Source organism: Methylomonas sp. MK1, from assembly GCF_000365425.1.
Taxonomy (GTDB): Bacteria; Pseudomonadota; Gammaproteobacteria; order Methylococcales; family Methylomonadaceae; genus Methylomonas.
Genome location: NZ_AQOV01000001.1, coordinates 3283869 through 3341539, shown reverse-complemented (window position 1 = coordinate 3341539; position 57671 = coordinate 3283869). Strand labels below are relative to the sequence as shown.

Genomic DNA, 57671 nt, shown 5'->3' with positions numbered 1-57671 from the left:
CTTTACAGCTATCCGATCAAGACGCTGGTCAATGATTTTGGCGAGCAATTTAAAAGTAGTTTTTCCGAAGAGCTGCGCGGTTTGAGCCTGGAAAATTTGCAGGCCCGACTGCGCGGCACCATCCTGATGGCGTACTCCAACCACTCCGGTGCGATGGTCCTGACCACCGGCAACAAAAGCGAAATATCGGTAGGCTATTGCACACTGTACGGCGATACCAACGGCGGTTTGGGCCTAATCGGCGACCTCTACAAAACCGAAGTGTATCGCTTGTCCACTTACATCAACCAACGCGCCGGCCGGGTGATTATTCCTGAGGCGATTTTAACGAAACCGCCTTCCGCCGAATTGGCGCCCGATCAGAAAGACACCGATAGCTTGCCGCCTTACGAGGTGTTGGATGAAATATTGAAACTGCTGATCGAAGGCAAGCAGTTGGCTGAGCGGGAATATCAACAAGCCCAGGAGTTTGTGACTGGCTATCGAGCCACCGCCGCCGGCGAAGCGGTTTACCAACGCATCGTCGGCATGATAGCGCGCAACGAATACAAACGCCGGCAAGCACCGCCGATTATTCGGGTGCGGCCCAGAGCATTCGGCGCCGGCCGGCAAATGCCGATCGCGGCCAAGCACTAAGGGTGGGAATGATGCCGAAGTACCAAAAAGCCATTGTGATTGGCCGTTACCAAATCTATCACAAGGGTCACGAGCAGCTCACCAATCGGGCCCTGGAAATCGCCGATGAGGTGCTGGTGATCGTCGGCTCGTCGTTTCAGTCCAGAAACATCCGCAATCCGTTCAAATGGACCGAGCGGGCGGCTATGATCACCGCGACTCTGCCGGAGAGCGATCAAGCCCGACTGCGGTTTTTGCCGGTGCGGGATTATTACGACGACACGCTTTGGAATGCCGATGTCAGACGGCAGGTTGATGCTTGTGTTTCCTACGCCGACCGAGTCGCTTTGGTAGGCTTTAAAAAGGACGATACCACTTATTATCTGGATAACTTTCCAGATTGGTCGATGGTGGCGATAGAATCAGAGCTTGATATCGATGCTACGGCGTTGCGCAACCAGCTGTTTGCAGCGGAAAGTGCCGGGACAGCCTTGGCAAATATCTCCAGTCGCATTTCTATGCCAGTGCGGGAATTTCTAAATGATTGGTCCAATAGTCCTGAATACACGATATTAAAAGCCGAATACGCCAAAATCGACCAAGAGAATCAAGTCTACGCCGGCATTCCCTGGGATGTTATTTCGACGACAGTGGATGCCGTGGTTACCTGCAACGATCATGTGTTATTAGGCAAACGCAAGCATTATCCCGGTAAAGGCCTGTGGGCCATACCGGGCGGATTTCTGGAAAAACGTGAATCCTTGTTACAAGGCGCGATCCGCGAGTTGAAGGAAGAAACCAACCTGAATGTGCCGGATGCCAGTTTGCGCGATTGCCTGCAACAGGTTAAGGTTTTTTCCCACCCAAGAAGATCGTGCCGTGGCCGGGTAATTACTCATGGGCATCACTTTGCTTTGGCAACACCTTGGCCGGATAAGACTAGGCCTGAAATCAAAGCTGCGGACGATCTTGAAAGTGTAGCTTGGGTGCCAATCACGCAGCTGCCGGCGCTGGAAGAAGCGCTGTTTGAAGACCATTTCGCTATCTTGTGCAACTTCCTGTCATTTCAAGCCAATTAGAACGATGTACTTTATTTAAGCTTAACAGGTCAGACGGAATAGCCAGGGAAACTCATCAATGAAACCCGAAGATTTACAAAAGCTGGTCAGTGTTACTATGCCTTACGGCAAATACAAGGGCCGCGTTATCGCCGATTTGCCCGGCCACTACCTCAACTGGTTTGCGCGAGAGGGGTTTCCGGGTGGTGAACTAGGCAGACTATTGGCATTGATGCAGGAAATGGATCACAACGGCCTTAAGCCTCTGCTCGATCCGCTAAGACAAATAAGGTTTTGATTAGTCGGTCGGATATCTGTACCACCTGCATTAAGCGGTATTTGCCCGGCAGCAGACAGCAGGTTTTTAGGCAAAAAAATTCCGACACAAGGCCGGATTGAGGGAGGAAGTTATTGCGCTGAACGTCTCTGCAATGGTGACTATAGTATCAGTGTTTTCTAATGCCGAGAATGCGACATAATGTCACGCTCCACTTGGCCGATACTCAGCTTAATGAGGCCCGTGGTGACCGAAATGCCCGTGACCGTGATGCCCGCCATAGCCCCTATGACCACCATATCCCCAGCCGCCGCGAAACATTGGTACGGGTACCGGCACAACCGGCGCTGAATAACCGTAACTATATCCATAGCTACCATAACCATATGGCGTGTACGTTGCTGGATAGGAATCGGCATACGGTGCGTAAGCCACACAGCCGCTCAACATCGTCAGACTCAAAAAAATTAGTGCCAAGCGTATTCTAATGTTCACGGCTACCAACCTCGCCGTATATTCCGGTCACAACGCGGTGCGCGGATGGGTTGTTGGTAAACAAACCCTCTCACTGGCGGCAACCGGTAATAATCTGCCGGTGCTTGGTAATAGCCGACTGCAGGCGGCGGGGCGTATGCCCGGTAATACGGGTTGTTATAGTTATACCCGTAGTTATCCCGGCGATAGCTATGATGACGTCTATTGCCCCAGTCTCCATCATCCGCAAATGTTGCGCTCGAAAAGAGCAAGATGATTGCTAATAGTGTGGTAAGCCTGAACATAAACCCTCCTTATCCGGGATCTTCAGTTGCGGCTCATTGTTCTCTCGCAGGCTTAAACATCTCTTAACTGACGATTATTCTTGAACTGACTTTTTGGGTGCTCGGTATAAATCGAGCATTCCTCCTGATTTCATCTTTCCATAAAATACCTGGCTGGATAGCGTGTTGTAAGGTAAAACAGCTAACAATTGCATTTAATATGGAGACTATATGAGCAACCTGTTTGAGCCCATCAAAGTTGGAGACATCAATTTACCGAACCGCATCGTGCTGGCGCCTTTAACGCGCTGCCGGGCCAGTGTCGGCCGCGTGCCTAACGAGTTGATGGCCGAATACTACGCGCAGAGAGCGGATGCCGGGCTGATCTTAAGCGAAGCCACCAGTGTCTCCGCGCAAGGCGTGGGTTACCCCGATACGCCCGGTATTTGGTCGGATGAGCAAGTGGCAGGCTGGACCAAGGTGACCCAAGCGGTGCATGCGGCCGGAGGACGAATGTTCCTGCAACTCTGGCACGTCGGCCGCGTGTCTCACCCGGATTACCTAAACGGCGAGTTGCCCGTCGCACCCAGCGCGATTGCGCCCTTGGGGCATGTCAGTCTGCTACGGCCAATGCGGGACTACGTGACACCCAGAGCCCTAGACAGCAGCGAAATCCCCGGCATTGTCGAGACTTACCGCAAAGGCGCGGAAAACGCCAAACTTGCCGGTTTTGACGGCGTGGAGATTCACGGCGCCAATGGCTATCTGTTAGACCAGTTTTTGCAGGACAGCACCAATAAAAGAACCGATGCCTACGGCGGTTCGGTGGAAAACCGCGCCCGCCTGATGCTGGAAGTGACGGATGCGGCCATTTCGGTATGGGGGCCGGGTCGAGTCGGCGTGCATCTTGCACCCAGAGGAGACTCGCACACGATGGGTGATTCAGATCCATTAAATACATTTGGCTATGTAGCCGAGCAATTAGGCAAACGCGGCATTGCTTTCATTTTTACCCGAGAATCGCTCGGAGAAAATCGTATCAGTCCGGAATTGAAAAAGCGTTTCGGCGGTGTGCTGATTGCCAACGAAGGCTTTAATCGGGAAACCGCGCAACAAGTCATTGCGGCTGGCGAAGCGGATGCCGTCTCATTTGGCAAGGACTATATTGCCAATCCCGATTTAGTCCGGCGCCTGCAACTGAATGTGGCTCTTAACCCCTACCATGCTGAAACTTTTTATGGCGCTGCGGGACAAGATCCGAAAGTTGGCTATACCGATTACCCGAGTTTGGTAGCAGAAGTGGGTTAAATAATCTTGTGGTTCCCGCACAAGCGGGAGCCACAAATTCTACGCGCCAGTTGGTTGCGATGCTCGCAAGGCGATATTAATCGCCACCCGGAAGCCCGGACAACGCCTTTTCCTGCAATGACTCCAACCAAATTTGGTGATATTTGGACATCCGCTTCGGTAAAAACAGTTGGCCGAGACGCGCCAGCCAACCATGTTGGGTTTCTTCGGTAAGTACATCGCAACCTTTCGCGCTTGGTCGTAACAGCCAGGCGTGGTAAGCGTCGACGCCTATGCCCTTCGCGTCCCAAGCCAGTCGCTCATTCGGCACATACTCCAATACGGTGGAAGTAATGGTGACGCCAAAGGTTTTCCAACGAAACCGCGTGCCCGGCTTAAGTTCTGTACCGGCATTTTCCAGGATGCGCAGATTGGCCGAATTGACATACCAACTCGGCCACAATGGCGCCCGCACCAGCCAAGCCCAAACCCGCTCCGGTTGCGCCGCCATATCCAGTGCGTTGCGCACATGCACCGGGCAATTTTGCGGATGGTAATGCTCTGGCCATTGGATGCCTGATTGATCTATCATAAGTTAACTCTCCTGATGTAGAATTTTGACCGATCGGTATCGTCCAAAAAATATTTCTACAGCCGATTTAATCCCCAGCTTAACAGCCTTTTCCGACCTATCCGCGATTATTCCGGATAGCTTGCAAAAACTGGAACACAGAGGCCTGATGAATATGCACGCCAAGCATCACGCCTGGGGAGAGCACCATTTGTATCCACGCCTTTAGCCTTCCTTCTCGTAGATAAACCTATCATCGATAAAGAAAGTGCCCCCGGTAGTAATAACTCACTCCCCACCAGGGATGGCGGATGCTGAAGTCCAGATAGAACTCGTCCTCAGAAATTGCACGTTCGCTGATGCTGGCCGAACCCAGCAATAAGTAATCTGGGATATTCAGGCGGAGTGGACCGCATTGCCAGAAATGGCCGTTACTGCGATAGTGTAAATCGCCGTTTTCTACGCGGACGTTTAAGCGCAAACCAAAGCCGAACCCGATGGTTTCGATCAATTCGTGGTCGGCTGCATAGTTCATCCTGGAACTGAAGCAGTCGGTTTTGCCGTCCTCGTATGTCATGGTCCGGTGCCATTGCAATGTTTCGCCGTCGGCGGTCTTGTCCACTTCGGCCTGTGCAGCCTGCCCGCGCCACAGCAACAAGCCGCCAAATAAATGAATCAGCCAAATCAACGGAAACAGGTAAATTGGATAACCTATTTCCATCGTTCCCGTTAGCCGGCTTTGTTGGCCGTCGCAAATCCGGTAATGTCTTTGAATCACTTCCGGCAATTGTTGCCAGTCGTCGCCCAATACTTTTTGCATTAATGACACACACATGGCTTAGCTCCAGAGTGAGTTGTGAAATACCATCAAGGTGGTGATGCCTATCATGCCGAAGAATGCCGGAACGCCCAGCCACAGCCAAATCCTGGCGTAATAGTGGTACAGATACGGCAAGGCTCGGCCTTGGGCCAGTGACTGGACGGCGATGTCGCGCATGCGGATCTGCAAAATCACCACCGGCAACCAGCATAAGCCGGTAATCAAATACAACACCAATGTCCACCACAGCCAGCCGTCGCCGAACGAGGCCGACAATTGCTCGGCCAGTAAAACGCCGGTTAGCGGCTGGATAATCACGGTCGGTGTGGTGAACCACCAATCGGCCAACACTACATGTTTGCTGGTCGTGGCGATTGCCGCGTGATCGCCGCTTTTGTCGGCCATTACCTTATAAAACACCGTGCCGGAACCCAAGCCGAACAGGACGATGGCGCTGAGGATGTGGATCAATTTTAACGATAAATACATCATGACTGTTCTCCTTCCATTGCTCTAAACATCAACAAACACATTAAAAACGGCAGGTTTTTCAATAGTGGGCCGAACGGGTGGAATACAAACGCCGGCAAGCACAACGCCACTACCAGGCTATAGCCCAATACGATCCAGAACTGCCAGAGCAGCAGTTTGTTGATCCGAAACCGCACTAAAGTTGCCAGACCCAAGGCAATATCCATTGCCGCCAAACCGTATAAAGCTATTGGCGCGCCCAAGCCTGTGATGCCGAGCGGCGCCAACAATTGGTAACTGAGCTGATGCGGATAGAAAAACAGCGAGGTGATGCCGCTCCATAGCCAGACGAAGACAATCACGTATCGCAACAAAGGCTTGAGAAAATACAAACCCGCATGCCAACGCTCGGCTTGTCTGGCCGCTTGTTCGAACCATTGCTCGTTCAAGTTGACGGGCGCTCGACCCAAAAACTGAGTGAGAGGGCCCGGATCTGCGCAATTGCCTCGATTCAGCATCGCTACGTTGTCTTTGCTCAAAATCGGCTCGCCCAGCCATTTGCCAAAACCCGCCATGGTCAACGCATAGTGGTAAGGAATGGCGCACGTTTTTGCCTTGGGTTTGCCCAGTCGCCGCCTAAGCCCTTGCAGCCAGTCCGCATAAGTTATCTGACTGGGGCCGACCAAGGCCAAGGTCTTACGGCCGGAAACAGCGGACTCAAGACAACGACAGACGGTAGCGGCTACATCATCGATATGAATGGGTTGTAAAAGTTGGTGCCCGCCATCCGGCAGAAAGTGCACTGGTAAGGCTGCCAAAGCATGAAACAAGCCGCTACTTTGCCCGCCGGCGCCGTAAACCAGTGACGGTTGCAGTACAAACCAGTCCACCGGCAATTCACGTAAGACATCGTCGGCCGCTTTTTTGCTGAGATGGTAAGCGGATTCAGCATCCTGGTCTGCGCCAAGAGCTGAAAGTTGCACGATCTTTTTTACCCCGGCTTGCGCGCCGGCCTGAAACAAGGCTATCGGCGCTTGGGTATGCAATTGGGTAAAGCTTTGGTTTTTGTTCTCCGCAATAATGCCGACGCAATTGACGATTGCATCGACAGCTTGCAGATGCGGTAGCCAGGAGTCGATTGCACCGGCCTTGGCGAAGTCCAATTTTAATGGGGTCAGGTTTGGATGATCGATCAGCAGCTGTTCGGGGTGACGACAACAGGCCGTGATCCGGTAACCCTGTCGCAGCAATTTGCGTAATACGGCGTTGCCGATAAAACCGGTCGCGCCGGTTAATAGAATATTCATGGTTTTGCTCCAAATTTGAGAGGCAGGAGCAGGTTAACGAGAACAAAAACGACGAACTTCCAGATTGATAGGACAGGAATATAAATAATTTACGCGGGATATAAACCCATAAATATCAACGTCATATATATTTACAAAATGATAAAAATGGAGTTTTTTTCTTTAGCCGGCGTGCGTTTTGCGAAATTGTCCTGGCGCCACACCGACAATGTCGCGAAACGCCGCGTAAAAATTGGACTGGGTGCTAAAGCCCACTGTCAAGCCTATCGACAATACCGATGCATTGGGCTCTGCCAATAGCAGTTGTTTCGCTGCGGCTATGCGCTGCTCGCGGATATAGCGGGAAAAGCCTTGTTGAAATTCGGTATTGATCAGCTCCGACAACTGATGCTGACTCACCTCCAATTGCTCGGCCAGCAGGGCTAGATTCAGGGTTTCCAGCGCATATAGTTTGTCCTGTGTCATCAACACGTCGAGCTTGGCCAACACTGCGGACTTATCTACATTTTTTAATGTCGATTCCGCATAAGCCGCTTGCACCGCTTCCGACACGTCGGCGGCGATGCCGGGGAAACGCAGCAAGGTCAATGCCACCGCAAAAAACGCCATACCGATCAAGATGCTGTAAGCGCCGATAAAGTCGGTTTCATTGAGCAAGGGCCAAATAAAACCCAATACCAACACCGCCAGGGCAATCGCAAACAAAGTCCCCAAAGCCAAAAGTTCCAGATGAAAACGCCGGCGTTGTTCACGCAACGCATAGACCGTTTTTGCCAGCCAGAGCAAATAGCCGCTGCCGATTAAAAATGCACCGGGCAAAGCCAGGGGGTAAGGCAAGCTAAAGCACAACGCCAACGGTAAAACATGCAGGCCGTCGTGCCAGCGGTAGTCAATTTGGGTAAGCAATAGTTGGCGACTGTAGAAATAAAAGCTGGGGGCGATGCTGTATAGCAGTAGCAAATACGGCACAGAGTGTAGGTAATCGAATCGGCTTAATATCCAACCCAGGTGCAGGGTTTGAATGCCTGCCAAGCCGGCAATCAACAAAAATCCGGACCATGGCGCCGCGCCGCGTTGCAATTCCTGGCGCTGCAAGAGCTTGCCGATGATTAACAACATGGCCGCGCCCAAAGAAAACCCGATGAATAATAAAGAAACGATTTGCATGGCAGACCAAGCGGAAAAATGAGTTTTCAGTTTAGACTTGGTTTTCCAGGCTGCAAAAAAGACCGCCAGCTTGGGATCTGTGTTTGTCGGTGCTATCGCTTAGCGCCACTGTTGGTTAAAATCCCCTGATAGGCGAACATGTCGATTCTCATAATTTATGAATTAATCTCACAATTGTGATGTGAAGTCTCGTAATTAGTAAAATAAGCTAGGCGCAAAATATATGACTACTCGTTACCGATTAGAGTTGTGTGACACATCTGGGCAACACAAACCTATAGCTGCATTCGAATCCGACACGCCTTTCCATACCGTTGTGGTTGGCGAGCGTTTCGATGACGCTGGGTGGGACCGACTTGACGGCGTAGGCATTATAGCTTCACCAGATCGCCCAATGCGATATACAGTTCACTCCATCAAACATCTGGTTTATTCGGAAGCCGAAGGCCTAATAGTCAAATATTGTCTCAATCTTACTCCCTTCGAAGGCCCCAGTTCGCCTGTTTGGGTAAACGAATGAAATCACGTTCATAAGGAATTTTAAAAATTGTGAGATTTTGTTGGGTTTTTACAGTTAAAAACGAGACTTTTAATCGAAAAAAAACGTCATCCTATATGTAACTTATTGAATACTTTGGTAATGCAATTTGCAAGAATTATGAGAACTGACAGAACAAGAGGAAGTACACATGGCTTTAGCGGAAAAATTATCGATCAGCGTGGCGGATTATCTGCAAGGCGAATTGGTCAGTGACATCAAGCATGAGTATATCAATGGCGAGGTTTATGCCATGGTTGGTGTCAAACGCGCGCACGATACAGTGACAACCAATTTAATTGCCTTCCTGCATACTCATCTGCGCGGCAGCCCTTGCCGGGTTCACTCCGGGGAGATGAAAGTCCGTGTGCAAACCGTCCAAGACGATTGCTTCTTCTACCCGGATTTACATGTCACCTGCTCTGCCACCGACACTGCCGAACATTACAACAGCCAGCCGAAACTCATCATCGAAGTGCTATCGGATGCTACCGAACGTTATGACCGGGCCGAAAAATTCCACCGTTACCGCAAACTATCCAGTCTGGAAGAATACGTGCTGATTGCTCAAGATACACAACGAGTCGAATGCTATAGCCGCGACAATCAATGGGATTTGCGCCTTTATCAAGCCGGCGAGCGGGCGGTGTTGCAATCCATCAGCCTGGAATTGGCCGTTGCCGAAATTTATGAGGGGATAGCGTTCGACGATGTGGCTTAGAGACGCAATCCCTGCGTCTCTAATTTTCCGATCTACTTATAACTTACGCTAACACCACCGGAATTTTGCCGATTTTTGATTGCCATTCCTTCGGTGCGGTATTGTGAATCGACTCTCCATGACTATCGACCGCCACCGTTACCGGCATATCTTCCACCACAAATTCGTGAATCGCTTCCATACCCAGCTCCGGAAACGCCACCACCCGCGCCTGCTTGATGGCCTTGGAGACTAAATAAGCCGCGCCGCCGACCGCGATCAAATAGACGGCTTTGTGTTTGGCAATGGCCGTTATCGCTACTGGGCCGCGCTCGGATTTGCCTATCATGCCCAGCAGACCGGTTTTTTCCAACACGGTCTCGGTAAAGCTGTCCATCCTGGTGGCTGTAGTCGGACCTGCCGGGCCAACTACTTCGTCGCGCACTGCATCGACCGGACCGACGTAATAAATGAATTTATCTATTAAATCGACGCCGTTCGGTAAGGGTTCGCCTTTATTTAGCAGATCGACGATACGCTTGTGCGCCGCATCGCGGCCGGTCAATAGCGTACCACTGAGCAACAAGGTTTCGCCGGGTTTCCAGTCGGCAACGTCTTGCTTGGTCAGGCCGTCGATATTGACCCGTCGCGCCGTGCTGGCAGATTGCGTGATTTCCGGCCAATCGGATAATTTAGGCGGCGTCAATATAGCAGGGCCGGAACCGTCCAACACAAAATGCGCGTGACGGGTGGCGGCGCAGTTGGGGATCATCGCCACCGGTTTGTTGGCGGCGTGAGTCGGGTAATCGAGGATTTTCACATCCAGCACCGTGGTCAGGCCGCCCAAGCCTTGCGCACCGATGCCGAGTGCGTTGACCTTGTCGTACAACTCCAGCCGCAATTCTTCCAGCGCATTGCTGGGGCCGCGCGCGATTAAATCCTGAATATCGATAGAGCCCATGCAAGCCTGTTTCGCCAAAATCATGGCTTTCTCGGCGGTACCGCCGATGCCGATACCCAAAATACCGGGCGGACACCAGCCGGCGCCCATGGTCGGTACGGTTTTCATCACCCAATCGACGATGCTGTCGGCCGGGTTGAGCATCACAAATTTAGACTTAGCTTCCGAACCGCCGCCCTTTGCGGCGACTTCCACGTCCACTTTGTCGCCTGGCACCAATTCCATATGAATTACCGCCGGTGTATTGTCCTTGGTGTTGATACGCTTGCCGGCCGGATCGGACAGGATCGACGCGCGCAACACGTTATCCGGATGCAGATAAGCCCGGCGCACGCCTTCGTTGACCATTTCGCTGACACCCAGCTTGGCGTCCCAGCGCACCTCCATACCTATCTTCAAAAACACCGTGACGATACCGGTGTCCTGACAAATCGGCCGCCGGCCTTCCGCGCACATTCGGGAATTGATCAGAATCTGCGCCATCGCATCTTTCGCCGCCGGGCTTTCCTCCTTTTGGTAAGCCGCATACAGCGCGTCTATAAAATCTTTGGGATGGTAATAGGAGATAAACTGCAAAGCATCGGCGATGCTTTGAATAAATTCGGTTTGGCGGATGGTAGTCATGGTGGTCATCGGGCTATGAAGGAGAATGTTTGGAAATTTATCACGAACCGCTACCGCCCTGAATCAAAATCTGGTAGCCGCAACCGGCATAAGCCATAGGCATAAAAATTAAAACGGCAAGTTGGATGTCAGACGGCGTCATTGCCTCCCAGCTATAGGCGCTAAGCTGCGGGAGTCGCTGATTTTCCGGTTAAATCCTGGGCATTACTGGCCAAGCGTGCGGGATTAATAATCGGCACAGCCCCCGACCATTCTCAAAAGAGACGAACACGGAAAAATGCGCGGACGGCGATATTACTCATACTTTTACATAAGGACTTAGCCCCGATTAGCGGAGCGTAATCGGGGGAATGTGAGTCTTTCGTACGATTACGCTTCGCTAACCGTACCTTGTATTATCCAACCATGTTTTTCAGGAGATAATGAAATCTCGAAAAACATGCCTGAGGGGCTCCTACGGGTTATCGTGAAATCGAGATGGTTTTGTTCCCGTATGCTGCGCCGAGCACCGGAGCTTTTGAACGGAACAGCCCGCTAGGGGTGGGGCATGGATGCCGCACGTTGCCGAAGGGGCAGGAAGCCCCTTTCGGCAACCCCGTTCAAAAGCGAGGAGCGCAGGAAACAAGCGGCATCCGGGTGGCCTTTTCTTTGGATACTTTCTTTTGGCCAAGCAAAAGAAAGTATCTCGGCTGTCGGGCCGAGACCCGACATTAAAACCAGCCGTCGAGTTAGCGACACCAAACACGAAATCCTATTGACCGCGTGGGCACAAAAACCGTGCCCACCCTACATGGGCTAAGTAAGAGGAGAGTTAGAACGAATTACGACTCTGAACTTAGTTGGTTTTTCGTCATGTGAAAGATACAGGACACAGTATAGTCTCCCTTTTGTAGCCATCTCTTCCACTTGTTGATCTTGAATTACAATCCCGCTCCATACACTCCCTTCTTTTAACTCGAAAGGCAAAGTATTGACGGAACTTGGGTGAGGAAATATGAATGCCCTGTCTGGCTTTTGCCGGATTTGAGACCAAAGCGATTCAAAATAGAGGAAACCAAGATTGGTGATAGTGGTTGACCTATCACCATAATTTGTAACGTTTGACACGATGAGTTTTTTTCCATCGTATTCAGGCATGTTGACACTTTCCATCCCAGTTTGAATAGAAAAACGAATCTTAGGTCCAGCCGTCTTCCACTTGTATATGTCCCAAAGAAATACCACAGAAGAGAGAATTGCCCCCCACCATGCGAGGATTGCTGTTGCATCCATAGATTGAAGAGCTAATTATCAACCAGATAGATAAACATCAAAAATCAACCCGCCCTCTCAATCATCCCCTCAGCCTGCTTAGCAAACGCCTTCAAATCGCCTTTTTTAACAGTGGCGCGCGGGATCACAATCGCCGCGTCGATATCCACATAGATGTAAACATAGTCTTTATGCTTCTCCACCCGCAACATGTCTTTCCAGGGGGTTTTGCTTTTGCCGCCGGGGGCGCGTTCTTGCAGGAATTCCGGCTCGATGCTCAGCCAATGAATGCCGAATAAAGCCTTTTTTTCCGCTTCGGTGTACTTATCAAAAAACTGCCGGCGTAAATCCATCTTCATGATAAACGGCGAGGCAAATGACCAAGCCAGCGCCAGGATGGTGATGTAGGCGGTGGTGGTCATGTCCACGTAGTAAACGTAATAAAACAAGCCGATCGCCATCATCACGCCGGGCGCGAAGATGCGGTTTTGGCGGATTTTTTTCTGCATTTCCGGATCTCTTTTCAGCCTTTCCTCATTAAAGTGGACCAGGTCTTCTTCGCGGAATTCGTATTCGATTTCTAACATGTGTATCGCTCGGTGGAGTTGTGGGTTAGTGCATTTTCATTTTGGCGTGGGTACTGCGCCGGAACAGATTGGATAAGGTCAACATCGCGGTGCGGAAGTAGCCGTGGATGGCGACCTGGTGCATTTTGTACAGGGACAAATACACGGCATAAGCAATAAAGCCGCCGACGCTGACGGTGCCCATCAAGCTACCCATCAAGCTGCCGACGGTGCTGAATTTACCCAGCGAGACCAATGAACCGTAATCGCGATACACGAACGGCACCGCCGGTTTGCCTTTCAGGCGGTTGACGATGGTTTTGGCTACGGTAGAGGCCATTTGGTGGGCGGACTGGGCGCGTGGTGGCACGTTGCCGCCGTGGCCGACCCATTCGCAAGCGGCGCAGTCACCGATGGCAAAAATGTCGGGGTCGCTGGTTTGCAAAGTCTGATCGACCACCAATTGATTGATGTGGTTGGATTCCAAACCGTCCAGGTTTTTCATCCAGTCCGGCGCTTTAATGCCGGCGGCCCAGACTTTTAAATCCGCATCGAACACTTCGCCGTCGTAGGTGTGCACTTCGGTTTCGGTGACTTCGGTGACTTTACGGCCCAGTTTTAACTGGATGCCCAGCTTGATCAATTGCTCCTGGGTAGCTTGCGACAGGCGCGGCGGCAGGGCTGGCAACAATTTAGTCGCGGCTTCAATGATGGTGATGTTGACGTCTATCGAACCTTCCAGGCCGTAGGTGGCCAGTAATTTGGTGACTTCGTGCAACTCGGCGGACAATTCCACACCCGTCGCCCCGGCGCCGATGATGACAATCGACAGCGGCTTGTCGCGTTGCCGGCTTTGGTTGGCGTAGGACTGAATGTAATAGGTTTCCACCAGCTGTTTTTGGAAGCGGAAGGCTTCCTTGGTGGTATCGATAAACCGGCAATATTTATCCACGCCCTTGATGCCGAAAGTGTTGCTGACGCTGCCGACCGCCATGACCAGGGTGTCGTACTTGAAGCGGCGTTGCGGAATGATCTCTTCGCCTTTCTTGCTGGTAATCGCGCTGACGATGACTTCCTTATTGGCTCTATCCAAACCTTCCATTTTGCCGAACAGGAAACGGAAGTGGTTGCTGTGCGCCTGCGCCAGATATTCGATTTCCTCAGCCTCGGCCAGCGTGCCGGACGCCACTTCGTGCAGCAAGGGTTTCCAGATGTGGGTGGAGGCGGCATCCAGCAAGGTGATTTCCGCTTTTCCGGCTTTGCCGAGTTTATGCCCCAATTCCGTGGCCAATTCCAGCCCCGCCGCTCCGCCGCCGACGATCAAGATTTTAGGTAATGCATTCGCCATGTATCTTTCCCCTCAAGTGCTGTTTGCCGCGTCGGCAAACAAAAAAATCGCTATCCCGGCCTTAGTTGTCTATTTCCTGATGCCGGCATTATAACCAAACCTGTCCGGGCCGGCCGATTTTGACGGGATGGACTCGTGTCGACTGTGGTCTGCTAGTGTGAAGCCTGGAAAGGTGCGGGCAAAGCGAACGGATTTTAACGAGAGCTTCAAATTATGCTTAGATATTGTCTGCGCTTAGGCGCCAAATAAAGTTTGCCCTGTGGAGTTATCGAATGCCGCGAAACCAACTAGTCCAGATGCTTGCCAATCCAGGCCTTTTGCTGGTGTTACTTGGGCTGCTGGCGGGCTGCGCATCAGAGCCGACGCGACCTCCGGGGCCTGCCCAACTGCCGGCCTATCAAAGCAACGCTGCCTACAACAAGCCTTATACCGTCAAAGGCGTCACTTATTATCCGCTGGCATCGGCGAATGGTTATCGGGAGACCGGCCTGGCTTCCTGGTATGGCGCGGAATCGGGCAATCGCACCGCCGACGGCAGTCGCTTTGATCCGCAAGGCTTTTCGGCGGCGCATAGAACCTTGCCTATACCGACGAAAGTTCGGGTTACCAACTTGCGCAATGGCCGCTATGTCGATGTGCTGATTAATGACAGAGGGCCGTTCAGCCCGAATCGATTGATCGATCTATCGCAAGGCGCAGCCAAGCAAATCGGCATCAGCGGTTTGACGGAGGTAGAGGTAAGTTATCTGGCAATGCCGTCCGGTGGCGAATGAAGTCGCAAACCCGCTCTTGCCTTACAAAAATGACGCGAGCGGGTTCTCAATCCTTAATCGGTTGCTATCGAATTAAACCAGGGCTACGGATTTAATCGTCATGTTACGGGGCTGCCTATTGCTGCCGGCTAATTTGACCATGGCAAACACCGAACCGAACAACCAAAATGCGCCGGGAAGCGGCACGACTTGCACGGAGGCATTGCTGGCGTCTGGAGCGAAGTCGGAAATCTGTCCGAAACCGCCTGCTAGTGCGCCATCGCGCGGCCAGAGATTCCAGGTGTAGTTGGTTTTGGCAAAACCGGTAGACGGCAACAGACTGCCGGCTATGTCCGCAATCAAGGTGTCATCGTGTATTTTGGCGGTACCCACGCCAAAAGCCGTGCTACCGCCACCGCCTAAACGATTCACCACACCGCTACCGTCTAAATTGAAGCGCACCACCGAATCGAACAGTACTTGCTGCAAGCTTGCAAATCCAGCGGTACCGGCACCACGGTTAATCCCCAAAACATAAAATCCGGTTGGGGTTAAGCCGATATTGGCGGCAAACTTACTTTCGAAATGGAAAGTATCGTTCGCAGGGTTGTAGGTAAGCAACGCTTCGAGCACATCCAGATCGCCGATCTTACTGCCGGCATAGCCCGCGACATAATCGTTTTTAGCGTCGGTAAGCACACTAGCATTCGCTTGCAGCGCACCGATTAGCATAATCGCGGCAAATACTGCTTTAGTCATGTTTAATCTCATACTTCCATCCTCTGTCGATAAGATAAATAAGGTGCAACTAACCAGCGGCAAGCCTCGGGTTGGCTGCGGTTTTTGTTCCATAGGAACGTTTGCTGTTGCGTCGGCATTGACCAAATGCCTAGCGAATGCGGCCCTTCCTTGAGGGAACGCTGGGGGTCGTTCAAAGTAAGCTACATTCCGAAGTCAATTCCGCCAAGTAGTCGTCAGGTTCAATGTGTTTGAAATTTATTTTTCGGACGATTGGTCGGCGGATAAATTTAGCGATGCGCCGACTACAACCATCAAGCAGTTCAAAATGACAATATATCCAGGGCGTTGCAGCCCTTGGATAGTATTCGGAACGGGTTATCAGTCAAATCGCTGCTTAGCGGTGCAGCACGATCAGATAATCGCCAAACCGCGTGGAACGCAGTTGCAGTGAGGTTTCCAAGGCCGCCAGCACCGATAGGGCTTGGTCGGTACGAAACACACCATTGACGCGGCGTTGGGCCAGTTCAGCATCGTTGATAAGCAAAAATCCGCGATGATAGCGATTCAGCTCGGCAAGCACTTCGCCCAAAGGCCGGTTCTCGAACACCAGTTTGCCGCGCTGCCAGGCGGTAACGGCCTGGCTATCGATGTTTTGCAAATTGCCCAATCCGGATTCGGCGCTGTAGCTTATTTGCTGGCCCTCGGCGACAACGGTGTGCAGTGCTTTGCCGTCGGCTTGTTCCAAATCTACCGCCACACTGTGTTGGGTGACGCTGACTTCCGTTTTGCCGTCACGCAGCCGCACATTAAACGCCGTACCCAACGCGGTGACACTGCCATGCTGGGTATTTACCCGAAACGGCCTGGCTTTGTCTGGGCTGACTTCAAACCAGGCTTCGCCTTGTAGCAGCGTCAATTGCCGCTGTACGCCGTCAATATTTACATCCAACGCACTATTGCTGTTCAAATGTAGCGTCGAACCATCGCTAAGATGTACGTCACGTCTCTCGCCGAAACCGGTATGAAAATCGGCGCGCAATATCGTCCACAAAGGATTAAACATCCACAAGGCCAGGCAGCCGCCCGCCAATGCAGGCAGCGCCCACTGCCATCGCCAAAAAGCCGGCTTGGGTTTGCTTGTGGCCGGAATCGTCATTCTCGGTGCGATAGCATCCAGCGTTCCCCACAATTCGCGTAACTGATCGTAAGCCTGACGATGCAAGGGATCGGCGGCCAACCAGCGGGTAAATTCGGCGTGATCATTAGGGCTAAGCTTGCTGCTATCCAGCCTGACCCACCAGGCGCGGGCAGCTGCTTTAATCTCGGCAGAGATTTTCATTGCCTATGTCCGTTTAGAGCCGGCATGCGGCAATGCGTCCTGCTGCTTAGCGGTGAGCGATAAAGGCTGAAAATTTTCATCGGGCGCGATTCAGGGTTTGGTGGCTTGCCATTATAGGACGCATAACCCTGTGAAAACAGGAGCGAATCGGCTAAAGATCGTCTAGCTCTTGCAAGGCGGCTAAAGCATTGCGCAGATGTTTTTCCACCATATTGCGGGATATGCCCAAGCGTTGGGCGATTTCCGCATGACTGAGTTCTTCGAACTTGCGCAGCACGAAAACCGTCCGGCATTTTGCGGGGAGTCTATCTATCGCCGCGACCAAGCGGTCCAAGCGCTCGCGCGCCAGACTGATTTGCTCCGGATCGATGCCGTCGCTAACCTGCAAGGCCGCGTCGCCAGTATCACCATGGTCTACATGCTGATTGCGAGTATTGCGGCGGCGTTCGTAATCGGTGGCCAGATTCGCGGCGATGCGATGCAGTAAAGCGCGCGGGTTATCGGCTTGCTGCCATAAATTGCCGGCAAACATGCGTTGGTAAGTTTCCTGCACGATGTCGGCGGCGGTATCGAGGCAGCCACAGCGTCTAAACATCACCCGGCGTAATTCCTCGTCGTAAGCCTCAATCAGGCGGGAGATGTGGAGAGCGTTGCTCATGGTTAGGATCTGCGGATTTTGGTGTCGTTAATTGGGCGAACTACCAAGATTCATGCCAGAGCACTAAATTAGCGGTATTTAGGGCGTTTCGCAGCAAATTGACCAGCATTACCGGAGCAGCGCACTTCAAACAATGCGGGATATGGCCTATTCAGAAAAGTTATTTAACATAGTTAATTTGAATCGGGCGCAGTTGAAGCCGATAGATGATTAACCCGGCCCTATTCATCACTGGTATTCCGTTCGGGATAAGCTCGTCGAAGCCCTGACGGGTGTGCCCATCGACAGGCTCAGTACCCGGCGGCGGTATTTAAGGGCGGAGTTAATAACGCTAGAATCAGCAACAACAACGCGACGATTCCCGCATTAAAATGCTGTAATCCCAAGACCTCCACCACTGTAGCGATACCCTTACATCCCTTTACCGGATCCAAGTCAAGCCAGGTTGCGACCGTGTCGGAAATAAGACAAAAACCTGCACGGGAATATAGCTTTTAGAGCTAACTGTCTGACAGGCAACTAAGTTATGGTGTTATCCACAAAAGCTGTGGATAACCTTGGGGATAAAAAGTTTTTTCACGCTCTAAATGCCTAATTTTTGGGGCCTTTGCTTAGATTGACTCAATTTTAGACAACAGTTTATACAATTTAAAATCAATAACTTACATGCAATATGCGGACATTGGAGCCTACGACCAGGCATTCTTTGGCTGCCGGCAGTGTCAAGTAGTTTTTTGTGCATAATTAAAATTAATCCCTTGCATTTTTGCCTAAATAATCTAGCCGTTTTCCACCTGAAACCATTCTAAATTTGCCTGGGAACATTCATGCTATTGTCATTAAATACCCACTAATTGCCATATCGCACACAGGCTCTTTATTCGATGGCTTTGGTCAACGTTAATATCGCCAACAAATCGTGGATGGCTGGTTGATTTGGCGAACCTTTATCGGCCGCAAAGGAAATTACTAGGATAACTCCTCAACTTAAGGTTTCTTCGCAACGTGCAACACTTGCAGCCCAGCTACGAAAAATTCAATACTCAAGAAAGGAGCTGTCGGCATCGACATGGCCGGGCCAAACCCATACCCGCTAAGACCGAAGTGCGCAAATGGCTGATTGTTATGAGAATTGACGGACATTTGCCTGTAAAAACTAACGTTGGCAAGCCGCGCTTTTATTAACTACAGTTCGGCATAGCGACCAAGATTGCTCATACATTGCAAAAAAAAACCGGTAGTCAAAACAATTGACTACCGGCTTGGGAGAAACAATGAATAAGCTATTGCACGGAGCAAATTTTCACACTCCGCGATTGCAATGACCGGAAGACATTTTCAAAGTTCCATTTTAATTTGAAGCGGCTACTCCCACTCTATTGTCGCCGGTGGCTTGCCGGAAATATCGTAGGTGACGCGGGAAATGCCGGGTACCTCGTTAATAATCCGCCTAGAGATTAAATCCAGAAAATCGTAGGGTAGATGCGCCCAGCGTGCGGTCATAAAATCTATGGTTTCCACCGCGCGGATGGCGACCACATAGTCGTATTTGCGACCATCGCCCATCACGCCGACGGATTTTACCGGCAGGAACACCGCAAAGGCTTGGCTGACTTTGTGGTAAAGATCGTGACGATACAGTTCTTCAATGAATATCGCATCGGCCTGACGCAGTAAATCGGCGTATGGTTTTTTCACCTCGCCGAGTATGCGTACGCCCAGGCCCGGACCGGGGAAGGGGTGGCGGTGAATCATGTCGGCGGGCAGGCCCAACTCCAGACCCAGTTTGCGTACTTCGTCCTTGAACAGTTCGCGCAGGGGCTCGACCAGTTTTAGCTTCATGTTTTCCGGCAGGCCGCCGACATTGTGATGCGATTTGATCAGATGCGCCTTGCCGCTTTTGGCGCCGGCCGATTCAATGACATCCGGATAAATGGTGCCTTGTGCCAACCATTTGGCGTCGGTCAGTTTGCCGGCTTCTTCGTCGAAGATCTCCACGAACAGACCGCCGATGATTTTGCGTTTTTGTTCGGGGTCGTTAACGCCGGCTAGTGCCGCCATGTAACGGGCTTCGGCATCCACGCGTATCACCTTGATGCCCATATGTTGGGCGAACATCGCCATCACCTGATCGCCTTCGTGTAAACGCAGCAAGCCGGTGTCGACAAATACGCAGGTGAGTTGTTCACCGATAGCGCGATGCAGCAGAGCCGCGACCACCGATGAATCAACACCGCCGGACAGGCCCAGAATAACTTGGTCGCTGCCGACTTTTTCGCGCACCGCAGTGATGCTGTCTTCAATGATATTGCTGGCGTTCCAAAGCGCTTGGCAGCCGCAAATTTCCAACACAAACCGGCTCAGAATCCGTCCGCCCTGTTTAGTGTGGGTCACTTCGGGATGAAATTGCAGCGCGTAAAAATGTTTGTCTTCGTCGGCAATCCCGGCAATCGGTGCGCCGTCGGAGCTGGCGATCAATTTAAAGCCGGTCGGCAATTCGACGACGCGGTCGCCGTGACTCATCCAGACATCCAGTAAGCCGAAACCTTCCGGCGAGGCATGATCTTCGATGTTTAGTAACAATTTGGAATGGCCGCGAGCGCGTATCTGCGCGTAACCGAATTCGCGGTGATCGGACGATTCCACTCTGCCGCCCAGCTGCTCGGCCATGGTTTGCATACCATAGCAAATACCTAGTACCGGCACACCCAGTTCAAAAACAATTTGCGGCGCGCGCGGGGTGTCGCTGCTGGTCACCGTTTCCGGGCCACCGGAGAGGATGATGCCTTTGGGTGCAAAGTTTTTGACCTCCTCAGCGTTGCAATCACAGGAATAGATTTCGCAGTACACGCCAATTTCGCGGATGCGGCGGGCGATCAATTGCGTGTATTGCGAACCGAAGTCGAGAATCAGAATTTTGTCGGAATGGATGTTGGTCGCGTGGGATGACATGACGGGAAACCTTTCAAAAATGTAGGGCGGGCAAGCATCGAGCACCCACCGGAAAATCTAAATTACGAGCGTACTACAAGCCTCGATACAACTGATCGAGCAGGCTTTTATTATCATCGAAACCTCTTACGTGCCGATTTTCGAGCAGAGAACGAGTCATACGTTTGATGAACCGCACATAGGGCGCCGCACGCATGTAATGCCTTAAATTGGTATGGCGGCGTACAATCGCGGTGATGTGTTCGGCATTACCGGGAAGCCCCCAATTGTCAGGCCGATCAGCGACCGACTCGACTTTTTTGAAAAATAGCGTGACATTGCCGCCGTCTTCGGAAAACACATGCCTATCCTCAACTAGACCCGCTTTTTCGCCCATCCGCCGCAGTGTCGCCAGATTGAAATTGTACAGATGCGCCTCGTGAAACGTGCTGCTCGGCGATTGGCAGGTGGCTTCTATGTTTGGCACTTCCACTACCAACACACCATCAGCTTTCAACAAACTGCGCAACTTGCCGAGGACAAAAAACGGATCTTCCGTGTGTTCCAGTACGTGCCAAATGGTAATCACGTCAAAACTGCTTTCTGCGAACTGCGCATCTTGAATAAAGCCGAACTGCAAATTCAAATCGTACTGTGCAGCCGAATATTGACCATAGCCCTTATTTGGCTCTATGCCGTGCAGATCATGTCCCAGCGATTTGATTAAATAGGCAAACTCGCCGCCGCCGGTGCCCACATCCAGCATGGTTTGCGGTTTGTGTAGCAAATGCTTGATTTTCTCATGCCTGGTAACAGCGACTCGGCCGGCGCGCAAGATATGCTTGGCCTTGGGGGCATACGTGTTTTTGTATGCCAGCCGATAATCTTCTTCGTAAAACTGGCGAGGATCGTGCGGAAACGGATCGCTCCAGACCAGTCCGCAGTCTTTGCAAATTACGCTACGCAACTCGGCGCCACTGCGGCTGCGCATGGATAACACGGCAACGTGGTTGCCGCCGCAAAGATTGCATGGAGTTGAGGAGGTTTCGGTCATTGCGATGGATTTTGGTTGCTTTCTGTAAACAAGTCCAAGTCCGCGCAAAATACGCGGACTTGATGAGTAAACGCCGCTGGGCCGGCCTTAGTTCATATGATAATTCGGCGCTTCCTTGGTAATTGTCACGTCGTGCACATGGCTTTCGCGCATACCGGCACTGGTGACGCGTACGAATTGGGCGTTCTCATGCATCGCCGCAATAGTGCTATTGCCGGTGTAGCCCATGCTGGAGCGGATACCGCCCAGTAGCTGATGCACAATCGCCAACACGCTGCCTTTGTACGGCACTCGCCCTTCAATACCCTCCGGTACCAATTTTTCGACCTGATCGGTGTCTTCCTGAAAGTATCGATCACTGGAGCCCTGCAACTGCGACATCGCGCCCAATGAGCCCATGCCGCGGTAGGATTTGTAAGATCGACCTTGAAACAGCTCCACTTCGCCAGGTGCTTCTTCAGTACCCGCGAACAAGCCACCCAGCATCACGGCATGCGCCCCCGCCGCCAAGGCTTTGGCAACATCACCCGAATAGCGAATGCCACCATCGGCAATCAGAGGCACGCCTGTTCCTCTTAACGCATCCGCCACATTGCTAACGGCAGTAATTTGCGGCACGCCGACACCGGCAACGATCCGGGTGGTGCAGATAGAGCCGGGACCAATACCAACCTTGACGCCGTCGGCCCCCGCTTCCACCAATGCCAAGGCGGCTGCAGCAGTAGCTATATTGCCGCCGATAACCTGAACTTGCGGAAAGTTTTGTTTTACCCAGCGTACTTTATCCAGCACGCCTTGAGAATGGCCGTGAGCAGTATCGACGATGATGACATCAACACCGGCTTCCACCAACGCGCCAACCCGTTCTCCGGTATCCGCGCCGGTACCGACCGCCGCGCCGACAATCAGTCTTTCCTGTTCGTCCTTGCAGGCTTGCGGGTTGTCTTTGGCTTTTTGAATGTCTTTTACAGTGATCATGCCCCGCAAATGAAACGCATCGTTGACGACCAGCACTTTCTCGATGCGGTGCTTATGCAGTAAATCGATGACTTCTTTATGTTTGAACGACTCGTGAACGGTAACCAGTTTGTCCTTCGGCGTCATAATTTGGCTGACGGCCATATCCAATCGAGTCTCGAAACGCAGATCGCGGCTGGTGACGATGCCGACCAATTCTTCGCCATCAACCACCGGTACGCCGGAAATATTTTTAGCGCGGGTCAATTCCATCACTTCGCGAACCGTCACGTTAGGTGAAACAGTGATCGGATCTTTGATTACGCCGCTTTCGTATTTTTTAACGCGTCTGACTTCCGCAGCTTGCTGCTCGACGGTCATGTTTTTATGGATGATGCCGATGCCGCCTTCCTGAGCAATTGCAATAGCCAGGCGCGCTTCGGTCACCGTATCCATTGCCGCCGAAACCAGTGGGATGTTCAGCTTAATCTTGCGGGTCAGTTGGGTTTTCAGTTCGACTTCGCGCGGCAGTACGCTGGAATGGGCGGGCACCAATAGAACATCGTCAAAGGTGAGAGCTTCTTGAATGATTTGCATAATCACACCGGGTGGCTAATCGTAAATAAGCCAGCCATTGTACAACCTAACCCGCATTCCGAAAAATCGGAAATAGTCAATGGTATTTAGGTCTCTATTTGTCTTCGATTGAGAGCGCCGCCGCGATGCCCAAATATTCGCTGGGATTCGGCTTATGCAGGAAAATCCCTAGTACGCCCATCACACTGAAAATATATAAAGTGTTGAAGCCGTCGCCCAAAATAAACATCGCGAAACCGGACAAGCTGACAAACTCGATCAAAGTTTGCGTGATGATGATGGTCGACAGATAGCGCTGCCTAGCGGTTTTGGGCCCCGGCATGGTCTGGTTTAGCCGCAGCAGAATATGCCTTAGCAACTTGGTGAATGGAAACAACAAAATAGCCAGGCCGTAGAGCACGCTCCTAATCAGCACACGTTGCGCTTCATCAACGCCGATTTGCAGTTCGCTAGCCCAAAAATGACAAACCAGGTTATAGCCCAACACCGTCAAGAGCATGGCGGCGCAGATGAGCCAGTGCGGCCTAAGATCTTCGACTGATGGCTGGGGGTGAGCGGACATCGATAACTCCTAACGAGAGCGGTTGCGGTAATCGCGGAGAATAACAACAAACGCCACAAAATCATAAACCGCATGAATTACCATGGGCACCAATAGATTGCGTTCGCCGCCATAGTCCAGCATCACCCCCATATACAAGCCCATCAACATGGCTAAAACCGCGTAAAGCGGCGTGACCGCATGCACCAATGCAAACAGCAGATTGCTAACCCACAAGCCTACGCTCGCGCCCCAGCCATTTTCCAGCCAAGGTTGTAAAAAGCCGCGAAACAGGGCCTCTTCGGCAAAACCGGCGATAGCAGCCAGTATCAGTAAATCGGTCCAATGTCTGTAGGCCAGTCTGGCGCCCAAGGTTTCCAGCAGTAAATCACGAATTTTTTGGATTGGCGGATAGGTCAGTTGTTGCATCGCAAAAAATAATACCAGTAGCGGCCCGGTCGCGAATAAGCCAATACCCAATGCCGACTCGGAAAACTCCAGATTGGCAAACGGATCAAGGTCGGCAAGCCAGCCTAAAGCCAGCGCCAATACCGCTAAAGAACCCTCGAAATAACAGGCAATTCTGAAAAAAGCGTTTGAAGCGGCGGGCTGGTTTTCCATGATGTTGGGCTTTAGGCAAACGGGGACTGAAAATTCTAAACAAAAACCATTAGAATTGGCAGCATTAGCAATAACAGGTCATCATCATGCAATGTTTTATCTATAAAAGTCTGAAAAAAGACGAACTCTATTTGTATCTGGATAAAAAAGACGACTTTTCGGCCGTGCCGGAAGCCTTGTTCAAAAGCCTTGGCCGCTTAACATTTGTGATGGAGTTGCAGTTGAGCCCGGATCGCAAATTAGCCAGGGAAAATCCGGAAAAAGTAATCGCCAGCCTGCAAAGCAAAGGCTTTTTCGTGCAATTGCCACCGACATTGATCAGCGCCTTGCCAGCGTCGCTGGACAAGCAGCTGCACTGAAATCGCACGCGCCATATTGGTATATCCGTGCTAACATGCTCACAAAAAATCTTTATCGGAAAGCACGGTTTTTGCTCACTTATTCAGTCAGACCAGGATACGCACCACATGTCAGATAATCCATTAGCTTACGAAGACGCAAAGTCTAAGGGCATACTTTGGGGTTTTGGTTCGCTGTTAGGCGTTGTTCTGATTGTCATGCTGGTTTTAGGCGAATGGTGGAGCCGCGAGCCCGAGCAATTCAGCGTTCAGGACGAAGCGATTGAGCGTATGAATGTCACCCATACCGATCAAATGCCGATTGGTTACGTCTATGCCAACACGCTGGCGCATATCGCCGACGTAATACTGTTTAAATCCGGCGGCTACCTGTCCAACGACGTGGCCCCGCCCGGCCTGTTTTGCGATAACATTCAAAACTTCGAGTACGGCGCGCTGGTCATGTTGCGCGACGGCACCACCGCATTACGTAACCATTTCGCCCGCGACCAATCGCAATCCGCGGAAGACCCTGATTTGGCAAAAGCCGAGCCGTACTTTTACTATGAACGCAATTCCTGGGCTTTGCCGTCCACCGAATCGGAATATGTAAAAGGTATCGAAGCGCTGCACGCTTATATGGTTCGCCTGCAAAACCCGTCTTCCACGTCAAAAGCCGCGCAGTTCCACTCCAGAGCGGATAACCTGTGGCAATATACCGAGGTTGTCATCAAGCGACTCGGCGGTCTCTCGACCCGCTTGGCGGCCAGTACCGACAAATTTTCCGGCGCAACCCACGGCGACCCATCCAATCCGATCGACATCAATATGCCGACCATCGGCCAAACGCCCTGGATGGAAATCGATAACGTATTCTACGAAGCGCGCGGCTCCTGCTGGGCGTTGTTACATATTCTAAAAGCCATCAAGCATGACTTTTCCGATATCCTGCTCGACAAACGGGCAATGAACACTTTGGATAATATGATCCAAGCTCTGGAAAACGCCTTATCACCCACCTTGAGCCCGGTAGTATTAAACGGCGACGGCTTCGGTATATTCGCCAACTATTCGCTGGCGATGGCCAACTACATTGCTCGTGCCAACGCGGCTGCGCTGGACTTGCGGGACGTGATGAACAGAGGTTAATGCCATCATGCAGGAACAAATTAACGAAAATCTGAAAAAAATCGAGACCTGGAAACGCATCATTTTCATGCTGATTTTCGCGGCCATCGATAGCTTGGTTAAACTATTGTTGTGGCTGGTGATTTTGTTGCAGGTCGGCTCGGTGCTGTTTACCGGTGACGCTAACGCGAATATCCTCAACTTTGGCCGTAGCCTGTCAACTTACCATTATCATATTTTGCTGTTTTTGACGTTCAATACCGAGCAGCTGCCGTTTCCGTTTTCCGATTGGAACGAAACCGCCAAACTGGAATTGATCGGCAAGCAGTGATTTTCCATGGAAGCAGCGCCGCGCAAAATCATCCACATAGACATGGATGCATTTTATGCGGCGGTTGAACAGCGCGACCATCCCCAATTTAGAAATAAACCCATCATTGTCGGCGGTAAGCCTGATTCGCGCGGCGTAGTCGCCACCTGTAGTTATGAAACCCGCCAGTTTGGCGTACGTTCGGCCATGCCTTCCGCGCATGCTTACCGACTCTGCCCGCAAGCTATTTTCGTTAAGCCGCGTTTTGATGTTTACCGGGAAGCGTCCGAGACTATCCGTGGGATTTTCGCTCGTTACTGTGAACGTTTCGAACCCTTGTCGCTGGACGAAGCCTATCTGGATGTTAGCGATAGCGAGCTTTATCAAGGCTCGGCGACTTTGCTGGCCAAGCACATCAAGCAGGAGATACGCCGACAAACCGAGTTAGTGGCGTCCGCCGGCATTTCCTACAATAAATTTCTCGCCAAAATCGCCTCGGACCTGGGCAAGCCGGACGGCTTGTATCTCATTACACCCGAACAAGGCCCGGCGTTTGTGGAAAATCTGGCTATAGGCAAGTTTCACGGCATCGGCCGCGCTACCGAACAGAAAATGTACGACTTGGGCATCGTTACCGGCAAAGATCTAAAACAATTGCCGCTGGCGGAATTACAACGGCATTTCGGCAAAGCCGGCCAACACTATTACAACATTGCCCGGGGTATTGATCCGCGCCAGGTCAATGCCAATCGAGCCCGCAAATCGGTGGGCATCGAGACCACGTTTGATCACGACATAGCCGACCAGACGAGCATTCTGCGCTATTTACAGGAATTGCTGGAAAAAGCCCTGGGCAGATTGGCCGAAAAACAGATGACGGCCTACACGCTGACTGTGAAAATAAAATATCAAAATTTCGTGCAGATCACCCGCGGGCGAACCTTGGCGGAACCGATCAGCGATAGCCCAACTACTAGAATGCTATTGAGCGAATTACTGAAAAATACCGGCATCGGCACCACCAAAGTGCGACTACTGGGCGTTACCTTATCGGGTCTGGAAAATGGCGACAGCCGCCTGCGCCAATATAGGCAAATGGATTTGTTCGACCTGGGTGGTTGAACTACTTCGCCGTAGCAAGGCCCGCAGGAATAGGCCTGCCCCAATCTTGTCCGTATTGATACATTCACTCTCTTTCACTGGAAGCTAACTTACCAAACATGTTCAATCAGTTAAAAATTGCCGTCCTTATTCCCTGCCATAACGAAGAAGTGTCTATTGCGAAAGTAGTAAGCGACTTCAGACAGGTTTTGCCGGATGCGACTATTTACGTGTTCGACAACAACTCCAGCGATAACACCGTCAGCGCAGCGCGGTCGGCGGGCGCAATGGTCCGCCATGAAACCCAGCAAGGGAAAGGCCATGTCGTACGCCGCATGTTCCGGGATATAGATGCCGATTTTTACCTGATGGTGGACGGCGACGACACCTATGACGCCAATTTGGCGCCGGACATGATCAAGTTGGCCATGAGCGGGCCTTACGATTTGGTGAATTGTATCCGCCGCGAAACCGGCGATGCTGCATACCGAGGCGGACACCGCTTCGGAAACCGGCTGTTGACCGGTGTGGTACGGCAAATTTTCGGCAACCGGATTCTCGATATGCTCTCCGGGTACAAAGTGTTTTCCCGGCGCTTCGTTAAATCCTTTCCGGCGCTGTCCACCGGCTTTGATATTGAAACCGAATTAACCGTGCATACACTCGAGTTGTCGATGCCGGCCGCACACATCGAAGGGGAGTACCGGGGACGCCCTGCAGGCTCGGAAAGTAAATTGCGCACCTATCGCGACGGCTGGCGCATCCTAATGTTGATTATCCGATTGGTTAGACATGAGCGGCCCATGGTGTTTTTTGGGGGGCTGGCCGGTTTGTTGGTGGCATTAGCCTTGCTGCTGATCTGGCCCGTAATCTTGACTTACCTGGATACGGGGCTGGTGCCTAGATTCCCGACAGCCTTTCTTGCCATGGGTATTATGCTGCTGGCGTCGTTGAGTGTTTTTACCGGCACAATTTTGGATACAGTGACGCGCGGGCGGAAGGAGTTGCGCATGCTGACCTATTTACAATATCCGCCACCGGTCTTTGTGCCAAACGCTTTTGCCGATTCTGCCGCTATCCTATCTGCCGACAATACTGCTTTATCTGCTGGTAACGATGATCTGCTCGGACAGATGTGGCGCTTCGGACTGGTCGGAGTAGTCGGCTATATTGTGAATGCCGGCTTGGTAGAGTCCCTAGTACTGAACATGGGGCCGTTACGCGCGCAAATGTTGGCTTTTCCGGCAGCCGTTACCGTCACCTGGTGGCTTAACCGGCGCTTTACCTTTGGCGCCAGCCACCACGCCATGCATCATGAATGGCTGCGTTATGTGCTGGCCAATATGCTGGGCTGGACCGCCAATAACGGCGCTTACTTGTGGATGATTTTCAGCGTACCTCTTGCTTATCAGCATCCCGCATTGGCTGTTGCCGTAGGCTCATTGGCCGGGATGGTATTAAATTTTTCGGCTTCACGATTAATCGTTTTTAAGAAAATTCGTCAAGCCTGATGACGGTTACCAAAAAAATAAATAGTCTGGCCGGAGCGCTGCCAATCGAATGGATTTTTATCAGCGGATTCCTGATCCATTTCGGCATCATGTATCCGGGCTTCCTGTGTTATGACGCGGTCAATCAAATCCTCGAAGCTCGCGAAGGCCGCTTTTCCGACTGGCATCCACCTTTAATGGCTATTATCTGGCGATTCAGCGATAGCCTGACGCCTGGGCCGGCGGGTATGTTGTTTCTGCAACTCGGCTTGGTGTGGACCGGCGCATATCTGACCTTTCAGGCTTATTTTAAACCGTACGGCGCAAAGGTTGCCGCACCATGGCTTTGCGTTTTACTATTTTTGCCACCACTGTTCGGTATCAGCGGCGCAATTTTGAAAGACATGCTGATGTGGGGCGCGCTATTCACCGCTTTCGGCATCGCGGGACATATAAAAAACCATAAGGGGCAAACCCCACGGTTGGCGTTTCTGTTATTCGCACTAACAGTATTGGACTTATGGTTAGCGATCCTGATGAGACATAACGCGTTTTTTGCGACGATACCCATACTCAGCTTTGCCATATTTCGCTTATTTCCAAAATACAGCGTATTCGGCTTGGTACGCGCGGCAGTTCCGGGCGCGGTGCTAGCTCTTGTATTATTTGCAGTCACGGGAGCGATAAACACCCGGCTCGCCGATAGACACACCTATCCCTGGGTGGCCAACGCCTCGTTCGATATTGCCGGCGTGATCAAACGGCTGGACGATAAAGGCCGGCAACAAGTTATTTTCGATCAACTGGCCGGCACCTTGAATTCAAGTGGCTCAGTCGAACCCCTGCTAAAAGCCTATACGCCTATGTATTGGCGGGAAATTTTCCGGACTAAGCCGCCCACGTTAGAGTTGCCGAAAAATTCGATGGAATCGCAGATCCATGGCTTTGCCAGCCTTTCCGACCAGCAACGGCAAACTCTGCATACACTTTGGATACAAACCATACTGGCGGAGCCGGTTTTATGGGTGCGTCACCGCTTGGCTGTATCGAAGTATGTGTTGGGTTTGGTGCCGGATAGCAGTTGGAGTCCGGTGATGATGGCTAAAGATTTTCCCAGCGACTTAGAACGCTTTTATGGATCTCATCCAACAGCGACCAAATTGCAAGAGTGGCTTGAGGCAGGTATGAGCGAATATGTCGAATACTGGTTTTTTCAACCCTGGCCTTATTTCGTGCTGACAATTTATCTATTTTTTGCCGCTGCGTTTCGCCGCGTGACGGCCAATATCGAAGTCATTTGCCTAACTTCCAGCGCCATCTTGCATGAATTGGGTTTGATGTTGGCAGCACCCTCACCGGACTTTCGTTACTCGCATTACATGATTTTTTGCAGCTTGCTGAGCTTATTGTTGCTGGCGCGTCCTTGGATGGCAAAAGCCAAATAATAATTTGGCTTTTGCATATTGCGTATACCACCCCAAACCGTCTCTGTTCCAAATTTACGGTCAGCCGCCAATTGTGCCAGTAGTGAATGACGGCTTGTGGAAGTGACGAATTGTCACAATCGATCCATTTCCGACAAATAAGATTTAATTTGGGGTGACAGGGAAAGGTAAATCCGCTGTCTTTGAAAATGTAGGTTAGCTGGTGTAATAGCACATTGTGAAGCCAGCACCCCCGATTACGCTATCGCTAATCGGACGGATGTATGGGCTATATGAATATCCTCACGCCGTGTCACACGACTGTCATTGGTTTTCTTGATTTGGTTAACCTATACTTCGGACTCTAACATTTACCCTAGGTAACAAATATGAATATTATTGGACACAAGAACCACGACAGATCGCTAAGTAAGACAAAACCAGTCATCGTGGCGGGGGTTTTAGCACTCGGGCTGTTGGCTCAACCGGCGCAAGCAGCGTTGACCTTCAGCTTTAATTATCTGAATCCGGGCCAAGGTTTTGATGACCCCACTTTTGGTGCGGCCAGAAAAACCGCGCTAAATGAAGCCGCAGGCATGTTAGGGGCTTATTTCAGCAACTACACGGCAAACTTAACCTATGACGTGACTTCATACAGTATCAATAAAAACACCTTAGCGTCGGCTGGTAGCGATTCATTCATCGTTCCCGGTACCTTTCAACAAACCATTGTACAAACAAAAATCTTGACTAATGGCGCAACTGACGGCAACGGTGCCGATGCCGATGGCAGCATTGATTGGAATTTTTTCTATAACTGGGGGTTGACTGATAACGTCGCGGCAAATGCGTATGACTTCAAAAAAGTCGGCATGCATGAGTTATTGCACTCATTTGGGTTTACTACATTTGGTAACGCTACCGGTGCAGGATTTGGTGGCAACGCTCCTGGCACCCCGGACACCTGGTCCAAATTTGAAAACTTTTTAACCGATGCATCAGGAAATCGACTGATCAGTACCGACGGTGTTTTCGATAGCACTAAGGTCGCAGCTCTGACCGGTGGTAGCGGCAGTGTATTGTTTAGCGGTGCCAATGCCGTTGCTGCCAACGGCGGCGTGGGCGTTAACGTATATGCACCGACTACTTGGACTGATGGCAGTAGTATTGCGCATCTTGACGACGATACACCGGCTCTTTCTCAGTTGATCATGGCATCAACCGTCTCCGAAGGATTAAAAACTCGCGAAATATCGGCTATAGAGCTTGGTATACTGAAAGACATCGGCTACACCCAAATCGCCGCGCCAGCAGCAGTTCCCGTACCGGCCGCAGCTTGGTTAATGCTCAGTGGCCTACTCGGTTTGTTTGGCGTCAATCGCCAACGTAGAGCCGTCTGATCGGTTTCGTCTGTCTATTAGAAGATGAGGTTTTTTCGGGAACCTCATTTCACAGTTGCCTTCCAGTTGTCCATGAAAATGTATAAATCGTCACTTTCCAGTTTGTTGCTGTTAGGCGTTATAGCCATGTTCAATCTCGCGGAAGCAGACGAAACGTTAGCGCGAAGCGCCCCGCCAACACAATATCCGTTGGCACAAGTGGCCATTTCGATACTACATCAGACCGGCCACGGCATTCCGGGCGGTTACGAGATCGCCATTCAGGGAAATGGCAACGGCTTTTATTTGCAAAATGCGCTAAAAACCGAACTGTACATTTCAAGCGACACCTTGATCGATCTGCTCAACGACTTTTATCGCATCCATTTCTTTGAATTAGCCAATACCTACCAAGTAAAAAAGCAAGTGTTGCTGCGCGATAACTTTTTAGTTGCAACCACGGCCATGAAAATGGCCGATACCAGCAGTAAGAAGCTGTGCATTCAACTCGCCGATTATCAAAAATGCGTGACTATCGTTAACGAGCAACCAGCGGAAGCCGCACAACTGATTACAAAAATCGAAAAATTATTTGTTCATTGATACTAACGATCATGAAAAAGCTGTATCACCCGGGCAAAGGAAAGCCATGTAGGCCGCAAATAGCCGATCCAAGACGTTCAAAATCTGGCAGAATTTACATTGGAATTGGTGGTGGTTTTGAAGTCGTAAGCAACGGCTGTTTTGTTCGCAATGCGCACATGTGATCCCGGAGGCTGGTGTTTGCCACGTCGGTAAGCGCAAAGCAGTGCCTGTTGGCGACAAACAGCGAGCGGGCAGCGAATAGCCTGTCTATAATATGCAAATTGATAAATTTTTTGCCGATAAATCCGATGTCTACGTGTCTATCTTACCGCTGTGCTTTATTACTGCTGGGTCAGATATTGGCGGTTGCCATGCTGAGTCAGCTTACCGGCTGCGCCAGCAAAGAAAAAGCACCGCTAACCGTATTGCCTGCTCCCGAAGGCGGCAACCGGATCGCCGCCAACGACGCGTTACAATTGCGAGGTGCGCCGTATGTCTATGGGGGGGAGTCGCCTAGCCAAGGCTTCGATTGCAGCGGTTTGGTGTATTACGTCTATAACCGTCAGGGATTGCGGCTGCCGCGCGACACCCAATCGTTGGCCCGGCAACTGCCGGCAGTGCAGCCTGAGCAAAGGCAGCCGGGCGATCTGCTCTTTTTCACCACTGAGCGACCGTTTTCACATGTCGGGATTTACATCGGCGGCGAGCAATTCGTGCATGCGCCCAGTAGCCGGACCGGCCAGGTGATGGTCTCCGACCTCCGGCAGCCGTATTGGCGGGAGCGCTTTATTGGGGTGCGCCGTCCCGTGGCGCGCTATTCCCTGTCGCTGAACGACAGCGACAACACAAGCTGCCGTCTAAACTAATCTAGCCAGCGAACCACCGCATCGCGTTCTTGCCGGGTTTTCGGCCGCGCCGGCGGATTTTTCCGGTATCCAAACGCCACCATATAAGCTGCGGACCAGTGTTCTAAATTCACGTCGGCGTTTTCCGCCAAGATCCGCTCCACTTCCCCGCGCTCGAAACCTTCTATCGGACAAGAGTCGATCCCTATCATCGCTGCCGCGGTCATCATATTAGCCAACGGTAGATAAGTTTGCCGGGTCGCCCAGTCGGTCAAAGTGCGTTCGGAACCCAGCAAGTCAAAATCGCTACGTTGGAATTTCTCGATCAGACCGCTACGCAGTTGGATGATGTCTTCCGGAAACTGCTGCACGTTGCGCATGATATGTTGCAGATAGGCGCTGTCGTAGCGCATGAAATGGCTTTTCCGCACCAAGGTCAACACCACATGGCTGGCAGTAGGCAGCTGCTTTTGTCCGCCCCAGGTAACAGACCGGAGTTTTTCCCGTAAATCCTGGTTTTGCACGACCAAAAACTGCCAAGGCTCCAGCCCAAAGGAGCTGGGCGAGAGCCTGGCAACTTCCAGAATAAAATCGAAATCCGTGCCGGCGATTTTGCGTTCGGCGTCGAATTCCTTACAGGCGTGACGAAATTGATACGCGTCGAGAATATCCTGCTTACTAATGGTCATCTTACAAGCTGTCGCCTACTTCACGTTGATAGAACGGCCATTTCTTCACGTGCAGATGTTTTCTGATCGGGGTTTTGATCACCGATACGCACAGCGCGATCGAGAAAAGACACCATACCGCGCAATACTCGTTCGGATCGTTGGTGGTGACGTCGGAAATCCAGGGCCCGATTAAATAATGGAAAGCTACGAAGCGCCAGGAACCATACATGATAGGCAGATAAAACGCCGCCAAGATATACGAAAACGCATGCAAGCCCCAGTTGAAACCCAACAGCCAAGTCACAGGTTGCGACATCAAACCGTTTAAAGGCATTTGCCAGGCGATATGCCAGTCACCGGAAACCGAACAGGTTTGCACACCGCAGAAACCCTCGGTGCCCGGCACGCAGTCGCCAGCCCAGGCGAACGGATACATCTTGATCAACATCGCCAGCGAACTGATCGCACACAAAGTATAAACCGTGGTTCTGATCTTCAGTTTGACGCTTTCCGGAATGAAGTACATCGCCACCATGTTCACGAAAAACGGCTGGAATGCGATATGTAAATAACCGAGCAGCGTCAACACCTGATTGTTCGGGTTATCACACAGATTGATGTACACATACGTTAATGCCTGCAGTAGTTCCATCAAGGCAAAATAGGTTAAGGGAATCCATAGTTCCTTGGATTCGCCTTTGTAAGCCACGTAAACAGCGGTTGTTAAACCTGCGGCAGCCAACACGCCTGACGCTTCTCCACTCCAACACATTGAAAAATACCTTCTTTATTTTAGTTATAGGCATAGGCATCTAGTTTTGTAACCGTGCGATCCAACGGCACTTAATGTACTGATTCAGATGTCTATGGGTTTTGCTACGATCCGTCGTAAAGGGCGGGAATTATTACATAAACCGGACTAAATCGCCGGATTTTGGCGGATCAGACTAGTACAAATCCACCGGATCGACATCCAGCGACCAGCGCACCTTTTTGGCTTCCTTCAAGACATAAATGGCCGGCAACAAACTATCCAGCAGATGATGCAGCTCTTTACGCTGCGGACTCTGCAATAGCAACTGGTAACGAAACAAGCCCGCACGCCGGGCCATCGGCGCCGTCACCGGCCCCAAGATCTGCACTTTGCCGGGATTTAGTTCGCTGATTTTTTGGCAAACGGCCTGTAAAAACTGCTGCGGCTCCTCGGCCTTACCGGCTTGCACCCTAAGCAAAGCCTGATGGCCGAACGGCGGCAAGCCGGCCTGCCGCCGCTCTTGCAGCGCGCTTTGCGCGAAAGCGCGATAGCCCGAGCTTAGCAAGGTATCCAGCAAAGGATGTTGCGGATGCCGGGTTTGCAATATCACCTTACCGGGTTGATCCGCCCGGCCGGCTCGGCCCGCGACCTGGACAATCAACTGCGCCAGTCTTTCGCTGCCATGGTAATCGATACTGAACAGACCGCTGTCTATATCCAGAATGGCCACCAGCGTCACGCCCGGAAAATGGTGGCCCTTGGCGAGCATTTGCGTCCCGAGAATAATATCGACCCCGCCATCGTGAATCTGCTCCAGATACTGCTCCAGCGAGCCCTTGCGCTGCGTGGTATCCCGGTCCAGGCGCACGATGGTCTTGTCCGGAAATAAGGTTGCCAGGGTTTGCTCGATACGTTCGGTACCCAAACCCAGCGCCTGTAATTCGCCGGTTTTACAGGCGGGGCACTGCTTGGGCAAAGGTTGTTCGCTGCCGCAGTGATGGCAGCGCAGCAAACGGTCGGCCGCATGAATCACCAGATTGGCGTCGCAGCGTCGGCAACGCGAGACCCAGCCGCAACCATGGCAAATCTGCACCGGCGCATAGCCACGCCGGTTGAGAAAAATCAGTGCTTGTTGTTTCTTGGCCAGGGTGGTGTGGATTTCCGCCAGTAGTGGTTCGGACAGGCCGGCTTGTATTTTTTTATTGCGAATATCCAGTAGCTGAAAACTCGGCGCTGTGGCATTGCCGGCTCGATTGGGCAAATGCAGCAGTTGGTAGCGGTGCTGGGCAACGTTCGCCATGCTCTCCAGCGACGGCGTTGCCGAGCCCAGCAATACCGGGATGCCTAAGCCCTTGGCCCTGGCGATGGCGACGTCCCGTGCGGAAAAGCGAAATCCTTCCTGTTGTTTGAACGAACTATCGTGTTCCTCGTCGAGAATAATCAAGCCTGGGCGCGGCATCGGCGTAAACAGCGCGGAACGCGTGCCGAGCATGATGGCGGCCAGGCCTTGTTGCATGCTCAGCCAGGCCTGTAACCGCTGGTTATCGGTTAGTTTGGAATGCGTGGACACCATGTTCACCGCAAAACGCTTTAGAAAGCGTTGCTCCAATTGCGGCGTCAGACTAATTTCCGGCAGCAAAACCAAGACTTGTTTGCCCTGCGCCAACACCTTGGCGATGATCTGCATATACACTTCCGTCTTACCGCTACCGGTAACGCCCTCTAGCAGAGATACGGTAAAGCGACCCAGATTGGCGATGACCGCAGCGATAGCTGCTTGTTGCTCCGGATTGGCCGGTAACGCGGTTTTGGTCAAGGCTAATTCAGAGCCTGGAATTGGGTCTTGCGCCGTGACTAAGCCCTTATCGAGCAAGGCTTTCAGCGCGGGTTTATAGGCGCTGAGCGCGGCACCTGTCATCGCACTACCGGTAGTTTGCAATAAAGCTAATAGCGCTTGTTGCTTGGGCGCGCGGCGAAGCTGTTCCGGGGAAACCAACCGACCTTGCGGGCTGAGGCCGAAGCAGTGCTGCCGTTGCAGCAAAGCCGGCCGGCCTTGGCGTAAGGCCACCGGAAACGCTGCGGCCAGCACTTCACCAATTGGGTGGTGATAATATCGGCTGGCCCAGCGTAATAACTGGATGTCGGTGTCAGCCAATAGCGGCAGGGTATCCAGAATGGCGATAGCCGGTTTGAGCTTATCCATCCGGACGCTGGAATGGTCCGCGACAGCCAGCAAGACCCCTACTTGCTGACGCTTACCGAAAGGCACCAACACTCTAATACCGACTTGCAATGCGGTCACACTAACGCCGTCTGGCGGCAAATAATCGAATAACCGGTCCAGCGGAACTGGCACAGCAACTTTCAAAATTAAATTGCCGGAAGTGTCACAGTTAGGCATGTCTCGTGATGTTTTTTTGATATTAGATCGCTAAGTCGTTAACAGGATTGAGGAATCTGAGTTACCCACAAAAACTGTGGATAACTCTGTGGATAGGCTTTTGAGAGAATCGCTTAGTGTCGGTTTTTATTACACATTTGTTAAATTGTGCAAATTTAAGCCAGCTGATTTGCCAATTATAAATCAATGACTTACGTAAAAAATTAATCTGTGTTAAATATCGCAGGCGCTATTGCAATGCTGCTCAGGCTATGCCCCGTTTTTGTGCATAACCTGTTGCGGAGCTGTATCGATTCGACGCGGTAACTGTTGCAGTTCCATCAATTGGGTGCCCCGAAAAAATCAGGGTTCCGACACTGAAAGACTCTTGACATGGCTGAAGCTTCTTTATCATCAGGAACAATTTCCCCAAGCAACTTGCCAATCGCGCAGCTAGACGGCATCGCCATCGTTAAAAAATTGCAGGCCCGCCCAACCCGCCAACAACAAAAACGCGAACAAGGTCCAAGCAGGAATACTCAGACCCAGCAAAGTCCAATCGATCTTCGCGCATTCGCCGGTACCTGTCAGCATTAATTTGATGGTGTCGGCTAGCGGGAAATGTTGAAACACGTATTCCAGCCCCGGACTGCATTCCGGCACTTCTTCGGGCGGCAGATGTTGCAACCAGACATGGCGGGCCGAGACGCTGGCGCCGATCAAGGCCGCAACCGCGCTGCACACCGCATAGACTTTCCGGCCACGATTGTGCAAACCGGCCATCAAAAAAATGACGCCTGTTGCCAAAATAGCCAAACGTTGCGAAATGCAGAGCGGGCAAGGCTCCAACTCTTCGACAAACTGTAAATACGCGCCAACCCCCAACAGCGAAGCGCAGGCAGCAAAGCCCAGGAAAAAACCAATACGCGGACTAAATTTTACAAAACTCATTTTCGACGTCTTTTTTGAATGCTCTAATTTCCCGCGAGGGACCCAAAATAACCAAGATATCGCCAACGCTTAAGCGGCGGTCGAATTCCTCAACTACAAAGTGTAGTTGTTCGCTAACCTGCTTATTGACGATACCGATCAATATCAAATTGTACTGCGAACTCAGCTGTAACTCTGTGACATGAGTGTTTTCCAGATAACTGTTTTCCGGAATCGTCACTTCGGCTAGGTGCAAATCGTGCCTGCCGAACACCGTATGATCAAAAATATCGTTGATATCCGGCCGCTTCAGCATGTCGTGAATCTTGCGCCCGCAGATTTCGTAAGGGTCGATAATCTTGTTGGCGCCGGCCGCCAACAGCTTTTCCGCCGACTCAGGGCTATCGACAATCGCGACGATATTCAACTGCTTATCCAGCGCCCGCGCCGACAGTGTCAGAAATACATTTTCCGAATCCGTGTCGAAAAAGCAAAATAGTGTATCGATATGCGCGCCGATGCCGATCAGCTTCAAATCGTCATCGCTACGGAAATCGATGTTGGCGGTTTCAAAGCCGTTTTCACGGGCAAGCGTAGCTTTGGCCGGGTCGTGATCGATGACGGTGATTTGATACAGCTCTTTGTCCAGCCGGCTAATGGCCTCGAACGACAGCCGGTTGTAACCGAATACGGCGACGTTTTTCATTTGGGCTTCCTGCTGAATAGACGGCGTTGTTCCACTTGATCGCGAAAATGATCGATGCCGTACTTACGGCCCAATAACACCAGCATATCGCCATGCCGCAGAATAAAGTCCACTTCCGGATTGAAATAAAAATGTTGCTGCTTAACCTGATATTTATTCTTATGTTTCAGATGAATCGGATTGTCGCTGATCACGCCCAACAAGGTAAGCTTTCGTTGCTGTAAATCCAGTTGACCGATTTGTTGATTATCCAAAGGCGACTTTTCGCTGACCAATACCGACTCCATTACCGTCTCGGTTTGGTTATGCAAAATACCGGAGATGGCCTCAAAAGCGACGGGCTGCCCAACAAATTCCGCCGCCAGCAAACCGGCAATCTCAAACGGCCTGATGACGTTATCAGCGCCGGCCTGATAAAGCTTGTTAACGTTATCGTGCCGATTGGCACGGGAAATAATGCGCAGGTTTTTATTCAAATGCCGGCTGGTTAACGTCACATAAACATTTATCACATCGTCGCCGGTGATGCACAAGATAGCGCTGGCGCCGCGGCAAATACCGGCGTTGATCAACACTTCATTGTTACTGGCATCGCTTTCTATCGCCAGATAACCACGCTTCTTGGCTAACTCGATTCGTTCAGGCACTCGATCAATGATTAAAAACTTCTGTCGGTCGTTCTGCAAATGGCGGGCGATCTCCTGGCCGACCCGACCAAAACCGCAAATGATGATGAAGCTATCGTAACGCTCAAGTTGGGCATAGGTGCGGCTCTCGCGCATTGACAACATTTTCTCGCTGAACGCGGCGATCAGGATGGAGGTGAAGAACGACAGCACTCCCAAGCTGGCCAGTATCAAAAAAATCGTCACCCAGCGGCCGCCGGTGGTCTGCGGGGTAATGTCGCCAAAACCCACCGTGGCCAAGGTAACAATGGTCCAATAAAAGGCGTCGAATAAATTATGAATACCGCTGTTGGTGGCTTGGTACTCGAACATATAAATCGACACGCTGGCGATAAACACCAGAAAGCAGGTGAAGATCAACAATGTCATCAATTCGAAGCGCTTGCTGGCCAAGGCGTCGGCAAACAATTTGGCGCTATTGGAATAACGGAATAGCTTAAACAGCCGGAATATGATGAAAATGCGCAAGATCGCCAGCGGCCGGTAACTGGGCAAAATGGCCAGAATGTCGATGATTGCGAACGGCGAAGTGATGTACTCCATATCCCTGACAAAGGCTTTGCGAAACACCCCGAGCAGATTGAAATCCAGGTTCAAATACAGCGCTTTCTCATATTCCTCGATGATTACTTTGTAGGTGTCGGAGTAAATCCAGCCCCGCAGGCAATATTCGACGATAAACACCATCAGAATCGCCAGCTCGAAATAGCCGCCCATTTTGCTGTCTTCGTGTTCGATGTCGTAAATCAGAAAAATTACGCTCAAAATCAGCAGGGCTATCATCGTCGCGTCGAAATACTTCTTCTTCCGGCTATGACTGTTTTCCAGCAGATCGTAAAAAAACAGCTTGGCTGACCGATACCAATCGGCGGATTTTAAGTAGTACGCGCAATAAACAATCAGTTTGGCTAGCATCTAGGGTTATTTCTTAAATTCGATCACTTTGCTGGAGGGATTTAGATTGATTTCGTCTATCACGCAATGCGAGCCGGCTTGCAGGATATAAGCAACAGCATCGGCAACATCCTCAGCCATCAGGGCTTGGCCGGACTGTTTACCGGGTGCGAACGACAATGTATCAAAAAACGCGGTATCGACCATGCCCGGATTGACCAAGGACACCCGCACAGAGCTTTTGCCGCATTCATCGCGCAAGGCCTGACTAAAGCCGCGCAACGCAAATTTGCTGGCGCAATAGATGCTGCCGTTGCGGCTGCCTTTTAAAGCCGCTTCCGAACCGATATACACCAGGTTGGCATGTGATTTTTGCTTTAGTGTCGGTAACAACGCCCGCGTCAGACAGGCCTGGGCAGTGAAGTTTACGGTCATCAAGGTTTCGATTTGTGCGTATGAAAATTGCTCCAGGCCGCCGAATTGGCCGAAACCGGCGGCGAAGACCACCGCATCCAGTGCCGGGAAATCACTTTGCAGTTGTTTGGCAAACGGCGGAACGCCGGCTAATTTAGCCAGATCCAGCTCGAGGCCGATAAAATTGGGGTGATGTTTGAAAAACTTCCGGCAGTCGCGCGATGTGCCAATCACTTGATGACCTTGCGCCAACAATTGCCGCGCAATTGCCCGGCCGATACCGGAACTGGCGCCCGTCACCAGTACCGTGCGCTTTAGAGCGTGCATGGAAAAAAAGCGCTTTGCGGGATGTATTCCAGCAACATTTGTGAGCAGTCGGCCATCATCGCCTGCTCCAGGTCGGCACGATAAGACACCATGCCGGACGCGGTTTGCAGCGGGCTGGCGAAGAGCTTTTCATCCGGGTACAGCTTATGGATTTTTTTGAAATATTGCTCCGGCAATCGAAACACACCCAAGCTGACCGAGTGCAAGGCCTGGGCATCGATTGCCGCAAAGACTTGCTCGAACAAGGCCCGGTATTGCTGGCGGTAGTCGTGCTGATAAATTAACGGATCAAAACGCAAACCAATTTGCCAATCTTGTTGCTGTAATTTAGCCGCCGCTTCGATACGCTTGGCCACATTCGGCGCTTTCGCTTCCACCTTCTCGGCCACCGCATCCGGCGATAGGCTGAAGGCCACCACACAGCGCGGCACCACGTCCCGATTCAACAAACTTCTGATTTGCGTACTCTTGGTGCGCAACTCCAGCCAGGCATTGGGCAATTCGGCAAATACCGGCAGAAACTGTTCGGCAAAGTCGGTGACCGGTTCGAAAGCCAAGCTGTCGCAATCGTAGCCAGAGAAAAAGTACACATCCTGATCCGGCGTCTCCCGGCAAATATGGCGAATCTGTTCTTGAAAATCCTCGTAATTCACAAACAGCACGTAATTGGCCGACTGATACATGCCCTGTAAAAAGCAATATCGGCAGTCGTACAAGCAATTCAGCATGTGCGAAAAGTAATAATTGCGCTGGCCGCCAATGCCATAGCCAGCCGGCGCCGGCAACACGAACTTTTGGTATTTTTCCGCCAGAATCAGGGCCGGATGCTGTTTTTGTAAACGAAAGTTTTGCGCCTTGGGATTAAACACCTCGCCGAATCGCTCGCAGACCACCGTCCGCGCTTGCGGAAAACGCCGCCGAATCGTCGCTACGCGCGGATGCTGCTCGATAGCGGATTCTATATAAAGGGTGTCTATCATGATGACTGAATACGGCAAAAAGGCTGTTGGGCATTATAAATGATTGCCGGACAGGGCGTGGTGATGGCGATAGGGCGCGAATTGCACCTTAGAAAACAGCGAATCGGAGCACTGCGGCAACTTGTCGCAACCACCCTGTGCAAATGGTCCGTTGCAGGCGCGCTAAATCCGTTATGATGGTCCCTGAGAAACAATAAAGTTTTTCAATTGGACCCAGTAGGAAAAAAGATACTTCCAATCAGCATGGATTTGCTTCAAGCCTCTTGTCGGCTATATGGCAAAAGGTGCTGTGCCGGTGCTATTTCAAGACGAACTTAGACCTAATAAGTTGCCGGTACAAAAAATCTATTCTGTGATGACGTGTTTTTTAGGGCATTGGACCTATTAACCATCACACAAAATCTACTTAATGAAATTATTTACAAAAGCAGTATTAACCTTGTCATTGGCAGCTTCTTTGAGTCTGACCAACGTTTGCGCATTTGCTGCTGAAGAAGCACCAGCTGCCGCAGCGCAATCCGGTAGCGCCGGCATTATCGCTCACATCGAAAAAGCGCTGGTTGAAATCAGCAAAAGTGATTTCTCCGCCGCGCAGATTCATCTGAAAGCCGCCAGAACCAGCTCCGAAACAATTGCCGGCAACTCCGAAGCCGCGAAAAAAGCCCACGCATCTTTGATGCAAGGACAGATCCTGTCTAAAAGCGGTAACGTAGCCAAAGCAACCGAAGAATTGACCAAGACTATCGAACTGTATAAAGCGCTTTAAAGCTTGAACAGGGCTGGGCTGTTACGTCGGTCCAGCCTAAATTCAGGGGAGAAACGCAACCCCGAATAAGCAACACAGTCACATCCCAAAATAGGCATAGCCAGTAACGGCTATAACGCCGATTCCGACAATCTTGACCTTATCCACCAGCGCTTGCTGGCCCCAAAAGTAAAGACAACTGGCTTTTTTGCGGCACCAGAAGGCTATCAGACTATTGCCCGCCCGCCGACAGTTATGCGGAACAATACGCCAAAGAAAGAAAAGACCGATCAGGCCGACCGTGCACAGAATATAAAACACGATGACTTGGGTAGTGTGGGTATCGGTATGGAATGCATGCTCGATGACATGGTCCAGATTGTATTCGGCATACTCGAAGATCAAGTGTATGACGTGTAAAACCACTTCGAAAATATGATGGACCAAGCCCATTAACAGCCCGAATGCGGCATCCGGCATCGCCAGGACGAATAAGACCAAGCTTAGCAGCACGCCGTTAACGGCCCACTGTTGTTTTTTGGTTCTGTCGATATGTTTGCTTAACAGCGCCGTATCTTCCGGCGTCAGATTGACGAATTGGGCGCCGATTAAATACGGATAACGGTCGTTTTCGTAGGGGTTGCTGAGTTTGCAATACACCACCTTACAGCAGGTCATGATTGCGGTCATGCTGGATAACAGCAATATCCGCAGCATCAGATAATCGCCGGCTTGCAGCGGCTCTTGCGAGGTAAAGGCGATACCGCTGGCACTGATATTGACGTTTAGCGTGTCGTTTTCCCTGCTTTGCGAATCGGGTAACGCTTGGTCGATGTCGGGCGGATTATTGTGTAGCAAATCATCGAAGTTTTCCGGCGCTTGCAGTTGCCCATCATGATCAAGCTTGCGGTAGAAAAGATTGGCTTGCTCATAAATGCGAAAAGCCACTCTGCGATTCAATTTTTTGCCGTTTACCTTAGCCATATTCATCAAACCTTAAAAATCGCGTATTACATACTGTCGATGATAGTCCAAGACTGCAAACTCTCAATCCGCATAAAAATAACCCGGACGCAGACTGGCGCGTTTGTTCAGGTTTCGTGTTTGTTCACCCAATGTTTTACAGCAGGCGGCTGATAATTGACATAGCGGTCCAGCAACAAATTTGGATCGGCCTCGACCATTAACATGGCCCGATGATGCGGCTTGACGAATTGCTCGGCAGCAACATGATCCAGAAAGCTAATCAAGGCATCGTAATAGCCCGCCACATTTAAAACGCCGCAGGGTTTTTGATGAAAACCCAGCTGCGCCCAGGTCCAAATTTCGAATAATTCCTCCAGGGTGCCGATACCGCCGGGCAGCGCGATAAAGCCGTCCGCCAGTTCGGCCATCAGCATCTTTCGTTCGTGCATGGATTCGGTGACGTGCAATTCAGTCAGATTGGGATGGGCGACCTCCTTGTGCGCCAAGGCCTTGGGAATAACGCCAATCGCTTGGCCGCCGAGCTTTAAGACCTGGTCCGCGACCATACCCATAATGCCGATCCCGGCCCCGCCGTATACCAAGCGGATATTACGGCTGACCAGCTCGGCGGCCAAGGCTTGGGCGGCCGTGCCGTATGCCTCAATCCGGCCAGGGCTGGAACCGCAATAGATACAAATACTGTTTATCGTTGTCATGTCGGGTATGCCGAAGAATCAGGGTGACTTATATTCGTTGGAAAATCATGCTGCGACAAGACGAATTTTACTGCCGCCAAATGTGTTGGTCACTGCCGACATGGTCGCTCACCGGCTGTTACTGATAGAATTAGCCTTTTTAGTCAGACAGGCATCATGCGCTTAATTCGGGGTTTGAATCATCTTGAGCCGTTACGCGACGGCTGCGTGTTGACCATAGGCAATTTCGACGGCCTGCATCTTGGGCATCGGCTGGTGATCGAAAAGCTGGCCGAGCACGGCCGGCGTCTGAACTTACCGACCGTAGCCATGGTCTTCGAGCCTCAGCCTTTAGAGTATTTTCTTGGCGATCATGCGCCGTCCAGATTGACCCGGTTGCGCGAGAAAACGATTCAATTTGCTAAATTACCTGTCGACGAATTACTGGTTTTACCCTTTAACCGCAGCCTCGCCGATTGCGATGCCGAGCATTTCATTCGCGACATTTTGGTCGAGCGCTTGCGCGTCAAGCATTTGGTGGTTGGCGACGATTTTCACTTCGGCAAGGCGCGGCGCGGCAATTTTGCGCTGTTGCAGCATCGCGGCCAGGAACACGGCTTTGCGGTGGAAGACAGTCATTCTTTTGAATTGGCCGGGCTAAGAGTCAGTAGTACTTTGATACGCGATGCCCTAGGCGAAGGTCAACTTGAGCAAGCCAAACTGATGCTGGGCCGGGATTATTCGGTCTGTGGCCGGGTCGCGCACGGCGACAAGCGCGGCCGAGAACTGGGCTTTCCGACTGCTAATGTGCGGATGTTTCGGAAAAACACGCCTATCGTCGGCGTGTTTGCGGTGACGATGACCGGGGTTGACGGTGCCGAATATCAGGGGGTGGCCAATGTCGGCACACGGCCCACTTTCGACGGCGGCGCCAAAGTAGTTTTGGAAACGCATTTATTTAACTTCAACCAAGATATTTACGGGCTTTATGTTGAAGTACATTTTAAAAAGAAGCTGCGCGATGAAATCCGTTTTGCCTCGCTGAGCGAGTTGAAACTGCAAATCAGTCGGGATGTCGAACAAGCACAGCAATTTTTTAGTCAAACGGTGGAAAGGCAATGATTAACTCCGAAAATCTTCCGGCATCGCCGTGCGTCAGAAACTGTTGCCTAAACGACGACGATATTTGCCTGGGCTGCTTCCGTTCCCTGGAGGAAATCCGCCTTTGGTCTACCGCAGACGCGCAGACACGTCATTTGTTTTTGCAGCGCGTTGCGGAGCGCCGCATCGATATTTTAAAAACGCGCCGACTCGGGCCTTTCTATTCCGAACAGTTGCCGGGTATTTAATGCGGTCGGCGGCTGCGCAATATCGGTCTAACATCCAACCAAGCCGCAACGCTCAAATAAAGCAATAAGCCTGCGACACCGGCCAGCCAGACATTCCAGTGATAAGTATCCAACAGATAGCGGTTGGCAAAATATAGCGCCAAACCCAACCCGAAATAACCGGTGATCTTGAAGAGCGGATAGCTCACCGGATAATAGCGCCGGCCCAACGCCCAAGATAAAACCACCATAAACAGATAACAAACCAGCGTCGCCCACGCCGACCCGACATAGCCCCAGACCGGTATCCAGCAGATATTCAAAACAATCGTCAGGCCTGCCCCGGCGAGCGATACCCAGGCGCCCAGGCCGGTGCGGTCACTGAGCTTGTACCAGACCGACAGATTCACATAAATCCCCAGCAGCAGGTTAGCCATCAGTAAAATCGGCACTACCTCCAGGCCCACCCGATATTCTTCGCCGATAAAATATTTGAACAGATCGATGAACAGCATCACCACTAAAAATATAAACACCCCGGCAATCACGAAATACTGCATCACCAACGCATAGGCTCGCTTGGCGTCGGCGCGGCCGGCATAGGAAAAGAAAAACGGTTCGCCGGCATAGCGGAAGGCTTGCACGAACAAACTCATCAAGATCGACAACTTGTAGCAGGCGCCGTAAATACCCAGCATCTTCAGGTTGGTGGACAAATCGTAAGGCAATAGCACTTTAAGAATCGCTCGGTCCAGCATCTCGTTGATCATACCGGCAAAGCCGATGATGACCATGGGCAGGGAATAGCGCAGCATTGGCCCGAGCACGCGCGGGTCTAGCTGGAAACGCACCGCGCGAAATTGCGGCAGTAACAGCAGCAACTTGCAAACACTGGCTGCCAGATTGGCTAAAAATATGTAACCTACGCCCAGTTCAGGGTCGTAATAAGCAGCCAGTTCGCTATCCGGCCAGAGGCTTTGCAACTTGGGCCAGGCTAACAAAAACAGGAGATTTAATACGATGGCGATAAAAATCTCGGTCATTTTGATGCCGGCGAAACGCCAGGCCCGGTTCTCGGCGCGCAACCGGGCGAACGGCAGCGCCGACAAGGCATCCAGCGCCAAAAGCCAGCCGAACCAGAGCAAATACTCCGGATGTTGCGGATACTGTAGCCAGTCGGCCAGCGGCTTTTGCCAATAGTAGATTGCAGTGATGAACCCGAGACTGGTAATCAACAGAAAGCCTAGGGCATTGCGATAGACTTCGTCGCCGCTAAATTCCGGGCGCTGTCGGAAGCGGAAATAACCGGTCTCCAAACCCAACACCAACAGCACCGCGAAAAATCCGGCATAGGCGTAAAATTCGGAAACTACGCCGTATTCGCCGGCGCTGAAAGTGTAGGTATACAGCGGCACCAGCAGATAATTCAAAAAGCGGCCGACGATACTGCTGAGACCGTAAATGGCGGTTTGCGAAACGAGTTGGCGTAGTGAGCTCAAAAGCGGTTAATTCCAAAAAATGATGAAGCCTCTGCCTGAGGCCTAAGGTGGCGATATTGTAAGTCAGTTGCGGGCAGAGGGTTGTTGTCTCCGGCTCGGCTGAATCTAACCGGCTTTGCTTAAACTCTGTTCTATCAGGATTTCCGCCGCCGCCGAAGCAATATGCATCGCCCCGGATTGTCTGCGCACTTGTTCGCTGACGATGGCTCCGGAGATCAGCATTGCTAGTTGTTGAGAAAGTTGTTCCGGATTCCATGCACCCGCTTGCCGGGCCAAATCCGCCAAGATTTCCCGGAAGGTGTCGGAAAACTCAGCAGCAGCCAGTTGCACCGGGTTGGACGCTTCGGCAAATTCGGCCGAGGCATTGATGAACGGACAGCCGCGAAACTCCGGGCTGGCTAATAATTCTTCGAATACGGCAAACACCGCCAGCAACTTTTGCTTGGGTTCGCTGGCGCGCAATTCTACGCCGGCCAGGATCCGATTGAGCATGACCTCTCGGCTTTTGCTTAGATGCGCCAAGACCAAATCGTCTTTTGATGGAAAGTACTTATACAGGCTCATCTTGGTGGTGCCGGCGGCTTTTACTATCGCATCGACGCCGGTGGCCTTAATGCCTTGGCTGTAAAACAGCGCAGAGGCGGTTTGCAAAATGTGATCTTGGAGATTGCGGGCCATAATTGAGTACCGGGGAAAAAACATGTTGCAACTATACAGACCGGTATGTATTATTTCAATAGACTGACCGGTCTGTTATGGCGCAGTCTTTAATTCAACTACTGGAGATTATTCGATGATTACTTTGTATGGCGTGGCAATTAGCAACTATTACAACAAAGTTAAATTTGCGTTGATGGAAAAGGATATAGCGTTCATTGAAGAATTTACCGCACCCAGCCAGAACGAGGAGTTATTGCAACGTTCACCGCTGGGAAAAGTCCCCTTCATCAAAACCAGCGAGGGTTATCTATCCGAATCGCAAGCGATTCTGGAATATTTGGAAGACGCATTTCCGGAGCATCCCCTGTATCCGGCCGATGCTTACGAACGCGGCAAATGTCGGGAGTTCATTCAACATATCGAACTGAATGTTGAACTGATCGCCCGCCGTCTGTATGGAGAAGCCCTGTTCGGCAACACCGCGTCGCAAGAAACCAAGGACGAAGTCAGAGCCAAACTCGATACCGGTTTAACCGGTTTGGCCAAGCTGCTGAAATTATCTCCCTATGCGTTGGGCGACAGTTTTAGTACGGCAGACATCGTGGCCTGGCCGCATCTGCAACTGGTGGGCTTTGCCACCCAAAAAATTTACGGCGAGAATTTGGTGACTACGCATATTCCGGGCATTGAGGCGTATATACAACTGATCGAAAGCCGGCCGCACGCGCAAATAGTCGGTTCAGACCGGGCAAAGGCGTTGGAGGCGTTTTTTAGTAGCAAATAGGGGCCTATAGGCCCTATGCCGCGTTTCACCTTAGGTTTAGCGCTGCCTAATCATCTGAGCCCGGCCGCCGGCCAGCAAGTCTTTCGACGACTATAGGTTTGGGTAAAGAAATGATCCAGCCAAGACTGAATAGACGTTGAGCAATGAAGCCGGCTGCACCAGCACGACAGTAAGAATGGCGCGGACGGGCCTGTGAGGACGCCGGCCCGCGCCTTTTTAATGCTTAAGCTTCGTAGTTGGCGCTGGCGAATTCCCAGTTAACCAATGCCCAGAAAGCTTCCAAATATTTAGGACGCAGATTGCGGAAATCGATGTAATAAGCGTGTTCCCAAACATCGCAAGTCAACAACGGCGTTTGGCCGGCAGTTAACGGGCAACCGGCGTTGCTGGTGCTAACCAGTTCCAAACCGCCTTTATCATTTTTCACCAACCACGCCCAGCCTGAGCCAAAAGTGGTGACCGCGCATTTGGTAAATTCTTCTTTGAATTTCTCGAAAGAACCGAAAGTTCTCTCAATGGCATTCGCCAAACCGCCGGTAGGTTCGCCGCCGCCGTTGGGAGACAGGCTGTTCCAATAAAAGGTGTGGTTCCAGATTTGCGCTGCGTTGTTGAATACGCCGCCAGAGGATTTTTTCACGATCTCTTCCAGAGACAAGCCTTCAAACTCGGTGCCGGGAACCAGATTGTTCAGATTGGTGACATAAGTTTGGTGATGTTTGCCGTAGTGAAATTCGATTGTTTCTGCGGAAATATGCGGCGCCAATGCGTCTTTTGCGTACGGTAATGCAGGTAATTCAAAAGCCATCTTTATTCTCCAGATTGATTGAACAGCAGCAGTGATTAGGTACGGACTTACAGCCCAAACCTAATTACCCAGCATTATAATAAAGAATTGCGCTGAACGGTAACTTATACGGAAATCAATCGGTTATCAGTGTTTTTCTAAAGTGGGGGCGATTTTGGGTAAGTCCTCAGAGTAAGAAATCTAGACCACAATCCCCAGTTAGATGCTGGTCATAATCCATGTTAATGGATATCAAATAACCAAAATGGAAGGCGTTCGCTAAACATATTCCGCTTGCTTTTGCCCAAAGCTGAAGAGCAAAAAAACGTTATTTCTGAATCCAATCAGTGAATTGGTAGTGATCAGCAGTAGAAAAAACACATTTTCCAGCGAAAATTTACGCTATATTTTTGGCGTATTATTGAATTTATTGACAAAAAATCAAACAATTTCTGCTTTTCCGCATTACATTACGCAAATGTAATTTTACATTTGCGTAATGTAATAAATATGTACAACCTATTGTCTCGAGTAAACAAAATTTCGAGGGTTGTCATGAGCACTAGAGACAAAGGAGCTAAGTTCATCGAGCTAGCAAATAAGCGAGTAAACAAGGCTATCAAAGACATTCAACTCGTTGGGAATCTGGCGAATCGGCAAAATTATGAATTTACTGAAGAGCAAGCCCGAAAGATCGTTCGGGCGCTTCAGCAAGAAGTTGATCAAGTGAAGCAAAGTTTTCAAAGTACGGATGAAGGTGGCCGTAGTGAATTCAAATTGTAAGGAAGTTATGGTGTATTGAGAAATGAGTAATGACTGATAGCCCAATTAAAGCTGGTGCATTGTTTTCGGGTACAGTGATGATTACAAGGATGTTGAGTTTCAAGCAACTGTAGAATTTACAGTAGGTAAGGAAAAAATTAAGACCAATATTAGTTATGCAATTTCTTCAGAAGAAATATTAGAAGAAATTAGTAAAGGTAATGCAGAATATATTGCTGTAATTTCATGCCGTGACACATATTTTCAGGCCACGCTGACATCATCAAAGCGTTTGGTAGAAGATGAATTTGATATAGGTGAATTGAGAGGTGAAGTTAAAGTAAATCCTTATGTTGTTGTAAAAAATGACATTTCAGGATTTGTTTCTCCTGATATAAATCCCGAGTTTGGTGATGGCCCTTTTCAATTTGTTATCGGCGATATTCTTGCTCAAGATGAATCTCAAGTTTTTTATATTGACCGTGATTTATTTAAGCCGATTACTTCAGTTTTTGAATTGGTTAAGAAAGATGAGCAGAGTGAAGGAATCTGGTCGGTTGATTTTGATGGAGACCATGTTCAAATTATTGTGAGTCCAAAGCTAAAAGAGAGTATTGATAATGCCAGGAATACAAAAGAAAATCGTGTCATTCTGATTAACTCTATATACTTCGCCGCAGTCATGCAGTCGATACAAAAGCTTAAAGATTCAGAAACTCAAGCCGAGTACTGTGATAAGAAGTGGGCAAAAATTATTTCAGGCCAAGCACATAACAAAGGCCTCGACATCGGAAAGCACGACGCCTATATGATTGCAGAGAAACTTATGCAACAACCAATTAAACTCCTAGATACCTATGTTTTTAAGAGTGGTGAATAATGAAAATTAACTTTCTTAAAGCGAATAAAGTCCAAGAACTATTTTCCAAAGTACCAGAACATTTAGAGTTCTATAGAACAGGTAAATTTGAGTTTTTAATGGATGATACATCTTATAATTTCGAATCAAACCAAGATTTTGATGAAAATAAATTAGCAGAGATAAGTTGTACTAAGGATAACCTTAAAGAGGTAGAAAACTGTATTCTTATCTATCAGGCGCTTGGAAATATATCTCACTATTTAGCAAGAGATGAACGACTTTGGGTGTTTTTGACGCACACATTGCTCCTGGAATATACAAGGACAAGATGGCCTATTCCTGATGACAATGAAAAAGCAATAAAACACATAAAAACTCATTTCTTTTGTGTGGGCGCGCGCGGCATAGAGCGTGATAACGCTGCGTCCCGCTTATGGTGGCTTGCGTCTTTATGTAGCAGGGCAGACGGAATATCTTTTGAAGAGGCCTTAACCTGTTTCTTACATCAATCGGACGTCCGAGCAAACATGGTGGAGAGACCAACAACATCACAAAACATAAGAGTTTTCTCGGCAATTCTAAAAAAATTGAATGAATCATACAAAAGCAACAAAGCATTATTTGAAAGAGAAAGATTCCGATCAATAATGAAAGAATTAAACCTGGTCGGCGGAGTAAGGCTCTTAGCTGCATTACCTGATGTTAGCATCTCGCAGGTTTTAGACGATTGTATTGCTCGTTCCGGTTAAGAGTGATCTCTACCGCCAATAGTAGACAATTTAAAAAGCGAGTATTCAATCGAAGGGAGGCAATTGCATAACTAAGCTATGCTAGCTTTACTCGGCATAGCGCGCCTTCTGCGAACTAAAACGCCTAAAACTGGTAGCCCAAATTGGAGTTGCCAAAGCTGCTACGCAATCGAACAAAATTTTCCAGGGTCCTGGCAAAATAGCGCTGAATGGTTTCAGCTCCAGGGACCAACCCGAGACCAAATTATAACCGTCTGATTTTAGCGGGTTGAACCCGCAGAATTGGTGGAGTCATCGGACACGCCGGGTAATAATAAAGAATTATTGCTTAACACTACCTAATCTAAGGAAAACAACGATGGCACTTGAGGTTGAACATAAGTTTTTACTGGCGAACGACGACTGGCGCGGCGAAATCGATCATTCCGTACACTACAAACAGGGCTATTTGAGTAGCAGTCCGCTTAGCTCAGTAAGGGTGCGGATTTCCGATAGCCAGGCTTGGCTGAATATCAAGAGCGCCACTATCGGCACCCATCGTCAAGAATTTGAGTATGAAATCCCTTTGCCTGATGCCAACAGTATTCTCGACGAACTATGCCACAAGCCGTTGGTGGAAAAAACCCGTCATTTTGTTTATCGGGATCGGCACGTTTGGGAAATTGACGAGTTCATGGGCGATAACCAAGGTTTGATTGTCGCGGAAATCGAATTGTCGACAGTAGGCGAGGCCTTTGTTAAACCGGACTGGGTCGGAATGGAAGTTACCGACGATTTACGTTACTACAACAATAATCTCTGCAAGCATCCGTTCAAGGATTGGGGCAAATAACTGGCAACAATCCAGACAGGCGATAAAAGTTGCCGTTTTCAGAGGTTTGCGGCGCTTGTTGCAAAACTGGGACAAGATATTCGCAGAGTCGCTACAGCGCTACAAACACAGACCTAAGCTGCCTTACTGAAGCCTGGCGCTTAGCGAATTTTTGCTACAGGCAATACTTTGTTAAAACAATAATTTAAAGGACGTATTGAAATCCAAAATGCAATGCTCTATATTAAATGTATGAGCAAAGCTACTATTGTTGTTTTATTGATACTTTTTGCCGGTCCGCTGCATGCATCGGAGCTGGCGACCGCTATCGCCCGTTTGGAAAACGACTGGGCCAGCGTTTATTATCAAAGCGACGAAACCCGGCAAAGACAAACTTATCCGCAATTGCTGGAGAAAGCCGCCGAATTGACCAAACGCTATCCGAATGCGGCTGAGCCGAAAATCTGGCAAGCGACGATTATCGCCACCAATGCGGCGTTTCAATCTTCGCTGAGCGCCTTGTCCAGCCTGCAAACCGCCAAGACCCTTTTGGAAGAAGCCATTGCCCAAAATCCCAATGCGCTGGATGGTGCGGCCTATGTCACGCTGGGCACGCTGTATTACATGGTGCCTGGCTGGCCGGTATCTTTTGGGGATAATCAGCTTGCCGAGCAAATGTTGAAAGCCAGCTTGAAAATCAACCCCAACGGTATCGACGCCAATTACTTCTACGCCGATTATCTACTACAACAGGATCGCAACGCGGAAGCTGAGGAATATTTGTACAAGGCCGTCCAGGCCCCGCTGCGCAAGCAGCAAGTATTTGCCGATAGCCAGTTGCAAAACGAAGCCAAACTTGCGCTGGCACATACCCAGCAACGTAAATCCAACGCCGGCAAAAATAAATTTCAATCGTTGTTCACTTCCGCGACAGCCGACTAAATCCGCCTGGCCCGTTTGCCTTTGGCTGTAGAATAACCCTACTTTCAAAACGGGCCACGACTGGCATTTATGAAAAAAACCATTTTCGGACTGTCCGCGGTATTTTTTTTACTGTTTTGTACGTCCAGCACCGCAGACACACCCGCAGCAAATCGACCGCTGGAAACAGTAGCGCTGCAATTAAAGTGGTTTCACCAGTTCCAATTTGCCGGTTATTACGCTGCTATCGAGCAAGGCTATTATGCCGAGGAAGGCTTGCAGGTAGAGATACGCGAGCGCAATCCTGACCAGGACTACGCAGAACAAGTCGCATCCGGGGGAGCCGAATACGGCATCGGCGATTCCGGCATCATCGCCCAGTATGCCAACGGCAAGCCCATCGCAGCCCTAGCCGCCATTTTTCAGCACGATGCGCTGGTGCTGTTCAGCAAACAAGCTTCAGGCATCGTCAGCCCCTACGAAATGGCCGGCAAGCGCATCATGTACGATGTGGTCGGCGAGAACAATGCTCAGGTTCGTGCCCTACTCGCCGAAGCCAATCTGAATGAAAGCCGCTATCAAAAAGTTGCCGAGACCTTTAACAACGCCGACTTTATCGCGGATAAAGTCGATGTGATGTCCGGCTATATCACCGACCGGCCATTTAGCTTTCGCGCCGCCGGCATCAAATTCAACATTATCAATCCGCAAAATTACGGTATCGACTTTTACGGCGACTTGCTTTTCACCAGCCGCAAAGAGCTACAGCAACATCCCGGCCGTGCCGAGCGCTTCCGCCGGGCCAGCCTGAAAGGCTGGGAATATGCGCTGTCTCACCCCGATTTGCTGATCGAGCTGATCCAACACAAATACCCAAGCAAACTCAGTCCGGAGCAACTGCGCTACGAAGCCGAGGAAACCCGTAAGCTGATCATGCCGGACTACATCCCGCTGGGCCAGATCGAAGCTGCCCGCTTACGCCGGGTAGCCGACATTTATGCCAACCTGAAATTAGCGCGCCCTTTAAGCGACGGCCAGCTCAATGAGTTTGTCTACGGCGGCAGTAAATCCGCCGATTTGCAATTGAACGACGCGGAACGGCAATGGCTGGCCGAGCATGCTGAAATTCGAGTGGGTATAGATAGAAATTTTCCGCCGTATGAATGGCTGGATGCGGCTGGCGAGCATCAAGGCATGATTGCCGAACATCTAAAGCTAATCGAGCAGAAACTGGGGGTTAAGTTTGTTCTGATCATGGACAAATCCTGGCAGGAAGTGTTGGACATTGCCAAGCGCGGCGAATTGGACATGATCGCCGGGGCAACCAAAACCCCCGAGCGAGAACAATATCTGAATTTTACCCAACCCTATATCAGCACGCCGACTGTAATCATCGGCGACAAAAACAGTGGTTATATTAATTCCCTGCAATTGCTAACGGGGGGACGTGTAGCCATCGAACAAGGGTATTTTGTTCAGGAATTGCTGAGCAGAGACTACCCAGGGATACAACTGCTGACCGCCCCCTCGGTACAAGAAGCGCTGAATCTGCTGGCCGAAGGCAAGGTGGATGCGTATATCGGTGATGCGGCTTCGGCCAGTTACGCAATCAAACAACAAGGCTTATTGAATCTGCATATTGCCGGCCAACCTGGGTATGTCAACGAAACCCGGATGGCTGCTCTAAAATCCCACCCGCAATTGCTGTCGCTGCTGGAAAAGGCCCTGGCCAGTATCAGTCAAGCAGAACACGATGCCATTATTAACCGCTGGATGGGACTAAAGGTCGAGCAAGGCATTCGCGTTGACGCGTTGTTACGATCCGCCGCCGTGGTCCTGCTGGCCCTGTTGTTTTTCGTCTATTGGGTGTTCAGGCTACGGAAGGAAATCAAGGCCCGCAAACGTAGCGAGGCCGACCTGGCCCGACTTTACACCAACATGTCGCTAGGTTTTGCATTACATCAGGTGATACGCGACGACAGCGGTAAAATCGTCGATTATCGCTATCTGGATATCAACCCGGCCTTTGAAAAAATGACCGGCATTGCCCGCGACAACTGGATAGGCAAAACCGTTAAGCAGGTGTTGCCGAATACCGAGGGAGCCTGGATCGCTAGCTTTGACGGTCTGGACACCAGTGGCGAGCCCCAACATTTTGAAAACTGCGTGACCGATCTGGGCCGCTGGTATGCCATCGATAGCTATAAAGCCGGTCCCGACCGTTTTGTGGTATTGGTCCAGGACATTACCGCGCGCAAACAGACCGAACTGGCGCTAAAAGAAAGCGAAGAACGCTTTCGTATCAGCCAAATTTATGGCGGCGTGGGCATCTGGGAAGCGGATTTATTGAAAAACCGCCAGTTTTGGTCGGAAATTGTCACGACTGAATTGGGTTTTCCGCATAAGGCACTGCATACCTGGAACGATTTCCTGGAAGTGGTTTGCCCGGAAGATAGGGCTTTAATCTTGGAGGCCACCCGCCAACATCTTGAATGCGGCGCCAATTACGATGTGGAATATCGTATCCAAACCCCTAGCGGCGAAAAGCGCTGGATGCGCTCGGTGGGTCAGGTCGAGCGAGACGGCAGCGGCAAACCGGTGCGGATGCGCGGGATTGTCCATGATGTCAGCAAACGCAAAGCGGCCGAGGAGAAACTGCGGCTATCGGCGCGGGTATTTTCGGACGCCCACGAGGGCATCATCATTACCGACATCAATGCGTCGATCATCGATGTCAACGCCGCCTTCACCGACATCACCGGCTACAGTCGTGAGGAAGCGCTGGGGCAAAATCCAAGCTTTCTCAGATCCGGGCGGCAAGCGCCGGAATTTTATGAAGCCATGTGGGAGATCATAAATCAGACCGGGCATTGGCAAGGTGAGGTCTGGAATCGCCGGAAAAACGGCGATTTGTATGCCGAACTATTAACGGTTTCGGCCTTGCGCGACGATGCCGGCAATATCATCAATTATCTGGGTTTGTTCTCGGACATCACCGAAAGCAAGCAACAGCAGCAAGCCCTAGAAGTGCTGGCGCATTTCGATCCGCTCACCCAATTGCCCAATCGCGCCTTATTTGCTGACCGCTTTGCCCAGGCTATCGCCCACAGCAAACGAGCCGAATCGCTGTTGGCGGTGTGCTATCTGGATTTGGACGGCTTCAAGCAAGTCAACGATAACTTCGGCCACGAGACCGGCGATCAATTATTGGTGGAAGTAGCCAAACGCATCAAGTTAAAGCTGCGCGAAGGCGACACGGTTTGCCGGCTGGGTGGCGACGAATTTGCGTTGTTATTCGAAAATCTGCAATCGGTGCAGCAATGCGAAGATGCCTTAACCCGCATCCATCAGGCCATGGCCGAACCTTTCGAGCTGGAAAATCGCCATGTGCGGATTGCCGCAAGTAGCGGAGTGACCATCTATCCCCTCGACCTAGAAGATCCGGATATTCTGTTGCGTCATGCCGACCAAGCGATGTATCAAGCCAAACTGGACGGTCGCAATCGCTATCGAATTTACGATCATTTGTCTGGACAATCGACTAGCATCAATCATCGCCCCAGCCGTCTGGAGCAAGCCTTGGCCGAGGTTGGTCAGGCGCTGATGGACAACCAGTTTTGCATGTACTACCAACCCAGGGTCAATATCAAAACCGGCCAAGTCGTCGGCGCGGAAGCCCTGATCCGCTGGCACCATCCGGAACGCGGTGTGTTGCCGCCGGCCGAATTTCTGCCGATAGTCGAAAACACTACCTTGGAAATCGACCTGAGCAATTGGGTACTAAGACAAGCATTCAAGCAATTGCAGATCTGGCACGATCTCGGTCTGAATCTCCAAGTCAGCGTGAACATATCCCCGCGCCATCTGCAATGGCCGGATTTCATCAAAACCCTGGAAACCTTGCTGACGGAATACCCGCAAATTCCTTCCAGCCAATTGGAATTGGAAGTACTGGAAAGCAGCGTACTGGAGGATTTGATCTCGGTGGGCGAGACGCTGAAACAATGCTATCACGACCTGGGAGTACCCTGTGCGCTGGACGATTTCGGCACCGGTTATTCGTCGCTGGCGCATTTGCGGCATTTGACCATCAACACGGTAAAGATCGATCAAAGTTTTGTACGCAACATGATAGACGACCCGGATGACATGGCCATTGTCGAAAGTGTGATTGCGCTGGCCAAAGCCTTCAAACGCGAAGCGGTTGCCGAAGGCGTAGAAGATATAGAACACGGTATTTTTCTGATCGATTT

Annotated in this window: 56 protein-coding genes (2 of these 56 cut by a window edge); 25 read left to right on the top strand and 31 right to left on the bottom strand. The window is 50.8% G+C overall.

What is annotated here, in order from left to right; translation table 11 throughout:
* The 3 genes in view from G006_RS0115865 to G006_RS0115855 are tightly spaced (at most 58 nt apart) and all read left to right on the top strand, a layout consistent with a single transcriptional unit that may run on beyond the window.
* Positions 1-636 carry the 3' end of an NAD+ synthase gene (locus G006_RS0115865; protein ID WP_020484199.1) on the top strand. Its footprint begins 1065 nt before the window's first position, so the window shows 636 of its 1701 coding nt (coding positions 1066-1701); its start codon lies beyond the left edge, outside the window; it ends in the stop codon at positions 634-636.
* Positions 637-644: 8 nt separating this feature from the next.
* On the top strand, positions 645-1694 hold the full coding sequence (locus G006_RS0115860; protein ID WP_020484198.1) for an NUDIX domain-containing protein: 1050 nt from the start codon (positions 645-647) through the stop codon (positions 1692-1694).
* A 58-nt stretch (positions 1695-1752) separates the two neighbouring features.
* The gene (locus G006_RS0115855; RefSeq protein ID WP_020484197.1) at positions 1753-1971 is read left to right on the top strand and encodes a DUF3820 family protein; all 219 of its coding nucleotides are present in this window, start codon (positions 1753-1755) and stop codon (positions 1969-1971) included.
* 210 nt (positions 1972-2181) lie between these two features.
* On the opposite strand, the gene G006_RS0115850 is transcribed toward G006_RS0115855, so the two are convergent.
* Complete coding sequence (locus G006_RS0115850) at positions 2182-2445, bottom strand: hypothetical protein (protein ID WP_200860438.1); 264 nt, start codon at positions 2443-2445, stop codon at positions 2182-2184.
* A gap of 494 nt (positions 2446-2939) precedes the next feature.
* On the opposite strand from G006_RS0115850, the gene G006_RS0115845 reads away from it, so the two are divergent.
* Complete coding sequence (locus G006_RS0115845) at positions 2940-4016, top strand: alkene reductase (protein WP_020484195.1); 1077 nt, start codon at positions 2940-2942, stop codon at positions 4014-4016.
* A 76-nt stretch (positions 4017-4092) separates the two neighbouring features.
* Here G006_RS0115845 and G006_RS0115840 read toward each other — a convergent pair whose 3' ends face one another.
* The 5 genes from G006_RS0115840 to G006_RS0115820 form a co-directional block, all read right to left on the bottom strand.
* Entirely contained in the window at positions 4093-4587 is a 495-nt protein-coding gene (locus G006_RS0115840) for an SRPBCC domain-containing protein (protein WP_020484194.1), read from the bottom strand.
* A gap of 232 nt (positions 4588-4819) precedes the next feature.
* Complete coding sequence (locus G006_RS0115835) at positions 4820-5401, bottom strand: DUF4166 domain-containing protein (protein WP_026147096.1); 582 nt, start codon at positions 5399-5401, stop codon at positions 4820-4822.
* Between the two features lie 3 nt (positions 5402-5404).
* On the bottom strand, positions 5405-5878 hold the full coding sequence (locus G006_RS0115830) for a DUF2269 family protein (RefSeq protein ID WP_020484192.1): 474 nt from the start codon (positions 5876-5878) through the stop codon (positions 5405-5407).
* On the bottom strand, positions 5875-7164 hold the full coding sequence (locus G006_RS0115825; protein ID WP_020484191.1) for an NAD(P)H-binding protein: 1290 nt from the start codon (positions 7162-7164) through the stop codon (positions 5875-5877). Before G006_RS0115825 ends, G006_RS0115830 begins: the two co-directional genes overlap by 4 nt.
* 162 nt (positions 7165-7326) lie before the next feature.
* Positions 7327-8283, bottom strand: a complete 957-nt coding sequence (locus tag G006_RS0115820) for an AraC family transcriptional regulator (RefSeq protein ID WP_020484190.1) — start codon at positions 8281-8283, stop codon at positions 7327-7329.
* Between the two features lie 737 nt (positions 8284-9020).
* Between G006_RS0115820 and G006_RS0115815 the strand changes: the two genes are divergently transcribed.
* On the top strand, positions 9021-9590 hold the full coding sequence (locus G006_RS0115815) for a Uma2 family endonuclease (protein ID WP_020484189.1): 570 nt from the start codon (positions 9021-9023) through the stop codon (positions 9588-9590).
* A 43-nt stretch (positions 9591-9633) separates the two neighbouring features.
* Here the strand turns inward: G006_RS0115815 and G006_RS0115810 are convergent, their stop codons facing one another.
* The 4 genes from G006_RS0115810 to G006_RS0115785 all read right to left on the bottom strand — a co-directional run bounded on the left by G006_RS0115810 (position 9634) and on the right by G006_RS0115785 (position 14319).
* The gene (locus G006_RS0115810; protein ID WP_026147094.1) at positions 9634-11154 is read right to left on the bottom strand and encodes a fumarate hydratase; all 1521 of its coding nucleotides are present in this window, start codon (positions 11152-11154) and stop codon (positions 9634-9636) included.
* A 795-nt stretch (positions 11155-11949) separates the two neighbouring features.
* Positions 11950-12291, bottom strand: coding sequence for a hypothetical protein (locus tag G006_RS27165; RefSeq protein ID WP_152428881.1), 342 nt, complete (start codon positions 12289-12291; stop codon positions 11950-11952).
* A 179-nt stretch (positions 12292-12470) separates the two neighbouring features.
* A complete protein-coding gene (locus G006_RS0115790; protein WP_020484184.1) occupies positions 12471-12992 on the bottom strand; it encodes a YcxB family protein in 522 nt (173 codons plus the stop codon).
* 25 nt (positions 12993-13017) lie between these two features.
* Positions 13018-14319, bottom strand: a complete 1302-nt coding sequence (locus tag G006_RS0115785) for an NAD(P)/FAD-dependent oxidoreductase (protein WP_020484183.1) — start codon at positions 14317-14319, stop codon at positions 13018-13020.
* A gap of 272 nt (positions 14320-14591) precedes the next feature.
* Between G006_RS0115785 and G006_RS0115775 the strand changes: the two genes are divergently transcribed.
* The gene (locus G006_RS0115775; RefSeq protein ID WP_020484181.1) at positions 14592-15092 is read left to right on the top strand and encodes a septal ring lytic transglycosylase RlpA family protein; all 501 of its coding nucleotides are present in this window, start codon (positions 14592-14594) and stop codon (positions 15090-15092) included.
* Positions 15093-15164: 72 nt separating this feature from the next.
* On the opposite strand, the gene G006_RS0115770 is transcribed toward G006_RS0115775, so the two are convergent.
* The 8 genes from G006_RS0115770 to G006_RS0115735 all read right to left on the bottom strand — a co-directional run bounded on the left by G006_RS0115770 (position 15165) and on the right by G006_RS0115735 (position 24510).
* Positions 15165-15830 (bottom strand): hypothetical protein, encoded by a 666-nt coding sequence (locus G006_RS0115770; RefSeq protein ID WP_152428880.1) that lies wholly within the window; start codon positions 15828-15830, stop codon positions 15165-15167.
* A 376-nt stretch (positions 15831-16206) separates the two neighbouring features.
* Entirely contained in the window at positions 16207-17151 is a 945-nt protein-coding gene (locus G006_RS0115765) for a FecR family protein (RefSeq protein ID WP_020484179.1), read from the bottom strand.
* 151 nt (positions 17152-17302) lie between these two features.
* Positions 17303-17809, bottom strand: coding sequence for an RNA polymerase sigma factor (locus G006_RS0115760; protein WP_020484178.1), 507 nt, complete (start codon positions 17807-17809; stop codon positions 17303-17305).
* A 1365-nt stretch (positions 17810-19174) separates the two neighbouring features.
* Positions 19175-20761 (bottom strand): glutamine-hydrolyzing GMP synthase, encoded by a 1587-nt coding sequence (gene guaA, locus G006_RS0115755; RefSeq protein WP_020484177.1) that lies wholly within the window; start codon positions 20759-20761, stop codon positions 19175-19177.
* A gap of 73 nt (positions 20762-20834) precedes the next feature.
* On the bottom strand, positions 20835-21731 hold the full coding sequence (locus G006_RS0115750; RefSeq protein ID WP_020484176.1) for a class I SAM-dependent methyltransferase: 897 nt from the start codon (positions 21729-21731) through the stop codon (positions 20835-20837).
* Positions 21732-21881: 150 nt separating this feature from the next.
* Entirely contained in the window at positions 21882-23348 is a 1467-nt protein-coding gene (gene guaB, locus G006_RS0115745) for an IMP dehydrogenase (protein WP_020484175.1), read from the bottom strand.
* Between the two features lie 94 nt (positions 23349-23442).
* Positions 23443-23910 (bottom strand): hypothetical protein, encoded by a 468-nt coding sequence (locus G006_RS0115740; protein ID WP_026147092.1) that lies wholly within the window; start codon positions 23908-23910, stop codon positions 23443-23445.
* A gap of 9 nt (positions 23911-23919) precedes the next feature.
* Positions 23920-24510, bottom strand: coding sequence for a CPBP family intramembrane glutamic endopeptidase (locus G006_RS0115735; protein ID WP_020484173.1), 591 nt, complete (start codon positions 24508-24510; stop codon positions 23920-23922).
* An 86-nt stretch (positions 24511-24596) separates the two neighbouring features.
* On the opposite strand from G006_RS0115735, the gene G006_RS0115730 reads away from it, so the two are divergent.
* From G006_RS0115730 to G006_RS0115690, 9 genes are all read left to right on the top strand, one after another.
* Positions 24597-24869: a YcgL domain-containing protein gene (locus tag G006_RS0115730; protein WP_020484172.1), complete on the top strand. Its 273-nt coding sequence runs from the start codon at positions 24597-24599 to the stop codon at positions 24867-24869.
* A 108-nt stretch (positions 24870-24977) separates the two neighbouring features.
* The gene (locus G006_RS0115725) at positions 24978-25997 is read left to right on the top strand and encodes a DUF2333 family protein (RefSeq protein ID WP_020484171.1); all 1020 of its coding nucleotides are present in this window, start codon (positions 24978-24980) and stop codon (positions 25995-25997) included.
* A 7-nt stretch (positions 25998-26004) separates the two neighbouring features.
* On the top strand, positions 26005-26307 hold the full coding sequence (locus G006_RS0115720) for a DUF4389 domain-containing protein (protein ID WP_020484170.1): 303 nt from the start codon (positions 26005-26007) through the stop codon (positions 26305-26307).
* Positions 26308-26313: 6 nt separating this feature from the next.
* The gene (gene dinB / locus G006_RS0115715) at positions 26314-27408 is read left to right on the top strand and encodes a DNA polymerase IV (protein ID WP_020484169.1); all 1095 of its coding nucleotides are present in this window, start codon (positions 26314-26316) and stop codon (positions 27406-27408) included.
* A gap of 98 nt (positions 27409-27506) precedes the next feature.
* Positions 27507-28898 (top strand): bifunctional glycosyltransferase family 2/GtrA family protein, encoded by a 1392-nt coding sequence (locus G006_RS25680; RefSeq protein WP_020484168.1) that lies wholly within the window; start codon positions 27507-27509, stop codon positions 28896-28898.
* Positions 28898-30322, top strand: coding sequence for a hypothetical protein (locus tag G006_RS0115705; protein ID WP_020484167.1), 1425 nt, complete (start codon positions 28898-28900; stop codon positions 30320-30322). Before G006_RS25680 ends, G006_RS0115705 begins: the two co-directional genes overlap by 1 nt.
* A gap of 368 nt (positions 30323-30690) precedes the next feature.
* Positions 30691-31701: a hypothetical protein gene (locus G006_RS0115700; protein WP_020484166.1), complete on the top strand. Its 1011-nt coding sequence runs from the start codon at positions 30691-30693 to the stop codon at positions 31699-31701.
* A 72-nt stretch (positions 31702-31773) separates the two neighbouring features.
* Positions 31774-32283, top strand: a complete 510-nt coding sequence (locus tag G006_RS0115695) for a hypothetical protein (protein ID WP_020484165.1) — start codon at positions 31774-31776, stop codon at positions 32281-32283.
* A gap of 290 nt (positions 32284-32573) precedes the next feature.
* Positions 32574-33131, top strand: a complete 558-nt coding sequence (locus G006_RS0115690; protein ID WP_152428879.1) for a C40 family peptidase — start codon at positions 32574-32576, stop codon at positions 33129-33131.
* Here G006_RS0115690 and G006_RS0115685 read toward each other — a convergent pair.
* The 8 genes from G006_RS0115685 to G006_RS0115650 all read right to left on the bottom strand — a co-directional run bounded on the left by G006_RS0115685 (position 33128) and on the right by G006_RS0115650 (position 41852).
* Positions 33128-33799 carry an NAD(P)H-dependent oxidoreductase gene (locus G006_RS0115685; protein ID WP_020484163.1) on the bottom strand — a complete coding sequence of 224 codons (672 nt, stop codon included), beginning with the start codon at positions 33797-33799 and terminating at the stop codon, positions 33128-33130. The genes G006_RS0115690 and G006_RS0115685 overlap by 4 nt on opposite strands.
* A gap of 1 nt (position 33800) precedes the next feature.
* Complete coding sequence (locus G006_RS0115680) at positions 33801-34553, bottom strand: DUF5765 domain-containing protein (RefSeq protein WP_026147088.1); 753 nt, start codon at positions 34551-34553, stop codon at positions 33801-33803.
* 175 nt (positions 34554-34728) lie between these two features.
* A complete protein-coding gene (locus G006_RS0115675) occupies positions 34729-36936 on the bottom strand; it encodes a primosomal protein N' (protein ID WP_020484161.1) in 2208 nt (735 codons plus the stop codon).
* Between the two features lie 432 nt (positions 36937-37368).
* Positions 37369-37866, bottom strand: coding sequence for a disulfide bond formation protein B (locus G006_RS0115670; RefSeq protein ID WP_020484160.1), 498 nt, complete (start codon positions 37864-37866; stop codon positions 37369-37371).
* A complete protein-coding gene (locus G006_RS0115665) occupies positions 37847-38551 on the bottom strand; it encodes a potassium channel family protein (protein WP_020484159.1) in 705 nt (234 codons plus the stop codon). Before G006_RS0115665 ends, G006_RS0115670 begins: the two co-directional genes overlap by 20 nt.
* Positions 38548-40152, bottom strand: a complete 1605-nt coding sequence (locus tag G006_RS0115660; RefSeq protein WP_020484158.1) for an NAD-binding protein — start codon at positions 40150-40152, stop codon at positions 38548-38550. The genes G006_RS0115665 and G006_RS0115660 overlap by 4 nt, the downstream gene beginning before the upstream one ends.
* Before the next feature lie 6 nt (positions 40153-40158).
* Complete coding sequence (locus G006_RS0115655; RefSeq protein ID WP_020484157.1) at positions 40159-40872, bottom strand: SDR family oxidoreductase; 714 nt, start codon at positions 40870-40872, stop codon at positions 40159-40161.
* Positions 40860-41852 carry an SPL family radical SAM protein gene (locus tag G006_RS0115650; protein WP_020484156.1) on the bottom strand — a complete coding sequence of 331 codons (993 nt, stop codon included), beginning with the start codon at positions 41850-41852 and terminating at the stop codon, positions 40860-40862. The genes G006_RS0115655 and G006_RS0115650 overlap by 13 nt, the downstream gene beginning before the upstream one ends.
* Before the next feature lie 409 nt (positions 41853-42261).
* On the opposite strand from G006_RS0115650, the gene G006_RS0115645 reads away from it, so the two are divergent.
* Positions 42262-42618, top strand: a complete 357-nt coding sequence (locus G006_RS0115645) for a hypothetical protein (protein WP_020484155.1) — start codon at positions 42262-42264, stop codon at positions 42616-42618.
* Between the two features lie 78 nt (positions 42619-42696).
* Here G006_RS0115645 and G006_RS27160 read toward each other — a convergent pair whose 3' ends face one another.
* A complete protein-coding gene (locus tag G006_RS27160) occupies positions 42697-43581 on the bottom strand; it encodes a PilZ domain-containing protein (RefSeq protein ID WP_160167678.1) in 885 nt (294 codons plus the stop codon).
* 107 nt (positions 43582-43688) lie between these two features.
* Positions 43689-44279, bottom strand: coding sequence for a TIGR00730 family Rossman fold protein (locus G006_RS0115635; protein WP_020484153.1), 591 nt, complete (start codon positions 44277-44279; stop codon positions 43689-43691).
* Positions 44280-44435: 156 nt separating this feature from the next.
* Here G006_RS0115635 and ribF point away from each other — a divergent pair, with 156 nt between their 5' ends.
* Together ribF and G006_RS25670 are read left to right on the top strand one after the other, a co-directional pair.
* Positions 44436-45380, top strand: a complete 945-nt coding sequence (ribF, locus tag G006_RS0115630) for a bifunctional riboflavin kinase/FAD synthetase (protein ID WP_020484152.1) — start codon at positions 44436-44438, stop codon at positions 45378-45380.
* Positions 45377-45607, top strand: a complete 231-nt coding sequence (locus G006_RS25670) for a DUF1289 domain-containing protein (RefSeq protein WP_020484151.1) — start codon at positions 45377-45379, stop codon at positions 45605-45607. Before ribF ends, G006_RS25670 begins: the two co-directional genes overlap by 4 nt.
* Here the strand turns inward: G006_RS25670 and G006_RS0115620 are convergent.
* Positions 45604-47085 carry a polysaccharide biosynthesis C-terminal domain-containing protein gene (locus tag G006_RS0115620; RefSeq protein ID WP_020484150.1) on the bottom strand — a complete coding sequence of 494 codons (1482 nt, stop codon included), beginning with the start codon at positions 47083-47085 and terminating at the stop codon, positions 45604-45606. The genes G006_RS25670 and G006_RS0115620 overlap by 4 nt on opposite strands.
* A gap of 105 nt (positions 47086-47190) precedes the next feature.
* Entirely contained in the window at positions 47191-47763 is a 573-nt protein-coding gene (locus tag G006_RS0115615; protein WP_020484149.1) for a TetR/AcrR family transcriptional regulator, read from the bottom strand.
* A gap of 115 nt (positions 47764-47878) precedes the next feature.
* Here G006_RS0115615 and G006_RS0115610 point away from each other — a divergent pair, with 115 nt between their 5' ends.
* The gene (locus G006_RS0115610; RefSeq protein WP_020484148.1) at positions 47879-48529 is read left to right on the top strand and encodes a glutathione S-transferase family protein; all 651 of its coding nucleotides are present in this window, start codon (positions 47879-47881) and stop codon (positions 48527-48529) included.
* A 223-nt stretch (positions 48530-48752) separates the two neighbouring features.
* Here the strand turns inward: G006_RS0115610 and sodB are convergent, their stop codons facing one another.
* Positions 48753-49334: a superoxide dismutase [Fe] gene (gene sodB / locus G006_RS0115605; protein ID WP_020484147.1), complete on the bottom strand. Its 582-nt coding sequence runs from the start codon at positions 49332-49334 to the stop codon at positions 48753-48755.
* Between the two features lie 534 nt (positions 49335-49868).
* On the opposite strand from sodB, the gene G006_RS0115595 reads away from it, so the two are divergent.
* The 6 genes from G006_RS0115595 to G006_RS0115570 all read left to right on the top strand — a co-directional run.
* Positions 49869-50096, top strand: a complete 228-nt coding sequence (locus G006_RS0115595) for a hypothetical protein (protein WP_026147087.1) — start codon at positions 49869-49871, stop codon at positions 50094-50096.
* A gap of 271 nt (positions 50097-50367) precedes the next feature.
* The gene (locus G006_RS0115590; RefSeq protein WP_020484144.1) at positions 50368-50955 is read left to right on the top strand and encodes a hypothetical protein; all 588 of its coding nucleotides are present in this window, start codon (positions 50368-50370) and stop codon (positions 50953-50955) included.
* Positions 50955-51686: a DUF6339 family protein gene (locus G006_RS0115585; protein ID WP_020484143.1), complete on the top strand. Its 732-nt coding sequence runs from the start codon at positions 50955-50957 to the stop codon at positions 51684-51686. Before G006_RS0115590 ends, G006_RS0115585 begins: the two co-directional genes overlap by 1 nt.
* Before the next feature lie 358 nt (positions 51687-52044).
* Positions 52045-52518 (top strand): CYTH domain-containing protein, encoded by a 474-nt coding sequence (locus tag G006_RS0115580; RefSeq protein ID WP_020484142.1) that lies wholly within the window; start codon positions 52045-52047, stop codon positions 52516-52518.
* A gap of 231 nt (positions 52519-52749) precedes the next feature.
* Positions 52750-53439: a tetratricopeptide repeat protein gene (locus G006_RS0115575; protein WP_020484141.1), complete on the top strand. Its 690-nt coding sequence runs from the start codon at positions 52750-52752 to the stop codon at positions 53437-53439.
* A gap of 69 nt (positions 53440-53508) precedes the next feature.
* A protein-coding gene (locus G006_RS0115570; protein WP_020484140.1) for an EAL domain-containing protein crosses the window boundary here: on the top strand, positions 53509-57671 show its 5' portion. It continues 472 nt past the right edge of the window; the window shows 4163 of its 4635 coding nt (coding positions 1-4163); it begins with the start codon at positions 53509-53511; its stop codon lies off the right edge, out of view.

Coding starts and splice junctions, on each gene's coding strand:
- G006_RS0115860 (WP_020484198.1), top strand. CDS start 645: ATGATGCCGAAGTACCAAAAAGCCATTGTGATTGGCCGTTACCAAATC.
- G006_RS0115855 (WP_020484197.1), top strand. CDS start 1,753: ATGAAACCCGAAGATTTACAAAAGCTGGTCAGTGTTACTATGCCTTAC.
- G006_RS0115845 (WP_020484195.1), top strand. CDS start 2,940: ATGAGCAACCTGTTTGAGCCCATCAAAGTTGGAGACATCAATTTACCG.
- G006_RS0115840 (WP_020484194.1), bottom strand. CDS start 4,587: ATGATAGATCAATCAGGCATCCAATGGCCAGAGCATTACCATCCGCAA.
- G006_RS0115835 (WP_026147096.1), bottom strand. CDS start 5,401: ATGTGTGTGTCATTAATGCAAAAAGTATTGGGCGACGACTGGCAACAA.
- G006_RS0115830 (WP_020484192.1), bottom strand. CDS start 5,878: ATGATGTATTTATCGTTAAAATTGATCCACATCCTCAGCGCCATCGTC.
- G006_RS0115825 (WP_020484191.1), bottom strand. CDS start 7,164: ATGAATATTCTATTAACCGGCGCGACCGGTTTTATCGGCAACGCCGTA.
- G006_RS0115820 (WP_020484190.1), bottom strand. CDS start 8,283: ATGTTGTTAATCATCGGCAAGCTCTTGCAGCGCCAGGAATTGCAACGC.
- G006_RS0115815 (WP_020484189.1), top strand. CDS start 9,021: ATGGCTTTAGCGGAAAAATTATCGATCAGCGTGGCGGATTATCTGCAA.
- G006_RS0115810 (WP_026147094.1), bottom strand. CDS start 11,154: ATGACTACCATCCGCCAAACCGAATTTATTCAAAGCATCGCCGATGCT.
- G006_RS27165 (WP_152428881.1), bottom strand. CDS start 12,291: ATGCCTGAATACGATGGAAAAAAACTCATCGTGTCAAACGTTACAAAT.
- G006_RS0115790 (WP_020484184.1), bottom strand. CDS start 12,992: ATGTTAGAAATCGAATACGAATTCCGCGAAGAAGACCTGGTCCACTTT.
- G006_RS0115785 (WP_020484183.1), bottom strand. CDS start 14,319: ATGGCGAATGCATTACCTAAAATCTTGATCGTCGGCGGCGGAGCGGCG.
- G006_RS0115775 (WP_020484181.1), top strand. CDS start 14,592: ATGCCGCGAAACCAACTAGTCCAGATGCTTGCCAATCCAGGCCTTTTG.
- G006_RS0115770 (WP_152428880.1), bottom strand. CDS start 15,830: ATGACTAAAGCAGTATTTGCCGCGATTATGCTAATCGGTGCGCTGCAA.
- G006_RS0115765 (WP_020484179.1), bottom strand. CDS start 17,151: ATGAAAATCTCTGCCGAGATTAAAGCAGCTGCCCGCGCCTGGTGGGTC.
- G006_RS0115760 (WP_020484178.1), bottom strand. CDS start 17,809: ATGAGCAACGCTCTCCACATCTCCCGCCTGATTGAGGCTTACGACGAG.
- guaA (WP_020484177.1), bottom strand. CDS start 20,761: ATGTCATCCCACGCGACCAACATCCATTCCGACAAAATTCTGATTCTC.
- G006_RS0115750 (WP_020484176.1), bottom strand. CDS start 21,731: ATGCGCAGCCGCAGTGGCGCCGAGTTGCGTAGCGTAATTTGCAAAGAC.
- guaB (WP_020484175.1), bottom strand. CDS start 23,348: ATGCAAATCATTCAAGAAGCTCTCACCTTTGACGATGTTCTATTGGTG.
- G006_RS0115740 (WP_026147092.1), bottom strand. CDS start 23,910: ATGTCCGCTCACCCCCAGCCATCAGTCGAAGATCTTAGGCCGCACTGG.
- G006_RS0115735 (WP_020484173.1), bottom strand. CDS start 24,510: ATGGAAAACCAGCCCGCCGCTTCAAACGCTTTTTTCAGAATTGCCTGT.
- G006_RS0115730 (WP_020484172.1), top strand. CDS start 24,597: ATGCAATGTTTTATCTATAAAAGTCTGAAAAAAGACGAACTCTATTTG.
- G006_RS0115725 (WP_020484171.1), top strand. CDS start 24,978: ATGTCAGATAATCCATTAGCTTACGAAGACGCAAAGTCTAAGGGCATA.
- G006_RS0115720 (WP_020484170.1), top strand. CDS start 26,005: ATGCAGGAACAAATTAACGAAAATCTGAAAAAAATCGAGACCTGGAAA.
- dinB (WP_020484169.1), top strand. CDS start 26,314: ATGGAAGCAGCGCCGCGCAAAATCATCCACATAGACATGGATGCATTT.
- G006_RS25680 (WP_020484168.1), top strand. CDS start 27,507: ATGTTCAATCAGTTAAAAATTGCCGTCCTTATTCCCTGCCATAACGAA.
- G006_RS0115705 (WP_020484167.1), top strand. CDS start 28,898: ATGACGGTTACCAAAAAAATAAATAGTCTGGCCGGAGCGCTGCCAATC.
- G006_RS0115700 (WP_020484166.1), top strand. CDS start 30,691: ATGAATATTATTGGACACAAGAACCACGACAGATCGCTAAGTAAGACA.
- G006_RS0115695 (WP_020484165.1), top strand. CDS start 31,774: ATGAAAATGTATAAATCGTCACTTTCCAGTTTGTTGCTGTTAGGCGTT.
- G006_RS0115690 (WP_152428879.1), top strand. CDS start 32,574: ATGTCTACGTGTCTATCTTACCGCTGTGCTTTATTACTGCTGGGTCAG.
- G006_RS0115685 (WP_020484163.1), bottom strand. CDS start 33,799: ATGACCATTAGTAAGCAGGATATTCTCGACGCGTATCAATTTCGTCAC.
- G006_RS0115680 (WP_026147088.1), bottom strand. CDS start 34,553: ATGTGTTGGAGTGGAGAAGCGTCAGGCGTGTTGGCTGCCGCAGGTTTA.
- G006_RS0115675 (WP_020484161.1), bottom strand. CDS start 36,936: ATGCCTAACTGTGACACTTCCGGCAATTTAATTTTGAAAGTTGCTGTG.
- G006_RS0115670 (WP_020484160.1), bottom strand. CDS start 37,866: ATGAGTTTTGTAAAATTTAGTCCGCGTATTGGTTTTTTCCTGGGCTTT.
- G006_RS0115665 (WP_020484159.1), bottom strand. CDS start 38,551: ATGAAAAACGTCGCCGTATTCGGTTACAACCGGCTGTCGTTCGAGGCC.
- G006_RS0115660 (WP_020484158.1), bottom strand. CDS start 40,152: ATGCTAGCCAAACTGATTGTTTATTGCGCGTACTACTTAAAATCCGCC.
- G006_RS0115655 (WP_020484157.1), bottom strand. CDS start 40,872: ATGCACGCTCTAAAGCGCACGGTACTGGTGACGGGCGCCAGTTCCGGT.
- G006_RS0115650 (WP_020484156.1), bottom strand. CDS start 41,852: ATGATAGACACCCTTTATATAGAATCCGCTATCGAGCAGCATCCGCGC.
- G006_RS0115645 (WP_020484155.1), top strand. CDS start 42,262: ATGAAATTATTTACAAAAGCAGTATTAACCTTGTCATTGGCAGCTTCT.
- G006_RS27160 (WP_160167678.1), bottom strand. CDS start 43,581: ATGGCTAAGGTAAACGGCAAAAAATTGAATCGCAGAGTGGCTTTTCGC.
- G006_RS0115635 (WP_020484153.1), bottom strand. CDS start 44,279: ATGACAACGATAAACAGTATTTGTATCTATTGCGGTTCCAGCCCTGGC.
- ribF (WP_020484152.1), top strand. CDS start 44,436: ATGCGCTTAATTCGGGGTTTGAATCATCTTGAGCCGTTACGCGACGGC.
- G006_RS25670 (WP_020484151.1), top strand. CDS start 45,377: ATGATTAACTCCGAAAATCTTCCGGCATCGCCGTGCGTCAGAAACTGT.
- G006_RS0115615 (WP_020484149.1), bottom strand. CDS start 47,763: ATGGCCCGCAATCTCCAAGATCACATTTTGCAAACCGCCTCTGCGCTG.
- G006_RS0115610 (WP_020484148.1), top strand. CDS start 47,879: ATGATTACTTTGTATGGCGTGGCAATTAGCAACTATTACAACAAAGTT.
- sodB (WP_020484147.1), bottom strand. CDS start 49,334: ATGGCTTTTGAATTACCTGCATTACCGTACGCAAAAGACGCATTGGCG.
- G006_RS0115595 (WP_026147087.1), top strand. CDS start 49,869: ATGAGCACTAGAGACAAAGGAGCTAAGTTCATCGAGCTAGCAAATAAG.
- G006_RS0115585 (WP_020484143.1), top strand. CDS start 50,955: ATGAAAATTAACTTTCTTAAAGCGAATAAAGTCCAAGAACTATTTTCC.
- G006_RS0115580 (WP_020484142.1), top strand. CDS start 52,045: ATGGCACTTGAGGTTGAACATAAGTTTTTACTGGCGAACGACGACTGG.
- G006_RS0115575 (WP_020484141.1), top strand. CDS start 52,750: ATGAGCAAAGCTACTATTGTTGTTTTATTGATACTTTTTGCCGGTCCG.